Source organism: Streptomyces sp. NPDC005303, assembly GCF_040607335.1.
Lineage (GTDB): Bacteria > Actinomycetota > Actinomycetes > Streptomycetales > Streptomycetaceae > Streptomyces.
This window is the reverse complement of the sequence record NZ_JBEXGM010000037.1, coordinates 1-56,261: the sequence shown is the minus strand read 5'-3', so window position 1 is coordinate 56,261 and position 56,261 is coordinate 1. Positions and strand designations below refer to the sequence as shown.

The window sequence follows — 56,261 nt, the reverse complement described above, 5'->3', positions numbered from 1 at the left end:
GGTAGCCGTGGTTCATGTCCTCCGACACGTGCTGGGCCTTGACCGATTCGGGGAGGGCGAAGAACGCCCGCCCGCCGGCAAGAGCCGACCGGAGCAGGTCGGCCTCGGACGGCTCTAACCGTACCCATGCAAACCCGGTCGCGAGAATCTCCGCCGCAGCCTCATCTTCACGTGATGTCAAGAAGTCCCCCTCTTTCTTCCCGGCCGAGGTGATGCAGCGGCGGCGTGGCGCCGCCGCCGTTCAAAAGGCGCAGGGTTCACGGAGTCAGGGTGATCGTGGACCCCGTCCCCTCCATTTTCGATGAGAGATCTTCGACGATGCCCCGGTTTCCGCCGGGGGCGGTGATGATCTCCAGGCCCATGTCGAACCCGGCGAAGATCATCTCCTGCTTCACGTCGTACTTCGACGCGTCGGCCATGATGACGCGCCGCCTGGAGTTCTCCAGAGCCAGCCGTTTGCCCTGCGCCTGGGCGGCCGAGGTGGTGGTACATCCGCCGGGCCAGTGAATTCCGTTGGTCCCGCACAGCGCAATGTCGAAGCCACCCAGGTGTTCGGCAAGTGCGGGAATGGTGCTCTCGGCGCCGTCCAGCGCCACCACGGTGGCCGCGTTCATCCGCATCCGGCCTCCCACCGAGAAAACCTGGAGCCGGGTGTCATAGTCGTCCAACCCGAGTTCGTTGGCCAGGAGCGCGAACTCTGCCGCCACTGGAGGAGAGTTGGTGACGATGGTCAGCGACTCCCAGGCATGGAACTGCAGGTTGCGACAGATGTTCTTGCACACGTGCAGCGCGGTGGATCCGCCGTCCACGAACACTACGTTGCCGTCGACGATGAAGTTGGTGGCGAACTCGGCGATCGCCTGCTTGGCGGCGAGGGACTCCTGCAGCCGCCAGCTCAGGTGCTCCTCCTCCACGTAGATGCGGCCCCCGGCGATGGTCACTCCCGAGAGCAACTTGCGCTCACGCAGCCGGAAGAGGATGTCGTGCAGGTCCTTGGGAGACGACAGCGGAACCTGACCAGTGGAGACAAGCCGGTCGAACAGCATACCTAGTTGCATCGGGTTGGACTTGCGATGCGGGAGCACGACGGCGCGCACCCGCTGGGCCGTCGCCTGGAGCAGTTCGTCTGCGCGGCCGAGCAGGGCCAGGTCGTTGGCATCCGGCTCGGGCGGCCGCCGAAGACGTTCGATGTCCCGGCTGAGCCAGCCAAACAGCGCAGAGGAGAGTTCGTTGGCAAGACGGTTGGTGTCGGCCTCGGTGTAGCCGTGGCAGCGCAAGAAGAGGCGTTCGCGCAGCCAGTCGAGGTCACCGAGCTCTGCGTCCTCGATGATGATCGGGATGATGAAGGGACGTCCCAGCCTGTTTTCCTCGGCTCGCGCCCATTCGAGTTCCTTGGCCACCCATGTCGACTTGGGCACGGAGTCGTCGACGAAAACGACCAGGAAATCCGTGTCGGTCTGAATGGCATTGCGGATCATGTTCTGGATGGAGTCACCGGCCAGAAGATCCTTCTCATCGATCCATGCATTGATGTGCTCGGGCAGGCCGCTGCGCACTTCACGAACGAGCGGCTTGTTTCGCGTGGTGTGACTTAAGAAGATCCGCACGAAGGCTTCTCCGGACGATCGACCTATAGGACATAGGTAGCAGCGTGATCTCCGGATCCTTCATGATCTAACGCGTCCCGCCGCCCCCCGCAGGTCGAGCGTATCCCACTCTCGCTCAGATGGGACCTTGACGCTTCAAGTTGGGCGGAATCGACTCTGTCGTGGACACCGAACCGGGATTCTGCCTTGCCTGGACACCGTTGATGGTATCGATTCCAGCCCTCGGCGTTCGCCGTCCCGTCCGACGGAAGGCAAGATCGACGGTCCGCGCTACCTACGCAAGGCGGAGAACAAACCCAAACCCTCCAGCGGGAGTTGGTTCGCTAGGCCAAGGGAGCGAAGAACCGAGCGGAGGCCGCGTCAAGGCCGCTCCTGTCCGGACCCTCAGCGGGCGCGAGGCCATCTCCGCCTGCTCCGCCCTGACGTTGGTCATCCAGGCGGCTCCTTCGGGCCCAACCGCCGTCCTGGGGGCGGATTTCAGGGGTGTCAGCCGCGGCCAGCGCCTCCAGTGCGGCATTCCACCGGGCGCGTCCCCCACACCGAAGGCCGCCCGTACGCAAACCATGCCTGGGCGCTGGTGTGTGACTGAGCGCTGCAGCTGGCAGGTTGAGCGCTCCAGGCGCCTGGTCGTCCCGTCCGGGAGCCCGGAGCTGGGGCCCTCGGGCCTCAACCTCGGCACGGTATGTCCTATGGGGACTTCATGTCCGGTTAGCAGTCTTTGGCTTGCTCTCGGACGTGATCTTGTGCTCTGATCCTCACCATGTCAAAGCTGTGCGCCTCCGGTGACGGAAAGCCCGCGACGCGGATGGGCGGCACGAGGTGCCAAGCCTGCTACCGCTACTTCCGGAAGCACGGAACCTTTGAGAGGGGCGGCCCCCGACCCCCGATCAGCATCGAGGTGGTGCTGCAGACCGTAGAGCGCACGGACTCGGGATGCCTGGTCTGGAAGGGGATGACGGACAAAGACGGCCGCCCGCTGTACTACGACGGTGACCGCTACGCGGCAGGCGAGAACCCGCTCGTCTACGTTCAGCGCTGGGTGTTCGAGCACCACTCCGGCACGCCGCTCACCTCGGGACAGACAGTCACACGCAACTGCGAGAACGCTTTGTTGTGCGTCCATCACGAGCACGCAGCCTTGTGGCGGAACCTGGGAAGCCGAGCCTTCGTGAAGGCCAGAAGTGATCGGGCTACCGGCAACGCCACTCTGGCCGACAGGTGCGCAAACGGGCATGAGTTCGGCAACGACAACATCGCCTACGTAAACCCGAGGACAGGCGCCCGGAGCTGCCGGCGCTGCACGCGCGGCTCGAAGTTGCGTTCACGCGGGATAGACCCGGAGACGGTGCCGTACAAGCCTTATCGCCAGGGCGATACGCAGTGCCGATCAGGCCACGCGTACGCCTTGTTCGGCTTCAAGAACCGCGGTGAGGGCCGCATATGCAACGAATGCGTCCGGATCAAGAACGCGAAGGGCAACCTGAAGAAGGCCTATGGCCTGACGTTCGGGGACATCGCCCAGATACTCAAGGACCAGGACAATGCCTGCGCCACATGCCTGGCCCCCTTCAGCAAGGTCGACCCCGCCAACTTCCGGATGGGCGACGCCAACGTCGATCACTGCCATGCCCGCGGGCATCACCGCGGGCTGCTCTGCATGGACTGCAACATCGCGCTTGGCAAGGTCAAGGACAACACTGACACGCTCAGCAGGATGATCGACTACCTGAAGGCGTGAGAGACCTGAGCAACGCCGTACCGATGCGGAGCGCGGCTGGTCCAGCTCCGTATACCTGGTGATCGTGGTGGCCTTGTCCGGGTCTACGGTCTTCACGGTGCGGCCGAACAGGTCGTAGGTGTAGGTCCAGGTTGCGTTGTCGGTCCGGTGACGGTGCTGGGCTTGCCGTCTCGGGTCGGCGTGACGGGGGCACCGGCTCCATGCACGAGAGCTTCCACGTCGACGACCCCGCGACCTTCACCCGCCCGTGGTTCGGGTGGGGCGACGCCCTCTTCGCCGAGCTGCTCCTCGACGTCACGGAACGCTCGACGGCAGCCCGGCACCCTCGCCTGTCCACCACCGAACCGCCCTCACGGTAAGGACACTTCCGACCTCCCGGCGCCGGCGGTCGCTACGATCTGCGGCGTGTGCGCAAACATTGTGGTCGCCGAAGACGACGCGAAGCAGGCCGAACTGGTGTGCCGCTACCTGGAGCACGAGGGTCACGCCGTCACGGTCGTCGAGGACGGCCGGACGGCTCTCGAGACGGTCCGGTACCAGGAACCCGACCTGGTCGTCCTCGACGTGATGATGCCCGGGGCCGACGGTCTCGACGTCGTACGGATCCTGCGCGCCGAACGCCGGGAGGTGCCGGTGCTGATGCTGACGGCCCGCAGCACCGAGGATGATCTGCTGCTCGGCCTCGACCTCGGCGCCGACGACTACATGACCAAGCCGTTCAGTCCGCGTGAACTCACCGCCCGGGTAAGGACGTTGCTTCGCCGTAACCGGCGCGACCCCGGCCCGGCTCCGGCGACCGTACCCGCCCCCGCTCCCGCCTCGGAGCCGGAAGCGGCCCCGGACGACGGGGTGTTGACGGTCGGCGCGCTCAGGGTCGATCCCTCGCGGCACGAGGTGTCGGTCGCCGGGACGCCCGTCGAGTGCACGCCCGGTGAGTTCCGTATCCTCGCGGCGATGGCGGCCGAGCCCGGCCGGGTCTTCACCAGGGCACGGCTCCTGGACGAGCTGCACGGCTTCGACAAGTACATCAGCGGCCGGACCGTCGACGTGCACGTCATGAACCTGCGCAAGAAGATCGAGCGCGCCCCACGACGGCCGGCCCGCCTCATCACCGTCTTCGGCGTCGGCTACAAACTCACGGACCCCGCGAAGAACGTGCGCCATGCGTCGTCCTGACAGGGGAGGTGCGGCGGGGGCCGCCCGGCTGCCGCTGCGCAAGAGCCTGGCGGGGCGGCTGTTGACCGTGACGGCGCTGGTGGCCTCGTGCTCGGTCGCCGCGACTGCCTGGCTGGCCGTGCAGACGACCTCCGTCGCGATCCGCCAGGAGCAGGGGCAGAACCTCAAGTCCGACGCGAAGATCTACAACACCCTCCTCGGCTACGCGGCCACCCACCCCGACTGGGACGGCGTCGACACCACGGTGCGAGATCTGGCCCAGGAGTCCGGGCGCCGGATCGTGCTCACCACGCCGGGCCGACGCCCGATCGTGGACTCGGCCGACTCGCGCTCAGCGGGCGGCGGTTCGTCCGACGATCTGCTCGCTCAGCAGGCCTCGGCGGTCGTGGATCCACGCTCCGTCGACACCGTGCTGGTGCCCGACGCGGCCAAGGCCGGCGCCGACCGCGTCGATCCACGGGCCGTGGGGCCCTTCCGGCTGCCCGCGAAGGAACACGACGCACTGCGGAAGGCCGCTGCCGGGAGGGTGGAGTGCCTCAGCCAGATGGGTATCGCCGCCGACGTCGTCGAGAGCCCGGGCGGACGGCCCCGCGTCCAGTTCGTGAGCGACGAGACCGAGGGGGGGACCGACAGCGTCACCGACCGTGACATGGAGGCCAAGTGCTTTGCGTCCTACCCGGTCGGTCCCACCGCGACCGAGCGGAAGGCCCTGAGCGCCCTCAACCAACTGGCTGACGCCTGTCTGAAACGGCAGGGTCGCACCGCCGTGAAACTGAACCTGGACCTGTCCTGGGACCGGAGTTACGCGTACCGGCGGGACGACGCGGTCTCCGGCGCCGAGGACGGCCTCAGCGATCGGGAGGCGAAGGCCCTGGCCGCCAAGAAGGCGGAGGACGCCGCGACGGCCGAACGCAAAGCAGCTTCCGGCGGCGCACTCGACTACGCCCCCGCCGAGATCCGCGACAGCGCGTACGACCGGGCCGTGGCCAACTGTGTCGAAAGCGCCCGCCGGGAACAGCTCACGGGATATGTCGCCGAGTCCGCACTCCTGTTCATCGACGGCCCCGGTGCCGCCGGCGTGCCTGGCTTCGACCTCTCCCGCGCCAACACCGCACGCATCGCCGGTGTCACCGCCCTGGTCCTCGCCCTCACCGTCGGCGCCTCGGTGCTCGCCGGAGCCAGGCTCGTACGCCCGTTGCACGCGCTCACCGGCGCCGCCCAGCGCATGCGGGAGGGCCTGGACGCGACGCCGGTGCCCGTGCCCGTCGTCTCCGACAATGAGATCGGACGGCTGACGGCGGCCTTCAACGACATGGCCGCGCACCGGGCCCGCCTGGAGGAGCAGCGCAAGGTGATGGTCAGCGATGTCGCCCATGAGCTACGGACGCCGCTGAGCAACATCCGGGGCTGGCTGGAGGCGGCCCACGACGGACTGGCCGTGCCGGACCCCGCGTTCGTCTCCTCGCTCCTGGAGGAGGCGGTGCAGCTCCAGCACCTCATCAGCGACCTCCAGGACCTGGGCGCGGCCGACGCGGGCGCCCTTCGGCTGCACCGGAAGCCGGTACGGATCGACGAGCTGCTCGGCCAGGTCGCCGCCGCGCACCAGGGGTTGGCCGAGACGGCGGGCGTCATCCTCACGGTCCTGACACCGCCGCCAGGCACCCCTCACCCACCGCTCCTCGACGCCGACCCCGTACGGCTGCGGCAGACCGTCAGCAACCTGCTCTCCAACGCGGTGCGCCACACCCCGGCCGGCGGCACGGTGACCCTGCGCCGGTACGTCACCGACCCGGGAGACGAGCTCGCCGTGGAGGTGTCCGACACCGGCAGTGGCATTCCGGCGGGCGACCTCCCGTACGTGTTCGACCGTTTCTGGCGGGCGGAGAAGTCCCGCAATCGCAGCACCGGCGGCAGCGGCCTCGGCCTGGCGATCGTCCTCAAGCTCGCCGAGGCCCACGGCGGCACGGTGGACGTGGCGAGCACGGAGGGGGAAGGGGCCACCTTCACCCTGCGGCTGCCGACAGCCGAGGCACGGAAGCCGGAGGGCACCGGTCGACCCTGATGGGATGACGACAGCGCTCTGACAGTTTCCTCACAAGTGGCCGTCAGGGTGAAGCCATGCCCGGAACCTGGTGCGGATCGGCAACCAGGAACGACCAAGCCGGGCTGGAACTGGAGCCCTCACATGTCCCGCCGTCTCACCCTGCGCCCGCTGCGTATCGCTGTCCTGACCGGCGTCGCGGCCGGCGCGCTGCTCGTCCCGGCTACCGCGGCCTTCGCCACCGCCCCGACTCCGACGCCGGGCGCGACCGACTCGACCCCGGGCGACAAGGAGGCCCTGGCGAGGAAGAAGGCCGAGGACGCCAGGACGCTCAAGGAGGACAGGGCCCGCAAGGCCGCCGAAGCCCAGAAGGCCGGAGGCAAGGACTACCCGCGTGGCGGTGTCGCCGCGGGCGAGGCCCCCGCCCAGGACGACAACACCGGCACGCTCATCGGTTCGGCCACCGGCGCGCTGCTGCTCGCGGGCGCCGGCACCTACGTACTGCGCCGCCGCACCACCGCCCGCCGCGAAGGCTGACCCGGCAGCGCGACCTCTCGTACGAAACGGTGGCGCCGCCCTTCACCAGGCGGCGCCCTGTGCGTTCCGGCGAACCCTCGCACCCTGTTCTGGAGCCCGAGTTGCCCCCTGCACACCGTCCGGCCCTGTCCCGGGCCCGCCTCGCGACCCTCACCCTGTTGACCCTCGTCACCCTGCTCACCGGCTGTTCGTCCGGCCCCGACCCGACGGTCCGGGTCGCCCCCACCGCCCCCGCCGCCGCGTCGGGCGCTCCGAAGTCCGAGCGGCCTGCGGCCGACGCTCCGGCGGCCCCTGCCGAGGTGGCCGTTCCCTCCGTTGGGATCACCAGTTCGCTGATGGAGTTGGGCCTCAACACGGACCGGACGGTCCAGGTCCCGCCGGCCGAGGAGGGGATGACCGCGGGCTGGTACACGGGCGGTGCGGTGCCCGGTGAGATCGGCGCGGCCGTCATCATCGGCCACAACGACACCCGCTTCGGCGAGGCCGTCTTCCACGACCTGAAGAAGATCAAGGAGGGTGCGGACATCACCGTCACCGACAAGACGGGAAAAGCCCTACACTTCACCGTCACGGCCACGGAGAGCGTCGCCAAGAACGCCTTCCCGACGGAGAAGGTCTACGGGCCGACCCAGGAACGTGCTCTACGGCTCATCACGTGCGACGGCGACTTCGACGCGCAGGGGCACCCTGTCGACAACCTCATCGTGTACGCGACAGCGAGCTGAGGGCCGTAGGCGTGTCCGTTTCGCCCTGTCGTCACGAGTAACGTCCGCGGCTCGATCGTCAGCGGCCGGTTCCAGGAGCGCGCCGCCGAACGGTCGGTACGCGTCAGCCACGGCGAGGCGAACCGCCGCGACTGCCTGGAGGCCGTCACCGCTCTCGCCTGCACCGCCAGCGACCACCGCCGGGCGATGTGGATGCGCGGCGACGCCGTCCTTCAAGAGGCCGCCATCGTCTCGGGCCGGGTCAGGTCCCCGGTGACGACCTCGGCGCCCCATGCCCGCACCTCGGCCGCGCGGTCGTCCTCGCGGCGGATCAGGACGCGGACCGGCACGCTCTGCGCGCACAGCCGCTCGGTGACGAGGCGGCCCATGCCGTCTGCGCCGGTGACGAGAACGAGGGTGTGATCAGCCATCGGTGGCTTCCCTGCGGAGGTGTTCGCCTCGGCCAGGCCCTGGCCGCTGCATGGGTGGTAGTGCGTTTTGGTGCTCGATGTCGCCGCTCGGGCTGAGCACCAGGCAGGGCGCTCCGTCGCGGAGGTAGGCGGCGCGCTGAGCTTGGAGGATGTGATTGAAGCGCTCCGCGTCGGTGGGCTGTCTGGTGACGTCGGTGACGGTCATGACGGCGTTCTTAGCTGTTTGTGCCGGCGACGGAGTGCTGCGGGCGCTGGCGGCGGGCCATCCAGCCCATGAGCCGGACCATCGAGCGGCGCGGCAGGAGCTTGCCGGCGAGGGCGAGCGACCGGCCGTTGGTGATCACCGACGGGGGCGCGGATCGGCGGTCGAGCGTGTCGAGGGCAATCGTCACGACCTGCTCGGGGGCGGCCCGCTTCGTGCCGTAGTCGGCGGACTGGCTGCCGGCGACGTCGTAGAACTCGGTCCGGGTGGCGCCGGGGCACACGGCCAGGACGCGCAGGCCGGTGCCGCGGGTCTCCTCCCACAGCGATTCGGTGAAGCTGAGGACGAAGGCCTTGGTGGCGCCGTAGACGCTCAGGTAGGGAGTCGGCTGGAAGCCCAGCAGGCTTGCGACGTTGATCAAGACGCCGGTGTCGGCGGAGGACAGCGGGTCGATGTAGGCGCGGCTGAGGTCGACCAGCGCGCTGACGTTCAGCGCGATCATGCTTTGCAGGCGGTCGGGATCCTCGTCGGTGAACGCGTCGTGGGTGCCGAAGCCGGCGTTGTTGACCAGTCCGGTGGCGTAAATGCCGCGGGACTCGAGTTCGGCGCGCAGCGTGCGGCCGGCGTCGGGCAGGCCGAGGTCCCGGGCGACGGCGGTCACCGTGACGCCGTGGGCGCGGGTGAGTTCGGCGGCCAGGCTCTCAAGCCGGTCCGCCCGGCGGGCCACCAGCACGAGGTTCGCGCCGCGGCGGGCCAGCTGGCGGGCGAATTCGGCGCCTAGGCCGGAACTGGCGCCGGTGACGATGACGGTCTGGCGGCGGTAGTCGATTTCACTCATGGCATTCACTCTACGCACGCTTTTGCACTGAGTGCAAATAGATGCACTGAAGGAAACAACGTACCATCGGTGCATGACTCAGAAACCGGCCCCTATCCGGGAACAAACCCGCTCCGTGGTCCGATCACTGCTGGCGCGGACGGCTATCGAGCTGTTCGCCGCCAAGGGCTTCGACGACACGACCCTCGATGAGGTCGCCGCAGCCGCGGGCGTCTCCCGGCGGACCCTGTTCAATTACTTCCGCAACAAGGAAGACCTCGCGCTCAGCGGCCTGGACGAACAGGGCGAACTGATCGCCGCGCGCCTCGCCGAGCGCCCGGCCGACGAGGATGCCTGGACGGCGCTGCGCGCGGCGTTCCAGGCGCTCGAGGAGATCGACATGACAGTCGAAGGGCGTCTGGAGTTCATCACGCTGCTGTTCGGCAACGATTCCCTCCGCGCCGGACACGCCGAGAAGCAAGCCCGCTGGCAAGATCTGTTCGCACCGCTGATCGAGCCGCGGCTGCCCGACTCCGACCGCCGCACCCTGCAAGCCCGCGCGATCGCAGCCGCAGCGATCATCTGCCTGCAGGCAGCCAACGAGGAATGGGTACGCCTGGGCGGACAGACCGAGATGTTCGACCTCTACGACACCGCCGTACAGGCCGTCCGCCGCCCCACCTGAACCGGCCGCGTCCAACTCCACCACGCTCGCCAGCGTGGGGACCAGGGCCAGGACCACCTACTGGCACCTTGCCGCTGGCCTTGATCGCCCAGGTCGCCTGAGCCCGCGGATAGTGAGCCTTTTCCAACCTCCTGTGCGGGCTGGGCAGTTGGCCTGACAAACGGATGAAGCCCCAGGTAGATGGGTTTTCGACCAAGAGAACCGTCTCCACCAGAGGCTTCACATGCTTGTCTACCCGTCCGGCGTCGACGGGTGCAGCTCTGCCCTGCGCTTCCTCGCTGCCCGCCTGAGGGAACACCGTCGCGCTCTCGGCACTCGACGGCGCCGCTTGAGCGCGGGGCGGCAGGCCCTGCTCACCCTCACCCACCTGGGCAACGGCCAGCCCTACGCCCATCTCGCGGCCGGTTTCGGGATCGGCACCACCACCGCCTACCGATACCTTTCCGAGGCCGTCGAACTCCTGGCCGCACTCGCCCCCACGCTCGCCGAAGCAGTACGGGCCGCATCGATGAAGGCATACCTGATCCTGGACGGAACGCTGCTGCCGATCGACCGGATCGCCGCCGACCGGCCCTTCTACTCCGGCTGCTTTAACCTCGGCGAGGCGGCGTCGGCGACGCGGGTTGCCTGCGACGCCAGAGGGCGACACAGCACCACAGCTCGACGATCCAGGTGAGCGTGAGTGCCACCGCCCCCACGCCCGGCGTCAGGTAGTCGCCGTACTCGCTGAGTTCGCTGTAGACGAAGCCTGCGCCCGCCATGGTCGCCGCTGTCACACAGGCGAGCCAGCCGAGCACCGGCGTCCGGGATGGGAGCGCGGAGCCGAGCAGGGTGAGCGCTCCGAGCACGCTGGTCGTGGCGAGGCCCGCGCAGAGCGCAATCAAGACCAGCCTGCCCAGCGCGTTCACGAAGGTGTGCGCGAATATCGAGGTGTACTCGGTCGTAAATATCGGGGTGACCAGCGCGAGCAGAGCTAGGACGAACGCGGAGCACAGGAGAGCGGCACCCGGCCACGCGGCACGGGCCCTTCCTGGCGGCGCCTCAGCGGCGGCCGCCGGTGCCGGGGCCGTCGACTCTGGTGGCTCCCGCTCCGAGGTCTTGGGCCTAGGCGGCAGCGGGTCGAGCAGGACGCGGAAGGCGTTACGGCGCTGCCTCGGCTCCTCTGTTGCGGTGCCGGGCGCGGGCGGCGGTGCCGGGGCCCGCACCGGCGTCTTTCGCACCGAAGGCTCCCGGACCGGCGTCGCCCGCACTGGCCGGGCCACCGGTCGTTGCGCCCGCCAGCGCGGACGGCGGGCCGGCACCGCGTCCACGCCCACGTGCACCGGCAGTTCGCCCGTCGCCGTGCGCACCAGCACGTCGGCCTCGTAGTGACCTGGTTCAGCCACCTCCGCGCTCACCTGAACCCCTTCCGCCACGCAGGTCGCCCGCAGCCAGAGCGCCCCGGACGCCGCCTCCACGGTGGCATGGACGATCGGCGGGCCCTCCAGAGTGAGTAGGGTCTGCGGACCCGGCGTGCCCGCAGTGACCGTGCCCAGGTCGACGAAGTCCGCCGCGCTCCGGGGGTGCGCCGTGTGAAGGGCTCGTTCGGCGGCCTGCGAGACCCGGCGGCTGTCGTCGTGGGTCAGACCGGCGAGGGCCGTATGGGCCGACAGGGCAAGTCCCACGTCGTCGCCCGCTAGCAGGAGCTGCCCAGGTCCTCCATCGCCCACAGTCGCTCCTCGCGACCCGCCGCGTGCACTGCACTGCCCAGCCGGTCGGGCAGCGGGACGGCGGTCGGGGCCCTGGGCCTGGTACGGGCAATGGTGACGTCGCCGCCGTGGGCGCCGAACAGCCACAGCTGAGGTGTCTGGTGGGGCGTCAGCTCCGCCAGACGGTCGGAGACGTAGTCGGCCAGTTCGGACATGCCGATCTCGCCGTCGCTGTCCCGGTCGGCGTCGCCGGAGCGCAGGCCCTTCACCAGCGAGTCGGTGAACAGCGATGGTCGGCGTCCCCCGGGCGGGTCCGCTCCGGTCACCGGGCGGTCCTCCTCGAAGGCGTATTGGACGGCGCTCGACGCAGTGAACACGGCGCGGCCCCGCCGCCCGCCCGTCCGCTCCAGGCCCTGGAAACTCTCCTGCACATGGGCGTCCGTATCACCCCGGGCGAACATGCCCCGCTCGAAGGCCCCCGCGTAACAGCAGTCGAGCAGGACGACCGCCCGCTGGGCGCGGCTCTCCAGCATCGTGCCGCTCACTTACTCGGCTGGCACCGCCGTGGAGGCGAGCCGGTTGCGTCGGGTGTCGGTAGTCGCGAGGAACAGCTTGCCGGCCGCGTTCTTCACCCCGCGGCACGAAAAGTGAAGCAGCAGAGTGTGATGGGTCTCGCGTCCCGCGAAGAAGTCCTCGACCTTCATGCGCAGCCGCTGGGAGTCAGGGTCGGTGAGCACCTCCGCCTCGAAACCCCCGATGTCCGGATCGCCGAGGACCTCCGCAAGCGCCTCGGCGTCGTCCGTCGGTGCCCGCAGCGCGCCGAGCTCGGGGTCGTCGTACGCGCTGGTCACCACGATGAGTGCCTGCCGCTCCCGGTCAGTCATCGCCCGTCCGTCTCGATGAGGGCTCACCAGCGATCCTGGCGACGTGATGCGGTACTGCCCAGCGAGTGCCGACAGGGTCCCTTGCATGATCGAGATTCGTCCGGATTCATCCGGTGAGGCCGAGGGCGGTCAGGGATCTGCGGCAGTCGCGGGCGGTGTAGCGGAGGGCGGCGGCGATGTTGGTGCGACCGTCCTGACGGTGGACGCTTATGGCAAGGTTGCGCAGGCCAGCCATGATGCGTGGGAGGCGACCGACGTGGATCATGGAGTCGTCCTCGTGGAAGGTGCGGTCGCGGACGTGGTGCAGGAGATTTTCAATCTTCCAGTGCCCTCTGATCCAGGCCGCGAGCTGGGGGCCGGTCGCCGTGCCGGGCGGCAGGCTCGTGATCAGGTAGACGCGTTCGATGGTGGGCTTGCCACTGGTGAAGTCCTTCCTCCAGCGCACGACTTGTAGGGCCTGGCATGCGTCCGGGTAGTCGAGGTGGGCGAAGGCGACGGTCTTCAGCCGCCGGATCTCCAGGCGGTGGTGAGCTCGGGTGCGGTCGTGGTGATCGAGCGTAATCTCGCGCCAGGGCAGGCGGCGGATTCGGTCGAACAGGGCGGGATGGTTGGCCTTGACGTGGGCGATGTAGTGGGCGCCCCGGGTGCGGAGGTGGGTGCCGTGGGCGTGCTGGGTGTGCAGCGCGTCGGCGGTGATGGCCGTGCCGGTCAGGTCGATGCTGTCCAACAGGGACTGGAAGGCGGGGATCTCGTTGCTCTTGTCGGCGACCTGGCGCTGGGCCAGGACGTGACCACCGTGGTCCATCGCGGCGAGCAGGGTGACGTACGAGGTGGTCGCGGTGCGCGAGCCGCGCAGGGCCCTACCGTCAACGGCGATCGCCCGCAGCCCGGGGCCCGTTGAGGTAGTACGGGCGGCGAGGAAGGCTCCGATCGCCTGGTCCAGGGCGTCGCCGTCCAGTTGGACGAGGAGACGGCGCAAGGTATGGGGATGCGGGACGGACACCGTCCCGGTCAGCGGGTCCAGGGGGAAGCCGAGGGACCTGTAGGCCCAGGCAGGGGCGTCGCTGATCCACTCGGTGATCGCGGTGAGCGACCGGGCGCCGGACAGCACACTCGCCGCAGCCGCGGTGACCAGGGCGGACAGCTGGCAACGGCGTCCGCGAACTCCTCTCGGATCGGGCAGCAGGACTCCGAACCAGCCTGGCGCTCCGGACGAACCCTGATCACGCAACGACCCCGCTGCGGTCGCGGCGGGCGGCCCGCCCGGGACACGCCGGTCGAAACGATACTGCGCGGGCCCGGGCGTGATCGTCCGCATAGTGGTGCTTGGCCGAATTGCACGACTGTGTCCAGGGGTGATCTCCATGACCGACCGTCCTCGCCCGCTGATCCTGATCCGCGGATTCGGAGGCCCCGATGTGCAGGACGAGCAGCGTGACGCCTACCAGGGATTCAACGACGGCACCGTCTATCCGGGGCGCAGGGGCGAGAATTACCTCTACGAGGGCTTCGTGCTCCGGTGCCTCAAATCGGAACTGCATCCCTATCGGGACGCCACCAATGTCGTCGGTTACTACAAGCAGGACATGCCCGCTCCGGACGACGTCCCCGAGTGGCTCGCAGGCCTGGTGAGCGGCACGGTGGTCGTCGACGCCGCTCTGGCGGAGGACGTCTTCGTCCTCCGGCGGGGCACCTCGGGGACGTTGTGGATCTACCGCTACTACGACCTTCTCCCCCGCACGCTCGAGTGCTTCGGAAAAGGGCTGGTCCGACTCATCGAGATCATCAAGCGCGGCACGGAACACGCCGAAGAGGAATTCGCCGGTGTGGACATCGTGGCGCACAGCATGGGCGGCCTGGTGGTGCGTTCCGCACTGAAAGAGCTGAGAAGATCAGGAAAAATGAGCGGGGAGCTCATCCACCGCATTGTCACCCTGGGCACGCCGCACCGCGGGATCGCGTTCGAATATCTTCCGGCCGAACTGGTCAAGCGTCTGCCGCTCGCCGCCGGGGACGAGATCGCCGCCTTTGATCCGAATCACTCGAATGCCGAGGACGTCGGGTTTCCCCATCAGAGAATCCTCACCGTCGTCGGCACCGACTATGGAACGTACGGCAACAAGATTGCCAGCCTGGGCAACCGGCTCTCCACCCTCCTCAGCGAGGGCATCCTGGCCTACAACCGCAGTGACGGCCTGGTCAAACAGGCGTCCGCGCAGCTTCCCGGAGCGCCTCGCACCTTCGTCCACAAGTGCCACGGCGGCCGGGACTCCCTCGTCACCTCGCGCGAGGCATACGAGATCGCCATGCGCTTCTTGCACGGCAGCCACCACGTCCGCCTCCATCTCACTAACGCCAAGGTGAAGCGAGGCCATGACATCTTCGGCAGAAGCGAGTTCTACTTCGGAGTGAGCATCAAGCCCCGCTTCGTCGACTTCGACCTGTTCCACCAGAGCAGCGAGGCGGAGAACTGCTACGGCCCCTTCCACAAGGACGACTTCACGGATCCACTGCCCGACCTCGCGACGGAGTTGCGCCAACCGCTCGCGCAGTCCGGCGACGCCACCTCGGGCTGGGCGGGCCCGGACCGATTGATCTGGGAGGGCTGGATGGACGCCTCGGTCAAACCGGCCGGGGCAAGGAGCGATGCGACCCTCGTCTTCCGACTGGACTTCTACGTCGGCGAGCGCGACACCTTCGGTGTGGGATTCTCCGACAACGTCGTCTTCCGCAAGCAGTACTACGTGCAATACGTGCCGCCCCCCGCCGGACCGTCGCTCTACCGCCACACCGGCGAAAGGTATCTGAACCCGGATGTCACCCCCGAGCAGTTCGCCGCCGCCGCGGCCGACCAGAGCTCGGGGGTGCAGAGGATGACCCCCGACGACGAGGCGCAGCCGACCAAGTGGATGTTCAGCGTCGGGGATCCCGGATTCGAGGCCGATCTCACCATCTCTCTGACCGCCGACAGCTGACCGGCTCGGCATCCCCCATATGCCCCGCTCCACGCGACAGCGCCTCCGGTGACCGCGAGCGTTTCAGACATGGGCGAGAACCAGCAGTACGAGCGGTACATCGGCGGCAGTCCGGAGGCCGAGCGTCTGATCTTCGAGCGGCTCGCAGCCGACCTGCTGCGCGTGCAGCTGAAGGCGAAGAAGCGCGGCGGCTCCGCCTCCCTCCAGCGGACGTTCCACGCCAAGGCGGTCCTCGGCGTGGAGAACGCCCGGCTGAGGTTCCACGACGACCTGCCCGCCGAACTGAGCTCGGGTTTCGCGAGACCCGGAGCCGAGTATCCGGGCACGGTCCGCCTGTCCAACGCCGGCGGTGTCCGCCAACCCGACCACGCACCCGACCTGCGGGGTGCGGCGCTGCGCGTCGAAGTCGGTCCCGACGAGATCCACGATCTGCTGATGACGAGCTTCCCGGTCTCGCATGCCCGCAACGCGCGCGAGTTCGTCCTCTTCGCAAAGGCCATGGCAGGGGCGGACACCCGGCTCCGCAAGGCATTCGCTTTCTTCGTGAAGCTGCCCCTGTCCGTCGGCTGGTCCACGGCGACGCGTATGCGACGCAACGTTTCGGCAGGGGCCCGGCGTCCGGTGCGGAGCCTGGCACTGGAGACGTACTGGAGCCGTGGCGCGATCCTGTGGGGCGACGCCGGACCGGTGCGCTATCAGCTGCGCCCCGCCGTCGGCGCCCCCGGGGCCCCGGATCCGTCCCGCACCGACCCCGACTACCTGCGGCGTGAGCTCGCGCGCCGGCTGCAGCGGGCGGACGTCGTCTTCGACGTGTGCGTGCAGCGCTACGTGGACGGCAGGCGCACGCCCATCGAGGACGGTGCCGTCGAGTGGAGGGAAGAGGATGCGCCCGCCGTGCCGGTGGCCATTCTGACGATCCCGCGCCAAGAGCTGGACACCGCCGAGGCGCGTGCCGTTGCCTCACGGATCGACCAGCTGGCGTTCAACCCGTGGAACACCACCGACGCCTTCCGCCCCCTGGGCAATCTCAACCGGGCGCGCAAGGTGGCGTACGAGGCGAGCAGCGCCCACCGCTTGGGCCTGCGCTTCGTCACGGTCGAACCGCGGCGCAACACCCTGCTCGGCTACCCGCTACGGGCCTTCTTCCGCGCCGTCAACCGCGTCGTCCCGTGGCACCGGCTGCCCACCGGACCCGGACTGCTCAACCTCATGGCGTTCCGGCAGACGCTGAGGCGTCACAACCTCATCGACACCGAGCCCCACGAGGCCCCGCCCGCCGCCCGGCCCGCACCGGTCCCGGTCGACGAGGACCTGCGGACCCGGCGCACTTACGACGGCTCCTGGAACGACCTCTCCGCACCGGCGATGGGCGCCGTCGGCGCCACCTTCGGCCGCAACATGCCGCCGGTTTATCGGCCGGACCTGTTCGACACGCCCAACCCGGTCACCGTCAGCAAAATGCTGCTGCACCGCGACGGGTTCATTCCCGCGACATCGCTGAACATCCTCGCGGCCGCGTGGATCCAGTTTCAGGTGCACGACTGGGTCGACCACAAGCGCCACCCCGTCGGGGAGAAGTCGGTCGAGGTGCCCCTGCCTCCCGGCATGACCTGGCACAACACCCCCGGCGGTCCACCGGAGAAGGCGATGCGCGTCGCCGAGAACGAGGCCCTGTATCAGCCCGGCGGCGGACAGCCGCCGACCTTCGCCAGTGCCGTCTCGCACTGGTGGGACGGCTCGGAGATCTACGGCGGCACCGCCTCGGTCGCGAAATCCCTGCGCGATCCCGACGGCCGTGCCGAACTGAGACTGGAGGAGGGGCACCTCCCGCTGGGCAACGGCCTTCCGGTCACCGGCTTCCGCGACAGCTGGTGGCTAGGCCTCAGCGCGATGACGACCCTGTTCGCCCGTGAGCACAACGCCGTCTGCCGGGCGCTGCGCGACGAGTATCCGCACATGGACGAGGACCGCATTTACCACACGGCACGCCTCGTCGTGGCGGCGCTGATCGCCAAGATCCACACGGTCGAGTGGACGCCGGCGATCCTCGCCACCAAGGCGATCGACATCGCCCTGAAGACCAACTGGCAGGGCCCGCCCAAGACCTGGCTCGACCAACTGGGCACCTGGCTGTTCGAGGCGCACGACCTCGGCGGCATTCCCCGCACAACTCCCGACCACCACGGTGTGCCGTACTCCCTCACGGAGGAGTTCACCACCGTCTACCGGCTACACCCTCTCATCCCCGACGACTACGAGATCGTCGACCACCGGTTCGGCCACCGCCTCGACACCCTGACGTTCAACGACGTCCAGGGCGCCGCCACGGAGCCGCTCATCCGCAAGACCGGTCTGGCGGACACGCTGTACTCCCTGGGCATCGCCCATCCCGGGGCGATCACTCTGAACAACTTCCCCCGCTCCCTGCAGAGGTTCGAGCGCGACGGAGAGGTGATCGACCTGTCGGTCGTCGACCTGGTGCGCACCCGGCGCCGTGGCGTCCCGCGCTACAACGACTTCCTGGCAGGCCTGCACAAGCCGCGCATCCGGCGGTTCGAGGACCTCTCCTCCGACCCGGAGACGGTCGCCCGGCTGAAGGACGTGTACCGCTCAGTCGACGAGATCGACACCATGGTGGGGCTCTTCGCCGAGAACCCGCCCGCCGGCTTCGGGTTCAGCGACACCGCCTTCCGCGTCTTCATCCTGATGGCCAGCCGCCGCTTGCAGAGCGACCGCTTCCTCAGCGTCGACTTCAGGCCCGAGGTCTACACCCCGCTGGGCATGGACTGGATCGACCGCAGTGGCATGACGAGCGTCATCCAGCGGCACTGCCCCGAGCTGGCGAGCCTCCTGCCGCGCTCGGCCAGCGCATTCGCGCCGTGGCGTGCCGTCCAGCCCGTGCGCAATCACGGCGGCGCGGACCACGACTGACCGGGAGAAGGATATGTCGGTACAGCAGCGAGCCACGCACACCGGCCTCGAAGACCTCCTGACCCGCCCCTTGTGGGAGAGCGTCTTCCGACGGCGCACCCACCGGGTCAGCAGGGGCGCGTCCGTCGCGGCCAGGTCGATGAGCTATGACTCCCCCCACCGGCCGCAGCCCCTGGGCGAGCTGGAGGAGGCCGTGCTCATCGCCCTCACCGGCTGCTCCGGCCTCAGCATGCCCGACCGGCCCTTCGAGGACCCGCGCGACCACAAGCCCATCATGGCCAAGCCGAACCTGAACATGGTGGGGCGTACGGCGGGCAGCCCCGACAACGCCCAGGGCACCCACTTCTTCATGATCAACGACAGCGGGACGTACTACCTGAGGAAGCTGCCCCCGTCGACCGGGGCGGGATTCGACCCCGACACACTGCTCGAACGGGCCAGCCGGGCGAAGGTGAAGGTGCTGGACCGCCGCCTGGACGTGGCCGAGGGCATGCGCGACTTCCCCGCCTACCTCGACTCCAACCGCTTCCTGTCCAACCTCGCGGGCACCACGGTCTTCCTGCCGGTCGTCGACCTCTCCCACCAGTACATCAACGCGCTGATGTACCTGCTGACCCAGCCCGACGGAGCCCGGCCCACTTTCGTCGACGACCGCAACTTCTACCGCCCGGCCGGGGTGCGCAAGTGGGTGCGCAACGGCTTCCTCAACCCCGACCTCAAGCTGCCGCTCGGCGCCCTGGGGCCGATGCGCACCCAGGTGGAAGCCGACCTGCTGCTGCAGAACATGATGCTGGTCGCCGATGCTATGGGACTCGGCGCCTGGATCCACGCGTCGATCAGCCCCCAGGTCATGCTGGGCGACCCAAAGTTCTCCCGCATCTACGGCCGCATGCTCGGCTTCGACTTCGTCACCCCGCGTTTCAAGCCCGCCGACCTCCTGCGCTGGCAGGTGCCGCTGCCGAAGTACGCGACCCTGCGAGCCCACCCGGTGGGACTGCGGGCCGCCGGCGAACACCTCATCAAAGGCGCCTGCCCACCCAACTACCCCTCGATGGAGGCCGCCGTAGACGCGGTGGTGCAGAGCAAGTTCGGCAAGGGCGGCATCTACGAGGACAAGGACGTCTTCAGCCGCATCTATAAGGACGGGTACGCGCCCCGCTTCCTCGAAGAGGCGGGCGAGTACGACCAGCGGGTGATCGACTGCGCACGCGACGTCTGCGTGTACATCCACGCCACCCACGGGCGCTTCCCGGCCCACACCGACGCCATCTACGTGCCCGGCATCTGGCTGCAGACGCACCACGTCGAAACCGAGTACTACGAGCGGTTCTTCCGGAACGGCCTGACTGACGCCCACCGCGCCCACGCTGCGCGCTGGAAGGAGTAGCCGACCCACCTGGGCCCCGGAAGCACGCACCGAAGGAGCGCCATGCAGGTGTACGAAGCCATCGTCAGGGGGCTGGAGAGCGCGGGTGTCGATACCGCGTTCGGCGGCAACGGCGAGAACATCGCCAGTCTGGCCCTGGCACTGGAGAAGTCGCGGAAGATCCGGCCGATCATGACCCGGCACGAGCAGGCCGCCTCGTTCATGGCGTGCGGCTACGCCATGTACACGGGCCGGCTCGGGGTCTGCTTCGCCACCGTCGGTCCTGGCGCGTTCAACCTCTTCTCCGGCCTCGCCGTCGCCCTGTCCGACTCCTACCCGGTGCTGGCCCTCACCGGTTTCGTCTCCCTCGACTGGCGCGGCCACGGCGCGGTGAACGACACGTCGGGGCAGGGCCGCACTCCCGACTCGCAGACGATGTTCGCCGCGACGACCAAGAAGTCCTTCCTGCTCACGGACATCGCCGACACGTGCGACGTCCTCGAGCAGGCCGTGAACACCGCCCTCGAGGGCCGACCCGGCCCGGTGCACATCCACGTCCCACAGAACCTCACCCACCGCGGCGAGACCGTGGACAACTACCACGACGTCAGGCTGGACGTGGCGCCCGTGCGGCCCGACCCGGAGCGGGTCCAGACCATCGCCGGAGTGCTGGCCGACGCCCTGCGGGAGGGGCGCCGGATCGTCCTCCTAGCCGGCTTCGGCACGATCCGCAGTCATGCCGAGGCGGCGGTGCAGCGCTTTGTCGAGCGTTTCCAGATCTCCGTCGTCACCACCCTGGACGGCAAGGGCGTGATCCCCGAGACCCACCCGCTCGCCGCCGGGGTGTTCTCGGAGAGCGGCCACGCGAGTGCCTGGAAGGCGTTCCGTGAGGCCGACGTGGTCCTGGCCATCGGCAACTCGCTCAACCAGCACGCGACGTTCGGTCTGCGCGAGGATCTGTTCGACGGCAAGACGCTCATCCAGGTCAACATCGACGCCGGCGAGATGGGCAAGCACTACCGGCCCGCTCACGCCCTCGTCTCCGACGCGCGTCTTGCGGTCGAGGCGCTCGGCGTGGCACTGGAGCGGATGTCCGCTCCGGTCGGCCCCGTGGAGGTGCTCGGCCGGGACCACGAGACCCGGCACGTCCCCCACCTTCCCGGGGCGATCCATCCGGGGCGGCTGGCGCAGGCGATCGGCCGCATGCTGCCGGAGGACGCCGTGCTCCTCGCCGACGCCGGTGCCCACCTCGCCTGGCTCGGCTACTACGTCGATCTGGAGCAGGGCCAGAACTTCCGCAAAACGGGCACCTTCGGGCCAATGTCCGCGCACGTGAACGGCGCAATCGGGGTGAAGCTCGCCCAGCCCCACCGGACGGTCGTCGTCGGGTGCGGTGACGGCTGCTACTCGATGGCCGGGTTCGAGCTGATGACCGCCGTCGAGAACGACGTCCCAGTGATCTGGGTCATTTTCAACGACGACGAGTACAAGCTGGTCAAGCTCTACCAGATCGCGACCTACGGCGAATCGGGGCTGGTGGAATTCAAGAACCCCGACTTCGCGATGTACGCGAAGGCCTGCGGTGCCGACGGCTACCACGTGGAGACGCTCGACGAGTTCGAGGCCGCGTTCCGGGCCGCCCTCACCTCGAACAGACCGACCGTGATCGACGTCAAGATCACCCGATGGGCGCTGCCTCACTACAGCACATCACCGGAAGGCGTCGTCTCCGGCATGTGGGAGGCGCTCGAGGACCGGCTCCGCGTAGGCGGACGGGCCGCGCAATGAGGGAGAAACCGATGAGAGTCTACGAGGCCATCGTCAAGGGGCTGGAAGGCGTCGGCGTGCGGGCCGCGTTCGGCGGCGCGGGGGAGAACGCCGCCGGTCTGATGCTGGCGCTGAAGCATTCCCGGCAGATCCGGCCGATCATCGCGCGGCACGAGCAGGCAGCGTCCTTCATGGCCTGCGGCTACGCCATGTACACCAACCAGCTGGGCTTCTGCTTCGCGACCGCCGGGCCCGGCGCGTTCAACCTGTTCTCCGGGCTGGCGGTGGCGATGTCCGACTCTTACCCGGTCCTCGCCATCTCCGGGTACGCGTCACGGGAGTGGCAGGGGTGGGGGTCGCTCAACGAAACGTCGGGCCTGAACCGCACGCCCGACTCCCGGGCGATGTTCGCGGCCACCACCAAGAAGTCCTTCCTGCTCACCGACGCGAACGACACCTGCGACGTCCTTGAGGAAGCGGTCAACATCGCCTTCGAGGGCCGGCCCGGGCCAGTGCACATCCACGTCCCCGAGGACCTCACCCACCATGGTGTCGAGGTCACGAACTTCCGGCCGATCCGGCTCGACGTCGCCCCGGTCCTGCCCGACCCGGCGCGCGTGGACGAGATCGCATCGGTGCTGGCCGACGCCCTGGCCCAGCGGAAACGGATCGTGGCCCTTGCCGGCTTCGGCGCGATCCGCAGCGGGGCGGAACCGCAGGTCAAGCAACTGATCGAGCGGTTCCAGATCCCCTTGCTCACCACGCTGGACGGCAAGGGCATCGTGTCCGAAGGACATCCGCTCGCCGTGGGCGTCTTCGCGGACAGCGGCCATTCCAGTGCCTGGAAGGCCTTCCGCGAGGCCGACATTGTGTTGTGCATCGGGAACTCCCTCAACCAGCACGCGACGTTCAACTACCGCGAGGACCTGTTCAAGGACAAGCTCCTCATCCACGTGAACATCTCCGAGACGGAGTTCCACAAGGCGTACCCGCCCGACCACGCGTTGCTGAGCGACGCCCGCCCGGCGGTGGAGGCCCTCGTCGACGCGCTGGAGAAGAAGGTGCCCGGCGATGTGCCGGCGGCCGACGTCAAAAGCCGGGACTACGAGGCCCGGCACATCACCCACCTCACCGGGAAGATCCACCCCGGTCAGCTCGCGCAGTCGATCGGCCGGATGCTGCCGCCGCACGCTGTCCTCCTCGCGGACGCGGGCGCTCATCTGGCCTGGCTCGGCTACTACGTCGAGCTGGAGGAGGGACAGAACTTCCGCAAGGCCGGCTCCTTCGGGCCGATGGCCGGGCACGTCAACGGCGCCATCGGCCTGAAGGTCGCGCACCCGGAACGGACAGTCGTCGTCGGCTGCGGCGACGGCTGCTACTCCCTGGCCGGGTTCGAGCTGATGACCGCCGTCGAGAACGACATCCCCGTCATCTGGGTCATCTTCGACGACGAGGAGTTCAAGCTGATCAAACTCTTCCAGCTCGCCACCTACCGGGAGAGCGCCCTGGTGGAGTTCCAGAACCCGGACTTCGCGGCGTACGCGCGCGCGTGCGGCGCCGACGGCTACCGCGTGGAGACACTCGACGAGTTCGAGGAGGCCTTCCACACGGCCCTCGCCTCCGGCCGACCCACCGTCATCGACGCAAAGATCACCCGCTGGGCCGTCCCTCACTACAGCCCCTCACCCGACGGCGTAATCGACGCCCTCGTGGAAGCCGTCGAAAAACGCCTCCGCGACTGATCGACCGCGCCCCGACACCGTTTCACCCAGGCCCCCCGGCCAGCACCGGCGCACCGTCCGCCTGATGCCGGGCAAGCAGCCGCGGGCCATGGCGGGGCCGGTAACGACGATTTCCCCGACCTCGCCATCGGGCACAGGGGTGAGGTGCACCTCCGACGTCGGTCACCTTCCTGCCCACCACGACCTGGGGGCCCACTGGCTCCGAGCTGAAGCGGATCAGGACGTGCTGGACCGCTACCCCGGTGCCCTCGCCTTGGACGAGATTCGGCCCGCCCGGCACTCGCGCCGTGTCGGCAGCGCTCAACGAGACGAGACGCGGGCCCTGTGCTGAGCTGGAAGAGACCCGAAGCTACGACCGTGTGAGCTGGGGGAACAAATGTCATCTCTTGACTCGATAACGGAGATACCGGAGTTCCCTGACGTTTTCTGGTCTGCGGGGGATATTACTTTCTTGCGGCAGCGGAATCGTCCTCCAGGAGGACAAGCGGGTTTCATGGAAGGCCTTTCCGATGCCGACGGAAATCTCAAGTTTAATCTACTCATGCATCGACGTCTATTCATCTTGGGTGCCTCCATTTTGACGTGCCCGCCACTCCTCAACCTGCTAGCCGACCCGAATTCGGGGTATCGAGTTTTCCTGCAGGATGGCTCCATCGTTCCAGTTATGCGTGAGAGCGTAGACAGCTTTGAGGATGTTGCGCGTCTCACAATATCTGGAGGCAACTACACTGAGCTATCGCCAGAAGAACTACATCTATTCGCCAGATGGCTTGATGAAGCCGAGCCACAGATATGCCACACGCGCAATGGCGATAATCAGCTCCTCATGAACGACCTTGCAGACCAAGTACTCATGCGGCCTGATTACTGGACTTCAGAGGTTGAGCGCCAATTTGATCAACATTTGGCGAAAGATCTGGTGCGCTTCGTAATTTCACAAATGAAGGACCAGAAGCGCAACAACTTTCGACCAACAGAGTTCTGGCGTTTTGCTGCCAACCTGCATGATGTCGACCCTGAGCTTGCGCAGACCGTACGAGTTGAGTCAATTATTCACTCGCACGGCACTCTGGCAGTTAACTTGAATTTGCCGATGGTGGTCCCGGCCCCTTACTCACAGCCGGTGGGACGAATCTACGGGACGGGAAGCCCAGTTCACGCGACTAGCGAGATTGTGGAACTGAAGTCCGGAATCTTCACAGAGGGAATGGTGACCGAGGCTAAGCGAGCAATCTACCTGCTTGCTAAAGAGCTGACCGCGTCAGAGGTTCGCGAAATCAGAGAAACTGCCGAGTATACAAACTATATAGCGGCACTAGCGAAATCGGACAGGGGCTTCAGGGCCGACGCCAACGAACTCAAGGGGCGGTATCGGAATGATCTCCAGAGGGCGGACCTTGCTCAGGTCGAAGCCGCCAGGGCCTCGGCGGAACTCCTAGAATCAGAATTCTTCAAATATCTCATAACCTTGAATAACCTTGCACCTCTCGCCATGGAAGGCAAGCTGCCACGCAGACGCATCCTAATTAGAGCATCGAATGCAACGAAGGTAGCGGGAAAGATAGCCCCTACTCCGGTCGGCTGGGTTGCCGGTCCTGCGGCAGGCCTTGCTCGGGGGGCAACAGGGCTATTCTTCTATATGCTAAATAGATATGGGCCAGCCAGGATGATAGAACAAGAGGAGACTCGAGCACGGCTCGCTCAAACACGGCTGATAAGGAATGAGCACGTGAAGGTGGAATTCTTCGGTCCAGTGGATGCGAAATATTGGTGGCTCTATGAGGGAGAGTGAGAAGGATGTCAGGCGTGGCGGCGCCGTAGGCCTCATCGGTGCCTCTGAGCTGCAACATTTGCACTGCACGCCGAGATGCGCCCACGCAATTCCGTGCGTAAAGGGTGTTGCACAAGGCCGTGTTCGGGCAGGTCAGAGCCTGTGATCGCGGTCTTCTGGTCATGATGCGAGGGCGAGGTTGTGCATGTGGGCGACGGCCTGGACCGCGTGGTGGAGGCCGTCGCCGCGCTGCCGGCAGTCGCGGAGGATCTTGTAGTTCTTCATCCGGCCGATCACATGCTCCACCCGTGCACGCACCTTGCGGTGGGCGGCGTTGTCGTCCTCCTCGCCCGGCAGCAGGGGCCGGCGGGGGCGTTTGCGGTGCGGGGTGACCCTCCCGCAGTTGAGGTACGCGCCGTCGCCCAGGACGGTCACGCCCTGGCACCGCTCGGCCAGCCCGGAAGCCCGCCAGGCGTGCGCGTCCGCGGTGGTGCCCGGCACCGGCCGGGCGGCAGCGATCACCAGGCGGGTGTCAGCATCGACGATGACCTGCACCGGGGTTGTGGTTCAGGCGGCCGGGATCGCGAACTCCACCCACAGGGGGGAGTGGTCGGAGATGTGCCAGGACAGGTCGTTGCGAGTGCCGTCACCCTGGAGGGCGTCGACGAAGTCGACCTGGCCTCCGGTCACGGCTTCCAGGTTCATGACCGGGCGGTGCTGCTGGCCCTTGGTGAACCAGGCGATCTGGTCGTAGAAGTGCGCGGCGCCGGGCTTGTCGAAGATCGTGCGGGGCAGGTCTGCCAGCTGCGGGGCGGGGGTGAGGCCGGTGGAGGTGAAGGCCTCGAAGAGCGGGTCGCCGACGCGGTCGATGTTGAAGTCGCCGAGCGCGATGAGGTTGTGGTCCAAGCCGAACTCCTGTTCCGCCCAGCCGGCCAGCCACTTCGCGATCGCTTTGAGCTCGGGCACCCGGTCGGCTGCGGTGTCGCCGTAGTCGACGTGCAGGGTGATCAGGGTGAAGGTCTGCCCGGAGGAGAGGAAGCTGACGGCGTAGGGGGTGCGGGCGAACTGCCGCTCCAGACCGCTCGCACTCACTCCCGTCTCCTGCTCGAGCGGCACCACCAGCTCGCACGCCAGGTCCGACGGTTTGACCCGGCGGGTGTCGAACAAGAACGCCAGGCGCTCGTTGTTGCCGTCCTTGCCCAGGGTGACGTCGGTGAGGATGAACGCCCAGTCCTCGCCGAGGACTTTGAGCAGGTAGCGCAGGTTGCCGCGGACCTCCTGGACCGCGACCACGTCGAAGCGGCGGATCATCGTCGCGATCGCGTGGATGTCGGCGAAGTTCCGCTTCGGCGAGACACCCTCGGGTGTCTTCCACGCCTTGGTCAGATCCCCGAAGGCGCGCAGATTCCACGTCGCGACCAGAAGGTTCGTGCTGTCCGTCTTCGCCGGCACCACACCGTCGACGCGTTCTTCCCAGTGCGCGAGGCGCGAGGTGACTGCCTGCGGCGGGGCCAGGATGTCGGGATCGGACGCCACGAATTCCTCCTCAACACGGCAGCGGGGCATCTTGAGCGTGGACAACCCGGATCAACACGGCAAGCGCCCATTGCGGTGATCGTGACGGTCGCGGCCGGGGACAACGCGAAGCCCCGGCTGGACGGGGGAGACCAGCCGGGGCCGTGTGCGGTAGCTGTGCGGAGGGCGGTCGCCTCTCGGCGAAAGGCTCCATGGGGCTTCAGCCGGACGATCGTCCCCATGGGCTATAGGTGAGGCCCGGGGACACTGTCCCCTCCGCAGCCACATACTGATGAACGGTCAGCTCCCTCAGGTTGTTCCGTGCATCGCCCGGCAGCTGCTGTGAGGTAGGGCACCAACCTTCGAGCAGTGGGCGACTGAAGGACGTCCTCGTCCTTGCTGAGGCGTTGCGTGCGGACTGGACGAACTCGCCAAGGGAAGTAGGCCCAGCTCACGTTTTGAATGGCCTGTCGTACGACGGCAGAGGCGGGACCGGGCGCGGCGGTCTACCGGCGCGCCTCCCTCGCGCGCTCGACGCGCGAGCGGTGCACGCCGCCGTTCGGTGACAGGCAGCGTTCGCCGGGCGGGTTTCCGCAGTCCGGGCAGGCGATGGCGTACGGCCCCGGTGCCCGCCGCCGGCTCGCCGCCGCGGTCCTGCGTTCCGCAAGGATGAGCTCGATCCGCTCGTAGTGGGGGATCTTCGACACGGCGCCTGTACCGGTCCGGGCATTCGAGACACAGTTCTTGCCCGCCACGGCCCCGCGGCCGGCACCGCGGGCACTTCCTCTTGATCCAGTACCGGCGTGCGACCTGCTCGTGCCGCATCGCCTGCGGCACCCCCAGGGCAGGCGCGGGGCGGGCGGTCTGCGCTGGCGGCCTGCCGATGTCCGCCCGCGTCTTCCACACGCCGATCTGTTCCTTCTGATCCGCGGTGACATGGTCACCGGCATCTGATGCCGCGTGTGTGAGTTTGACGAGCCAGTAGAGGCACTCGCCGTTGTCGGTGGTGGCCCAGGGGATGACCCGGCTGCCAGGGTCCGCAAGTTCGGCAGGCTTCTTCTCGAACTCCCAGAGTCCTTCGAGCGCTTCGGTCTGCTGGTCTTCCCATTCGATGAGGTCGTAGTTGTCGTTGGGGCAGCCTGGTTCGAGGAGGTAGAGGTAGTCGTCCCAGTTGCTTCCGCCGTAGGCGCGGATGACTTCCTTGTAGTCGGAGGGGAAGGCGACGCCGAGCTGCTTCTAAACCGCGTCCCAGTCCGTGGCCCGGGGCTGGGAGGGCGGTGTGATCAGCTGGGTGAGGGGGGCGAGTGCGGCGTTCATGACGCTTTCCTCCGTGGATGTTCCATGAATGCGCCGTCCCTCGTACCCGTCTCCGGCTGTCCTGACGATGAGCTGCTCCTGGCCGGCTGAAGCCCCCGTGCAGGATGTTCGGCGGCCGCCTGCGAAGTCGCGGTCACGCGGGTGAGGTGGGCTTGTTTCGAAGCGGCGCGAGTGCGCTTGCAATCCTGCGGTGTATCACGCCGGACATCCCCAGTTGCAGAACGGCCGAACGCTACTGCTCGCCTTGTGTGGCGCGCTGCCAGGCGTCGCGGATGGCTGCGGGGATGCGGCCGCGGTCGGGGACGTCGTAGCCGTTGGCGCGGGCCCACTCGCGGATGGTGTTGGTGTCGACCGACCGGCTGGCCGGGGGCGCTGGCGGTGCTGCGTCGTCACGGCGGGAGGGCGTGAAGGTGATGCCCTGGTGGAGAACGTCCGTGGGGAAGAGGGGGATGTGGAGTTCGCCGTTGAGGAGTGCGGTGAGGAGGTCGGTCAGAGTGCCGTCGTAGGTGTACCAGTCGTGGCCGCGGGCTTCGTTTATGGCGATGCGCCACCCATCGGGCTCGGAGGCGGGTTCGGTGATCCAGAAGAGGTAGTTGCCGTTGTCCGTGACTCCCGCGAGGAGGAGGTGCCGGGGGTCGTGGGGCACGGGGAAGGTGCCCTGGTCCCGGTCGCGCTGGAGTTGTTCCTGGACGCTTGATGCCAGGGGCCCGGCGAGGCTGCCGGACGGGTGGTAGACGTGCAGGAAGTTGCAGAAGCTGCCCGGCCCGTACGCGGCGGCGAGCTCTTTGTAGTCCCGGGGCAGCGGGCGGCCGAGAGCACGTTCTGCGGCCGTCCAGTCGACCGCGGGAGGGGCCGCGGGGGGCGGGCAGAGGCGGGTGAGGTCGTCGATGGTGCTCACAGGAGTCCTCGTCGGTGTCGCTGTTGCTGCTCGTGGGCGGGGTTGTCCAGTAGCTGGTCCAGGGCGAAGCCCTTGGTGTCATGGGCTTCGAGCTGAATGTACTTCGGGACCGAGTCCGGCAGGTCGTCGCTGTATTCGAGGTAGACGTTGTAGGTGATGACTTCGCCGTTGTGCTGGACGGCGTTGTAGATGTCCTGCTCGTGGTCGCGCATGTCGGGGCTGTTGGTGGGGTTTTGCGTGATGGTGAAGAGGTTGTCGAGGGTATCGCCGGATCCGCCGAGCATCCGGGCCAGCATGTGGCCGCGGGCCTGGTTGTAGTCGCCGCCGAGGAAGTCGGGCGGCTCCAGTGAGTTCCTCGCGTGGGTGCCCTCGTCGAGCATGTCCCTGGTGATGACGGCGTTCATCTCGTAGGGGCGTCCGTGCTCGTCGCGGGTGAAGGTGACCCGTCCGCCCCAGGTCGGATCGGCCGTGCAGCCGGCTAGGCCGAGCGGATCGGCGAGGGTGAAGGGGTTGGGGACGTAGGTGTAGTGGTTGACGGCCGGGGCCAAGCCCAGGGGGTCGGGTGTGGTGTAGCGCCCGAGTTCGGGGTCGTAGTAGCGGTTGAGGTTGTAGTGCAGGCCCGTCTCCGCGTCGAAGTACTGGCCCGGGTAGCGCAGCGGCGTGTACGCGGTGGCGTCGCGGTGGGACTGGGTGGCGCCCCAGGCGGTGCTGCGGCTGTGCCAGGCAATGGTGCCGTCGGGGGCGATGAGGTCGGTGGGAGCCCCGGCGAGATCGGTGACGATGGCGAAGAACCTGCGGTCGCTCTCGCCCTGCGCCTGGGTTTTGGCTTCGCGTTGCTCGTGAGGGCCCAGATTTTCAGGTAGTGGTCGTGGTCGAAGCGGACCGCGCCCTCGTCCGGGTGCTGGAGGTCGGCCCAGGCCTTGTGGGCGAAGGGCACGATGTGGGCGGCGAGTTGGGCGTGCAGGGCGCGGTCTTCCAGGCCCCGCAGGTGCGGGAGGTGGTGGCCGGTGATGGCGGGGTCGGCGGTGTGGCAGAAGCGGGCCACGGTGCGCAAGGTGGCGTTGGAGAGGGTTCTTGGGGAGAGGTCACGTTGGCCGATGCGGACGGCCTTGGTGATGCCGAGAGCCTGCCCGCTCTGCCAGGCCGGGCGGCGGGTGGCGTTCAGGCGGCGGGTGTAGCGGTGGCCGACGGCGGCGTAGGCCAGGGCGTGGGCGGTCTTGCACAGGACGCTTCGGGGGAAGCGGGCGCGTGCGTCCTGGGCGATGGCCCGGTTGTAGGCGAGGTAGCGGCCGCGGCGGGTGGTGGTGTGGGCGAGGAGGGTCAAGGTGGTGGTCTTGCCGGTTCCTGCCCCTGCTTGCAGTGCCAGGTGCTCGCCTGCGGCGAAGGCGTCGGCTGCGGCGGTCTGTTCGTCGGTCGGCTTCATGTGTGACTTTCGGAGCGTCGGGTGAGCGCATGTCCGACGGCGGACAGCAGGTGGGCGGGGGTGGTGTAGGCAAGGAGCTGGCGCAGGGCGTGATCGAGGCGGTCGGCGTCCTGGTCGGCGCGTTCGGCAAGGGCCCGGTGCAGGGCCCGCTCCATGAAGCGTTCAGGGCTTTGCCCGGCGCACCGGGCGGCGGTCTTGAGGGTGGTGTACACGGCGGGCGGGAAGGCGACGTTGAGCAGGATCTGCCCGTTCGCGTCGGGATAGTGAGTGGTGATCACGTCGATGGGCAGCTGTCCGCCCAGCTGGTGGCGCAGGCGGTTGAGGGCCTTGCCTGGGGTTTTGGCGTGCGTCACGGCGAGGAGGTGGGTGGCGTCGTGGTTGGCCGCGAGCGGCATGGTGCGGGTGGCTTGGCGGAGTTCGGCCGGGGTGAGGGGCCGGGTCAGGGCGATGTCCAGGGCGTGGGGCGGCATTGTCATGCCTTCCTGCGGTGGCATGGCGTGGGATGCGGCAGGCGGGTGTGGATGTGTTCTGCGTGCAGGAGGGGGTCGAAGACCTGCCAGGCGGCCAGGGCAAGACCGGCGGCGCCCAGAGTGGCGGTGTGGGGTGGGGCAGCGCTGGGCACGCCAGCGCCGTTGCTCGGCGTGCGGAGCGGGGGGCTTGTCGTGCGCGACATCGCGGCCATCCGACGGCACGTCCGGGCCGAAACGTGACGCACGGCACCGTGGTGCCCATTCCTGGGCACCACCCGCAGAAGGCCTAAATCAGCATGGCACCTGTTGTGACCGCCATGACTGAAAGGCCCGGCTTCTATGGACGCTTCTGTCCTTCCAGACAGTCTCGACGTACCGCCGGAGCATGCGCTCCTGGTCGTCGACATGAGGAACTACAGCCAGCTCCCCGAAGCGAAGATGGCTCCGATCCGTGCCGACCTGGATGACGTCATCCTCAACACGGTCTTCCCGCAGAGCGAGCTCGACGACCCTCGGTCGCGGGAGGGCGCTTACCGGGACACCGGCGACGGCGCCATCTGCGTGGTGCCGGCGCGTGACACTGCACGGCTGGTGGACCCGCAGCTCGGCCACCTGAACGCGGCTCTTTCTCGCTACGACCAGTCACGGCTGCGCGGCGGATCTGCGATCTGCGTCCGCGTCAGCGTCCACGTCGGTCCGCTCTCTTTGCCTGACCACCGGGGCGACGCCATCAACGAGGCCTGCCGGCTGGTGGACAGCCAGGCCGTGCGGCAGGCCATGACCGCCGCGACGAAGCACGGGGCCTACGTCGCGCCCGCCCTCTACCTCAGCGGCGAAGCCGACCTCACCCGCACGTTCTACGACCCCGCAGGACTCGCCACCATCGCCTCCGACCTACGAGGCATCATCGACATCCCCGAGGCCGGCCACTGGGTCCGGATGGAACGCCCCGACGACGTCAACACGGCCCTGCTGGACTTCTTCAAGCAGCTCTGACAGGTCGTCCAGCAGGCCGCCATCAGCGTCGAGTACTTGACTTTGCAAGCGGGAGCCGGAGTCGTTTCGAGGTGACTATGGGAGTCGCCTTCTGACTTCAGCGAGCTGCGGGCGCTCCGTCTGCGTGCCCTCAGGTGTTGGCTTGACGGGGGCGTTGGGGTTGAAGGTGCGGCGGTAGGCAGCGGGTGAGACTCCGAAGGCTGCTCTCATATGGGAGCGCAGGGAGTTCGCGGAGCCGAAGCCGGAGCGGTGGGCGACCAGATCGATCGACAGGTCGGTGGTCTCCAACAACTGTTTAGCCAGTTCGAGCCGTTGCGCGGTGAGCCACTGCACCGGGGTCATGCCGACCTCGTCGCGGAAGCGACGGGTGAAGGAGCGCAGGCTCATCCTGGCGTGTTCGGCGAGGCGGTTGAGGGAGAGGGGTTCGCCAAGGTGTTCCAGGGCCCAGGCGCGGGTGGCGGTGGTGGTGGCGATGGTGGGTTCGGGGACCGGGCGGTCGATGTACTGGGCCTGCCCGCCGTCCCGCCAGGGCGGTACGACGCACACGCGGGCGACGTGGTTGGCGGCGGCGGCGCCGTGGTCGCGGCGGATCATGTGCAGGCACAGGTCGACGCCGGCGGCGACGCCCGCGGAGGTCAGGACGTCGCCGTCGTCGACGAAGAGGACCTCCTCGTCCACCTTGACGCGGGGATAGGCGCGACGGAACTCGGGGGCGAGGTGCCAGTGGGTGGTGGCGGGCCGACCGTCGAGGAGTCCGGCTGCGGCCAGGACGTAAGAGCCGGCGCAGATGGACACCAGCCGGGTGCCGGGCCGGATCAGGGCGATGGCCGCGGTGACCTCGGGCGGCAGCGGACCGCCGCGGCTCAGCTCGGGCATGGCGTGCGTGGGCGGGACGATCACGGTGTCGGCGGAGGCCAGGGCTTCCGGGCCGGCCGCGGGTTGCAGGGTGAAACCGGCGTCGCTGAGGACGGGGGCTCCGTCGGCGGTGCAGACGGTGACCTCGTACAGCGGGCGTCCGCCCCTGTCCAGGACGCTGCCGAAGACCCGGGAAGGGATGCCGAGCTCGAAGGGCGGGACACCGGGCAGGGCCAGGACCGCGATGCGGTGCGGTTCCGGCGCCTCGCCGACCCGCTTGGGGTGGGAGTCAGTGCACGGCCCCTGGCTCTGGGTCATGGCCAGATTCTGTCACATAGTGGCCAAACGGCCAACGCCATGGAGGGTGCGCATACCGGATCGTGGAGTGCGTTGCACCGGGAACGGCCCGGGTGGCACATCCGATCCTCAGGAGCTTGGCATGACAACGATCGGTTTCATTGGTAGTGGCAACATCGGAAGCACCGTGGCGCGACTCGCGGTCGCCGCCGGTCACGACGTGGTGCTGAGCAACTCGCGCGGCCCGCAGACCCTGCAGGATTTGGTGTCCGAGCTGGGGCCGAAGGCGCGCGCCACGACCCCCGCGGAGGCGGCTGCGGCCGGCGACATCGTGGTGGTGACCGTGCCGCTGCGGGCGTACCGGGACGTCCCGGCGGAGCCCTTGGCGGGCAAGGTGGCCATCGACACCAACAACTACTACCCGGAACGCGACGGCGTCTTCGACGAGTTGGAGGACGGTTCCAGCACCACCGGTGAGCTGCTGCAGAAGCACCTCCCACAGGCCCGCGTGGTGAAGGGGTTCAACAACATCTGGTTCGAGCACCTGCGGTCCCTGGCGCGGCCGGCGGGCAGCGCGGACCGGTCGGTGCTGCCGATCGCCGGTGACGACGCGGCCGCCAAGCAGGCGGTCACTGAGCTGTTCGACAGCCTCGGCTTCGACACCGTGGACGCCGGCCCGCTCGCCGAGAACTGGCGCACCCAGGTGGACACCCCGGCCTACGTGAACCCCTACGGTACATACGGAGTGCTTCCCGGCACACCGGCGAGCATCCAGCTCGTACGCGAGGCGCTCGCCGCGGCGAAGCCCGCCGCCTGAGACCTTCCTCGGCTCCGGGCCCAACCCGGCCGAGCCCGGAAGGCCAGGCCAGGCCGGGCCGGGCTGGCCGCGGCGACAGTGCCGACCGGGTGTCACGACCGCGCTCGTCCGGGCACGGAACGACGACGCCGCGGTGACCCGTCGTTGGGTGCGATCCATCCAAATTGCCAATGCGAAGTCAAAAGTACGTCCGCACACTGGAGGTTTCCATGCCCAAGGGCTACTGGGTCAGCGCCTACCGCACCATTAAGGACCCCGAGAAGCTGGCTGCTTACAGCAAGCTGACCGCTCGGGCCGTCGCGGCCGGGGGCGGTCGGATCCTCGTCCGTGGCGGCCGTGTCGAGGCGCATGACGCCGGAATCGCCGAGCGCACCGTCCTGATCGAGTTCGACAGCTTCGAGCAGGCCGTCGCGACACACGAGAGTGCGGCCTACCAGGAGGCGCTGGTCGCCCTCTCCGACAGCGTCGAGCGCGACTTCCGCATCATCGAAGGCATCGACTGACCGGGGCTCAGTCGACGACCTGCCCAGCGTCCAGCTCCCACAGGCACCGGGTCGGTCCACTGCGCGACCAACTGCGTGACAACACCCGATCAAGCGCAGACAACCTGTCATCGCAGGTAAGCAATCTGCTGAAGTGCCTGCAGAACGAAGAGGTCGAGGGTTCAAATCCCGCCACCCCGACCCAAGTCAGGCCCCCTTCCGATCATGGAAGGGGGCACGTCCCCGTCGCCAGCGACATCAAAACTGGATGCTGTGGTTCTCGGTCGCGGACGCGACGCGGATGGGGATGGTCACGAGTCCGAAGCTGATCGCACCTGACCAGATCGTTCGGGGCATGGCAGACCTCCGCAGTACGCCCCGAGCACGATCAGCCTAGGAGCCACGCCGTGCAGCGGCATTCCGAGGGGTCAGGACGGCTCTGCTCCCGGCATCGGCCGTCCTAAAGCGGCCGGTAGCTGGCGATGGCACCGCCGGGGTCGTCAAGGATTGCGATGCGGGCCGTGATGCGTTTGCCGACCGGCTCCCTCGACTTTCGGCGTTTTCGTTGATCGTCGTTGGGGTCGCTCAGAGTAACTAGATCCTCTCCAACGGAACCGCGGGCCCCGCGACGCACGGCGCGGCCGTCCACTGCGGTGCCGATCATCCAGGCAGGCCCGAGGGCACCCCCGAGTCAGGGCCCCTGGCAGCCCTCGTACGCTTCTCCGATCGCTCACAGCGGAGGAGACGACGAACCGATGATCGCCAGCTTTGTGGGGCTCGTGGTGATCCCTATGGTCATAGCCGGGCTGGCCCGGTGGGCGGCGGCAAGGAGGCGGCGCGGCCTTGCAGCGGGCCGGGCCGTGCACTTCCGCTGCCGACTCGACGGCCACAAGGGCCGACTGCTGGTCGACCCACGCCTCGACGGGCCCGTCTTTCTGGACCGTTCCGGGAACGTCACCGCCCTGCCACGCGGCGGCGAGGCCCTGGACGCGACAGTCTCCACCAACGGCCGGCCCCCCTTCGAGAAGGTCAACCTGCGCTACCGGACACCCGAAGGCCAGGTGCTGCGGCTGCGCTTGGCCACGCACGATGCGCGGACCCTCGGCGCCTGGCTGGGCGAACAGCCCCGCCCGGTTGCCGCGCCCGCCCGACGGCTGCTTCTGCCGGCCGCACCGCCATGGGCGGTACTCGCCCTCGCGGCGTCCCTGTTCGTGGGCCTGGCCACCGCGGACGTCGCGCTGCTCGGGAAGCACACTGCCGCCGAGGTCGTCCGTGTGGACCGGGACGACGACAGCTGCACCGTCGGCTGGGACGGCGGCGCACAGCGGGCGGCTGTGGACTGCGACACGACAGACGTCCGCTCCGGAGACCGCATCCGGATCACCGCCCTGCCCTGGCCCTTCCTGGGTGAGGCCGTGAACACGCGAACCGTCCTGAGTGTGGTCGCCGTGCTCGGAGGCGGCCTCGGCCTGCTCGGCCTGAGCGGTGCGTTGATGGTCAACCCGCTGGCCTGCGCCCGACGCGTCCGGCTGGCGCGCCGGGCCCGGCCGGCGATCCCCCCGCCGGCGGCCGCGGGCGGCGAGGCGGGCGAGGACAGGTGGCCCGCCCTCGATGACGACCTGAACTACGCGAGCCTCGCCGCCGCGGCCCGGCACGGCGATCGCCATCGCCCGGGCCCCCGGGTGACCCCGCCGCGCCGCGGCTTCGGCCGCACGTCCATATCGCCGCGCATCTGGGTGCTGACCACCGCCCTCGGCACCAACGCCTGGTACTCCCTGGGGTTCTCCTCCGCCGCCATCCTCGAGGACCACTTCCGCCTGGGGCACTGGCGCTTCCTCGTGTTCGGCACGGTCGGCATCGCGTCCCTCGCCCGGATCGGCTGGGTCGCGACCGACCGCTCCGCCCTGTGCGGTCCGGTACTGCGTGCCGCGCGTTCGGACGCCGGGAAGGGCACATGGCAGCCCATGCGCTACGTCCGTCTGTGCCGGGATCCCGGCGAGATGGCGCTGGTCCTGTTCCGACCGGAGGGCGGCGAGGTGACAGCGCCGCTGTTCCTCCAGCCGATCTCCCGATCCCGCGGCAGTGAGCGCCGCACCGTCGGCGGTCCCGCTCCGGTCGGCGAGGCCCTGGTGCTCAACACCGGCGTGGGGCCGCTGATCTGCGAGATCGACGGCGTCCGCTACCTCCCCAGAGGCCGTGCCACCGAAGCCGCGACCGACCCCGCACGAACCCGCGTCGAACTGCGCAGCTTCGCCGAGAGCCATCTCCGGCCGGTCGGACGGAGCTAGTTCAGACGGGTGATGTGGCGTCATTCGGCCGCGCAGGCTAGAGACAGCAGAGAAGCATCGGCGGTGCTTCTGTCTCCTCCGGGGGAGGATGTCGCGGTCGCCGACGTGCCAGCGGCCCATCTCGATCAGGTCCTCGACCACGCGGCGGAGTTGGGCGGCGGTGACCTCGGCGACGTCGTCCTCGGGCCCGAAACGGACAGCGATTTGCGACACGTGCTGCAGGTTGCCTTCAGCCGGATCTTCACGCCGGGTGCGGTGCTCCGGCGGCGGTTCCTGGAACATGTCCTCGGGGTCAGTGCCGGTCGTGAAACTGGCCGGGGCGTCGGTGGCGGTACAGGTGAAGGCTTCGATGTGGGTCCACTCCCCCGGTAGCGGCTCGGGTTCCTGGTCGTAGACGAGAAAGCTGATCTTGACCGGCTCCCACTCGGTGGAGCCTGCGGTGATGGTGAGGCAGCTGTCGGTGGCAGTGACGCGGGTGCGGGAGGAACCGACAGCCGCCCAAAGCCCGCGATGCGGGAAACGCCGTGGAGGAACTGGGTCCAGTGCCCGCGAGAGCAGTGAAGAAACCAGGGAAATCGACCGTGTGTTCTCGCATTCGCCGGGCACGAGGAGCGACGGAGGTTGATAACTATGGTTCCCCTGCTTCTCGTTCTTCTGCTGGCCCTGATCCTCTTCGGCGCGGGCTTCGCGCTGAAGGCACTGTGGTGGATCGCCGTCATCGTGCTGATCGTCTGGTTGCTCGGCTTCGTCATGCGCTCCGCGGACACGGGCGGGCGCAAGGGACGCTGGTATCGCTGGTAACCCGCCACGCAGCAGCATGCCTGGGGGCCCCGGATGGATCCGGGGCCCCCAGGCATTGCATGTCCCGGAATCAGGACATCTCTCCCGCAAAACGGTGTAACCCTCACCGTCCCGGGAACCGGGCCTCATAGCTGGGGCCCGGCGGGCAGTGGAACCTGCGCCTCCAACCACCGGACCCCAGCCACCCCGACATCGCACAACGCGCCGCGATGCTCTGCCCGGCCATCCGCGCGGCCTGGGGCTGTATCCCGCTGATCAAAAGCGCCGGGTGGCCCCGCCGGTCGAGCCGGCCGGGGCCATGCCCCGTCACACGCGGCATCACCTCGTGCCGCGGGGGTGCGGGGAACGAGGTCAGTGGTGGTGGCCTCCGCGGTGGTGACGGCCACCCCAGGAGGCGTCGTCGATGAAGCGGTCGTGGTCGTTGCGCAGGGTGGCGGTGTCGGAGTCGTTGTCCCACACGTAGTTGCGGCGGTCCATGTACAGGTCGCTGCCGGTGTCGCGGCCCTCACCGGTGTGGATCCGGACCGTGGCGCGGCCTTCCAGGCGGTAGTGGTCGAAGGTGTAAGTGTGGCCGTCCTCGTCCTGCAGGGTCCAGCCGTCGAGGTTGACCGCCCGGCGGGTGGTGTTGGTGAGCTCCACCCACCTCCTTGTTCAGTGAGCGGCGCGAGCGGTCGTCACGGCCGGGCGAGTCGTACTGCACCGCACTGATCTCCACCTTCGCCCGCTCGGGCCGGGTGTGGTCGGCCGCCGACGCCGGCAGCGCCACCGCCCCCACGATCGCGGCGGCCGCGAGTGCGGCAGCGGAGAGACGACGGGCGGTCACCGTGGAAGAAGACACAAAGCCCCCAGGCTGTACGAGCACCCGACCATCCCTGCCATGAGAGCGCCGGGACGGACTGATGAAGTGTGCGGGAGGCGGCCGGTCGGCCGCACACCCACACCATGGCCAACCCGTGCAGGTTATGAACGCAATACGCGCGCTCCGTTACTGTTCGCCCATATTTCAGTAACTCTCGCCTGTAACATCCATTTATGCACCGAATGCACCCAGTTGCCGCTCTCACTGGCCGCCATCCCGTGCAGGCGCTGCTCACCCAGTCCTGACCGCCACGCTGCGCCACCCCAGCCCATACCGGCGGCTCACCCGAAAGTGCGTAACAGCTCACCGGCTCTCCCCCGGCGCCGGTGCCTACGAGCGGCTGGTCACGCACGGCGGGCGTGCTGCTGTGCTGGTTGGAGAAGACGATGAGCCGCCTATGACGCCGTCGGCGTGACAAAGCCCCACAGCCGCAACCGCCCATGGGCATGGAGGGCTCTCCTCTCGCACATCCACCCACTGCAGGAGGAGACAGACATGACCATCGCTCTGGATCACCACACGACGCAGGCCTTCGTCGACCCCTACGCCGCCGACCCGGAACAGACCACCTGGCCTCCGGCCGCAGCCTCAGCAGGGCAGGACACGGACTACCTGCTCCCGCCGCCCAACCCCTCCGAGCGCCTCAGCATCCTCATCGACCCCCGCGACCAGCGCCGCCTGGCCCTGCACGCCGCGCTGACCACCGCTGGTATCCCGCCGCGGCCCGAGGACCGCGACGCCATCAACCAACTCAGCGCCCTGCCCGCCCACATCAACACCATCCTGCAACGCTGGCTGAACCACACGTCGTGAAGCGGACAGAGACACGCGGGGCCCGTCCCGCTCTACGCCGACGGACCCCAGAATCAGGTGCCGGGCAGGTTCCGCTCACTGCCCGTTGGCCTAGGCCGAAGTGGGCTGTCGCCTCGGGCCACGCGGTCAGCCCGATAGCGGGCGTCGGGCGAAAGGGTGGGGTGTCGAAGCTCCCGGGATCGCTGCCGGTGCGAGCGGCGGGAAGGACCGCTCCAGAGACGGTCCGGCGTAGGTCTCCTGCCAGTGGGGGCGCGGGGACCGGGCGGCGTTCCCGCGCCCGGACGCAGGCGCGTTGCGGTAGGCGTCGTAGCGTTCCAGCTTGGCGACCAGGCGGGGGTAGGACATCGTGCGGTCGATCTCCGAACGCGCTGGAGCCGTTGTCCAGGAGCACCACGCCGTCGGGCACCAGGTTCCCCGCTGGAGTGGGGTGGGCGACTTCCACCTGCCAGTCGGCGTGATCCGCCAGCTCCGCCTGGTGGAAGGCGACGACGGTGTCGACCAGGGCCAGGCCGTGCTCCCGCAGGCCCGTCTTGCTGGCGGCGATGCGCTTGCCGGTGGCCCGGCTGTCCCCCGGTGCGAGTTCACCGGAGGCTGCGGCTTCGGCGAGGCCCGCCGGGGTGCAGTACCAGTAGCTCTGCTGCGCGCGGTTGGTCCGGCCGACCAGAGCCGGGGATTCGGCGAGCAGGTTGCGCAGCGCACGCCGGACGTGGTCGGTGTCCTGCTGGTGCGGCAGCAGCAGCGCCTTGAGCTGGCGGGGTGTGGCCAGGCGCACCTGGGCGAGCGTCAGGAGGACTTCGCCCCGGATCTCCGCGCCGGCCTTCGCCGCCTCGGCTTCTCGGGCCCGGGACGCTTCTCCAGGCACATCAGTGCTGGGAGAAGAGGAGTTGCGGCCGGCCGGGGCGGGCGAATCGGGGGTCTGATCAGCGACAACCCCCAGACGACGGCTTGGAGCTGCGGGGCTGGGAGCGTGGCTCGCTACAGGGCTCGTTGCGGGGCTCGCTGTCGCAGCACTGTCCGTGTTCGGCGGAACAGGGGCGGTGGTCATCGTGGCCTCGGGTCTCTCCGGCCGTACGCGGCCGGATCGGTGACAGGTCCGGCCCCCACACGCGCGGCGTACGGGCCGAAGCCACCGTGAGAAAGCACCCCTGGCCCGCGGTCTGTTCATCTGCCAGAGCAGTGTCCGCTTTGCCCCTTGACCACCCCTTGACCGGACGGTTCGTCCGTGACCGACGCCACACCGCCCACAGACCCCGGGCGGCGAGACGGCGTAGAGCTCAGGGGCTGGCGGACTGGGTAACTCCCTGAGCAAGTTGACCGACGACGTCGAAGACGGTCTGGCCGAACGCGGTAGGGGCGATCAGCACGCCGAAGACCAACACGATCACAACGGTCAGCTTCTCGTCGTTCCGGCTTCGAGCCTCTGTGCGCCGCCGCAGCCGCACAAGGATGATCACCGCCAGCAGAACCGCAACATTGATCGGCAGAACCACCGACCAGCCCTCCCCGCCATACGAACGTCCCAGCACACCTGTAGCCGAAACCACTCCACGCGGTGGGTTGATTACTGATCGTTGGCGGCAAAACGCTTCTGCCCGACCGGATTCCCGGCCTTGACCAGCCCGCACAGCCGCGCACCGCCCCCCACGTGGCCCGGTGCGCACCGGGCGCGCGGCGCGATGTGTCGTGCAGGATGCAGCGCACTCCCCCGCCAGCGGTGCGTACCCGGTGCGGTTTCCTCCCGACCAGGTGCGCACGATGCGGTGCACTCCGGTCAGTCGGTACGCATCGCCGTGCGGAGTGCGCACCGCGTTGCGCACCGGTTGACGCAGCGTGAAGGGCTCAAGATAGGTGCGGGAGGGAGGGATCTCCCCTTGGTGCACAGCATTGCGCTCGCATAAGTAGGTGCTTTTCCCTGCCTGCATGGCCGTGCTGGATATGGAAGTGCCTTGCGGCGGCTCACCTCACGCGGCCCTCATCCTGTTCGGACTCCTCCTCCTCGTCGGGCAGGCGGACGTCGTCGACGGCGATGTTCACCTCGACGACCTCAAGTCCCGTCATACGCTCCACGGCGCCGATGACGTTGGAGCGCACGTCGCCCGCCACGTCCACGATGGACACGCCGTACTCGACAACGACGTTGAGGTCGACGGCAGCCTGCCGCTCCCCGACCTCGACCTTCACCCCCCGCGTGACGCCGCCGCCTGCACCGCCTCCACCGGGGACCCGTTCCCGCATGGCGCCGAAAGCGCGGGCCATCCCGCCCCCGAGGTTGTGGATGCCCGGCACCTCACGGGCGGCCATTCCCGCGACCTTGGCCACCACGCTGTCCGCGATGGTGGTCTTCCCCCGGGTCTCTGCCGGAGCCCCGGCCCCGGTACGGCCCTTCAGCGTGCTCACTCCCGCGTCGGACCGGCTGTCCGAGCTGATGCTGGTGCTGTTGTCCGTCATGGCGGTCGCCTCCGTTCGTCCTCACATGCGCCAACGCGTTGCCCTGTACACCGATCGGCGCCGGGGAGATCGTCGGACATGCCAAAAATCAGCTACGCGACTTCGGAGGCCACGTGTCCTGGGCGGAGCCGAGGCCCCGGTGTGCAGACCGCCTTTCGAGCGCATAGTGGCCCCCGTAGGCCGGCCGGGGAGCTGCGCGTACGTCCACGGCGTCATCAAGAACGAGTGCCGGCGCTCCAGGTCCGGGGTCGTGTCAGGTGACCAGCAGGCGGTTGAAGAACGAACGGTAGTGGCGCAGTGCCAGACGCAGGTCCTCGGTGTTCGCCTGTTCTCCCCGGTTCCACTGTCCTTCCAGTTCCTGTTTGTGGTCGGCGAATGTGGCGGCCAACTTCTGCATCACGTCCGCGACGAGGGCGTCGGCGGTATGCACGGCATCGCGCGGGTCGTCCACGAACTCGTTCTGCACCTCCTGCCAGCGTGTACGGAACGCTTCCTCGTCCTCCGGGGTAAGCAGCTGGGGGGCCGCGTCCTCGGCGCGGGCGCCAGAATCAGTGGCTTGGTGCTGACGGCCCGTGTCGGCTCCTGCGGTCTCGTCTTCGACGGGCTTGTTCGGCGTGTTCGTGCTCTCGCCGGGGAAGGTCGGCACTTCGGCCGGCGTGCTCGCCGCGCTCTCCCGCGTGGACGTATCGCGGGGCTGGGCGAGGTCGTCGGTGGACAGACCGCTCGCGGCGGCGGTGTCCGGTGTGTCTTTGCGTTCCATGTCCTCTCCGTTCCCGGATGCCTGGGCTTCCCGGACCGGGGCGACGGACTGTTCGCCGAGCCGTTCAGGCCGGGGCGTGGCGGGATTCGCCACCGTCGGAGAGCAGCTCGTCGAACAGGGCCCGGTAGTGCACCATCGCACCCCGCAATTGTTCGGTGGTCGCCTCGTGCCGGGTGCTGAGCGCATCGACATCGTGGGCGGCCCGATAGTGCTCGAGCGTGCGGCCGTGCTCGACCGACAGGTCCTTGAGCTGTTGCTCGAAGTCCTGGGTCGGGTATCCGCGCTCGTGCATCAAGGAGGTCACCAGGCGGTCCGCGTCGTGAACGGCGTCCTCTGGACGGTCCACGAACTCCTCCTGGACACTGGTCCAGTCCCGGGTGTACCGATCCCGGACAGTGCCGTCCAGCGGCTTGATGTCCAGCGAGTCATGCCGCTTCTCGCGGGCCCTGAGCTCACGCTCGCCGACCGCGCGGCTGTCGGCATCCTCCACCGTTCGTACGTACTCCGGACCAAAGCGTTCGCGTAGCTTCTTGCGGCGCACGACCAGCCAGGCCATCACGGCCACCACGGCGATCACCACCACGATGGGAATGATGATCGCTAGAATCGTCCCTGTTGACATCGGGCAGGCCCCCTAACGTGCGCCCTATATGCCCTCTTTGTGTAAAGTTGCCGCTGCTTCCGCGTTGAAACGGAGATGCGCAGGCGAATCGCTGCAAATTGGCGAGCTACGTCACGATGAACCAGCTGCGCGGCATCGGCTGCGACCGCCAGGAACCTCCCGGGACATCCTGCGCCGCCTGGACCTGGTTTTTCCGCACACGACCGCCACCTGCCTGGGCGGAAGGGCCGGGCCGCCCCGCACCACGGCTTGGTGTCCTCGGCCGCCTCCTCCACCCGGGGCAGCACCCGCCGCGCCCGGGGGGGTGCCCCTATGGGTTTTGGCAAGTGGCTGGGCAGTGGAGCTCAGGTGCTGCTGGTCGGAGCCGGACCGGCATAGGTGTAGATCCGTCGGAGGTGGTGGCCTCGTAGGCGTGCCAGTCGGCTGGACTGTCTTGGGGCGCCGGCAGGCTGTGGCGCCCCCCCCTCGCGCGCGGAAGCGCTGTGGAGGTGTGCCGTCCGCGTTGAGAGTGACGATCTTGGTTCGGCCGTCGAACAGCTCCACCGACACCGGCCCGGCGTACCCGGCCCCTGGGTGGGGGCGCCGGCGAAGGCCGGCCAGTGCAATTGGCCGTCGCCAGGGAACAGCCGCTGGCTGTCGGCGGGTTCGCCGGTTGCTGGCTGTTGGGGAGGTCGGCGATCTACACGTGTGTGATGCGGTGCGGTCCGAGGGCGGTGATGTGGGCGGGGTCGGCGTCGGCGGCAGCCCAGCGGAAGGAGTCCACCAGGACACCGGCGCCGTCCGCGCCGGTCTCGTCGAGCAGCGCGGCGAGTTCGGGCAGGGTGCCAAGGACGGGGTGGGGGCCGTCCAGCTCGGGCGGCAGCCCGGCATGGACGCTGACCGTCTCGACGGCGAGCCGTACTCCGTGGGCGGCGGTCGAGCGGGCCAGGTGGGCGATCCGCTCGCGTGCGAGATGCAGCGCCTTGGCGGTGGGAAGCGGCGAGCGGGGGTTGAGGACGGTGGTCGCGACGGTGCACCCCAGCGCGGCCATGGTCTCCAGCCGTTGGTCCAGGCCGTCGAGGCAGGCGTGGTAGGTGTCCGGGGCGACCAGCAGCGGGGCGGGCAGGACGGGCCCGGCGGGCAGGATGCCGCTCGCGGCCGCCACGCTCACGCCGAGCTCCTGCAGGAGGTCGCGCATCGGGTCGGCGTCGTGGGCCTGGGCCTGGGCCTGCTGGATGGAGACCTCAGCCATGGGGAAGCCGGCGCCCGCGGCCAGGGCGAGGAACTGCTCGAGCGGGATGCCGGAGACGGTGGCCGGGTTGAGGCAGGGCGCGAAGGGCCCGGCGGCGCCTGCGGGGCGGGGGGCGCTCACGCGGTGGCCAGCTTTCCGTCGAGCAGTTGCTCGCGCAGGGTGCCCAGGTCTGCCATCACGTCGGCGATGACGCGGCGGATCCGGGCGGCGCCGATGGGGGTGGCGCCGGAGGCCTCCACGATCGCCTCATGAAGAACTATCCGCCGCAGTTCAAGGCGGACGCGGTCGCGCTGTACCAGTCGCGGCCCGAGGCGACGATCAGGCAGGTCGCCGCCGATCTGGGGATCAACCCCGAGACCCTTCGGAACTGGGTGCGGGCAGCCGGCGCGAGCCGGCCGCGTGGACGCCGGGCGGAGGTGCCGACCGAGCCGCCGGCGCCGTTGGAGGCGGAGAACGCCGCTCTGCGGAAGAAGGTCCGTGAGCTGGAGGAAGAGCGCGAGATCCTGCGGAAGGCAGCAAAGTATTTCGCCGGGGAGACGCGCTGGTGAACCGCTTCCAGTTCGTCGCCGACCATCAGCGCCGTTACGGCGTGAAGCGGCTGTGCGCCATCCTGGGCATCGCCCGCTCCAGCTTCTACTACTGGCGTCGGACGGCCGCGGACCGGGCCGCCCGGCAGGCGGCCGACGCCCGCCTCGCCTCCCGGATACGGGCCGTGCACCGCGAGTCGGACGGCACCTACGGCGTCCCCAGGATCACCGCCGAGCTCCGCGAGGCGGGCGAGCGCGTCAACCACAAGCGGATCGCGCGGGTGATGCGGGGCGCCGGGCTGGCGGGCGTGCGCTTGCGTCGCAGACACCGCACCACGGTGGCGGACCCGGCCGCGGCGAAGGCCCCGGACCTCATCGGCCGCGACTTCACCGCCACCGAGCCGAACACGAAGTACGTCGGCGACATCACTTATCTCCCGCTGGACGGCGGGAAGTTCCTGTATTTGGCCACCGTCATCGACCTCGCCTCACGCCGCCTGGCCGGCTGGGCGATCGCGGACCACATGCGCACCGACCTCGTCACCGACGCCCTGTCCGCCGCCGAACGGACCCGCGGCAGCCTCGCCGGGACGGTCATGCACACCGACCACGGGGCCCAGTACACCAGCCGGGCCTTCGCCGACGCCTGCCGCCAGGCCGGCGTCCGCCAGTCCATGAGCGCGATCGGCAGTTCGGCGGACAACGCGCTCGCCGAGTCCTTCAACGCGACGTTCAAACGCGAGACGCTTCAGGGCCGGAAGCGCTGGTCCAGCGAACACGAGGCCCGTCTCGACGCGTTCCGCTGGCTCAACCGCTACAACACCCGACGCCGACACTCCCGCCTCGGACAACGCAGTCCCATCGCCTACGAGACAGCACTCGACACAACATCAACTACCCTGGCCCAAGCCGCATAGCCCGTGTCCAAGATTCCGGGTGAAGGCCCTTGATCCCTACTGCAGCAGACTGTGTGTCACCAGGCGGAACGGGCAACTCGGTCACTCCAGGTGCGCAACCGAAGCGATCTCCACGACGGACAGGTCATCCAGCGTGGTGATCGCGCAGGAGGGCACGCCGCGCTGCATCAACTCGACCGGCACCGCATCATCACCGATCAAGGTACGCAACAGGTCCACGGTGACCCCGCCATGCGTCACCAGGGCGACAGGGCCCAGCTCTTGGTCAGGTCGAGGCAGGAGCGAAATCGCTCTGCGGCATCGTGAGAGGAGTCACCGGAAGCAGGAACGAAGTTCCGGTCCTTCACCGTGGCGGCCCAGTCCGCCAGGAAGTCTTCCATGGGCCGGGATCCGTCCCAGTTCATCCTCTCGCGCAGGCGGCCGTCCTCTCGAACGCGCAGGCCAGTCCTGGAAGCTATGGACCACGCGGTCTCGCGAGCGCGCCGCAAGGGGCTGCTGAAGACCGCGCGCACACCGACGTGCTGCACCCAATCGGCAGTCCTGGCTGCCTGCCGTCGTCCCAGTTCGGTCAGCCCCGGGTCACCGGGCTGGCGTTCCTTCTCAGCGTGCTGCACCAGATAGAAGACAGTCATGCTCGCAGCGTGGCGGTTCGGCACGACAGCCGGCCACTGAAATACCCGCGCTCGAGGCCACACCGTCGTGACCGCAACCCCAGGAGCGAGCACTCAGCACCCGGCGAACCTTCCCGGCCAGAGCACTAGCCGGGCACGGCTCATCCAGCACTCCGAGACGCTGATCACCTGGGCAGCCATCACCCTCATGACCCGCCGCCTGGCCCGCAAAGGCGCCACCCCCAGCTGGCCGAGGAAGCCGGCGCCAACCAACGGCTCCGCCCCCTAACCGCCTGACCTGTGAGAGGCGCCCGCAGGACGCTTCACGCCAAGCCTGTCCGGGCGATCAAGCTGCTCCGTCCACGACGCAAGAGGGACAAGGACTGCCGTCGGTCGACTCAGCCGTGAAGCGCTTTGCGATAGCGGACGTACTCGTTGCGGCGCTGGAAGCCCATGCTTTCGTAGAGGTCGTACGAGCGGTGGGGGTTCGCGGACCCGGTGAACAAGCGGGCGGACACTGCTCCCTGTTCGCGGAGGCTGCGCAGCCCTTCCAGCAGCAGGGCCCGCCCAAGCCCCAGGCGCCTCCAGTGCGCCTGGACGCTCAGTTCTTCGACTTCGCCCACAGTTCGGTCATGCCGACGGATGGAAGACAGGGCGACGCCGACCATGTGCTCTCCACGCCAGGCGGCCCTCCAGCAGGTCGCGTCCGCCTCGGCGAGGAAGTCCTGGAACGTCCACTGCGGGACAGAAGCGGAATCCGCGTATGAATCGACAACCGTCTTCCAGGCGGCGTGGTAGTCGCTTGGCCCGACGGAGCCCAAGATGATCCCGGCCGGCAGTTGTTTGCCGGGCTTAGGCAGCCGTCCCAGATCGGCCAATTCCAGCTCGATCACGCTGAAGACACGCTGGTAGCCGGATCCGAGCAGCAGCGCCGTCGCGTCTTCCTCGGTGGTCGTGGCGTTCGCGCCGAACACGGCCGCCTGGGCGGTTCCCTGCTGCCCTACGAGCTGGTGGATGCGGCTTTCGACCCACCTCAGCATGGCCGAGCCGACGCCCCGGCCACGGTGATCGGGGAGGAGGTAGCCGCGGTGCCGGTACAGCCACGTCCCGTCCCGTTCCCGCCACCATCTGACCGTCGTGTAGCCCACGACGTCCCCGCGGTGCACGACCAGGACCTGATTGTCTGATGGGTCGACCAGCTGAGCGGATGATTCGGCGATTTCAGCCGCCGTCGGGAGTCCCTCGACAACCGAGTGGGCGTCGATCCGATCCCGCTCCAGGCAGCTCAGCCGCACAGCGGCCATGGCGTGATGGTCTTCGTGGCCACGGTACGGCTGGAAGACGTAGCCGGCAGGAGGTTCGACCGGGTCATGGCCGCTGCCGTGGTTCATCCCCACCTCGAAGACCTCCCGGCACGTGGAACATGCGGCTTCCGCTGTTCAGCGAGCATAGGCTGAGCCGGACAAACACTTGACCCGGTTTTCCGGCGCATGACCGTCAGCTGGGAGGAAATCTCGTTCAGGCTGCCTTTGTCTCGTCTCAACGGCCCCCGTGCCCCGAATCGTCAACCGGTGATGGCGTATTGGATCCGTCACGGTCCCCGTTACCGGCCTGCCACCAGATCGTTCCGATCCTGTGTACCGGGCCGCGAACGGGCCCGGGCCGGACGCTGCGGGGATCAACGCGCCGACGGTCATGACACGGAGCGCTCTCACTCCCACTCTCGCCAGGCGGATCCCAGCCGGGCGTGCAGGACGATGCCCGGGACCCCGGCGCCGTGTTCGCAGATCTCGGCGGGGGCGCCGATGAGATGGCAGCGCACGCCAGAGCCGAGTGCGAACAAGGTGGAGGCCAGGGCGGCATCGCCGGTGTCCGCGCAGCGAAGTTGGCGCAGGTCGAGAAACAATTCAAGGTAGCCCTGATCAATGCAGGTACGCAGCCTCTGGTGAAGCGGGTCGCGGGTGGGGGCCGCGAGCGTTCCGCTGACCGCGAGCCACATCCGCGGCGCCGCCTCGGCCAGCACTCGCACTGGCAGGGTGACGATCTCCACCGGCTCCCCCATTGCCCGCCCGCGTCCCGACGTCATGCCGGTGAGCGGCCGCGCTCCCGGGGGGGGACACACCCGCACCCAGTCTTGCTACCACGGAGCCAACGTGGGGCCACGTCGGCGGGCGGGCCTGCGTGAAGCCTCCTCTTCCTTCTCACACTGCATAGCCGGCGATCCCCCACGCCTGATCCCTCTGGGTCGGGCCTGCTCCCGCCGCCCGCTCCCGCTCGACAGGCAGTCAAGCGGACCGCCCGGCGGTGGAGCCCCTACCGGCCGCAGGGCTCGGGCCACACCACGCCGCCCCGCCTGGCGCATCCTCGAGACCGTGTATCCGCAGGTGGAACACCTCGACCGCAAGAGCATTCTCCGTGAGAGTTTGGCCCATGAATTGCTGGTGAGTCGCTCGGGAGCAAGCCCGACCCCTGCGGACCGACCAGAGCCGCCAGGGCAGGGAGGTTCCCAGGCGACCACAGTGCGACGTCGACCGGCTGACTCACCGCCGCGACGACGTCGGACGTTGTGTGGCCGATGACCTCGTCGGTGCCCGCGGCGGGCGGAGGACAAACGCACACACCTGACGGCGATTCTTGAAAACGACCAGCGCTACTCCTCGCCTCACTTGATCAAGTCCTCAAGCGAGTGGGGAAGCCCAGTGAGCGCCGGGCCAGGAGTGAGCCGGGAGGGCCCGGTTCGATCAGTGTCCGGGCCGCGCCGGTCCTTCAAGACGCCGTGCCATGGCAGAGAGCGCACGCGTTGCGTGCTTGCCCCAGGCACCTGCCCTACAAAGTTGCGGGACTTTCAGGCGCCCGGTGCCGGAAGATGGGCGCGGGCCTCGGCGGCGTCCGGGAGCTCGGTGCCGGCGAGGAGGGTGTCGGCCTCGGCGCGGCAGGCGGCGGCCTCGGCGGGTTGGTGGGCGGCGAGGTGCGCGCGCGTGAGGTGGAGCAGGGCGATGCCGAGGCGCGTGCGGTCACTGAGGCCGCGGTAGGTCGCGACGGCCCGGCGGAATGCGTCGGCGGCGGCCGGTACGTCGCCCAGGGCGAGGAGGCTGTTGCCGACGGCTTGGCATGCCTCTGCGATGCCGGTGGCGTACGACGCCTCTTCGTAGATCACGAGGGCGGCGCGATGGTGGGCCAGGGCCTGCGCGTACTGGTCCTGCGCGTAGGCGAGGTAGCCGAGTGCGCGGAGGCTGCCGGCCATGTCTGTGCGGTTGCCGAGCTGCTCGTATGCGGTACGGCATGCCTCCAGCAGCCGCAGGGCTTCGGCGAAGCGTCCGGCCTGGGAGTAGGCGTTGCCAAGGATCAGCTGGGTATAGGGGAGGGCCAACGGCTCGTCCGGATCCGGCTGGCCGGCCATCGTCGCCAGCAGCGGCTCGAGATAGTCGATCACCCTCTGCGGCTCTCGCCGCACGAGGTGTAGGACGCCCAGATTGCGCAGCGTACGGGCTTCTCCTGGCCAGTGGCCGAGGGCGCGGTAGGCGGCCAGGGCGCCCTCCAGGTGCTCCGCGGCCTCGGCGTAGTGGCCCGCGTGACGCAGAAGATTGCCAAGTTCGCGGCGGGCGTCGGTGGCCGCGGCGGGGTCACCCACCCGCTCCCACAGCCCGACGGACTGCCGCAGCAGGTCGACCCCGTGTTCGACCTGGCCTTCGTGGTCGTAGACCTGGCCCAGCCTGAGCAGAGCGTCGGCGGTCGCCCGGTCGTCGCCCAGCCGACGTACGGCATCCAGCACATCGGTCCAGATGGCCAGGCGCGGCAGCTGGCTCGGCTGGTTCCACAGGGCTGGGTCGAGCGCCTTGGCGGTCCGGAACGCCTCGGCGTCCAGGCCCGCTTCGGTGGCAGTGCGGATGACCGCCGCGAAATCGGCCTGCGCAGACGAGTCCCAGCGGGCGGACGCGGGCCCGGCCGCATCCTCGTACCACCGCAAGAGGCGCCGCAGGACCTGCTTCCGAGCTTCCGGGCCGCCCTCACGGGCCAGCCGTTCGACGGCGAACAGACGGATGAGGTCGTGCAGTTGGTAGCCGCCCGCCGCCCCCGGCTCGACCAGCTGCGCGTCGGCGAGCCGTTCGAGCCCCAGGCGGGCGGGCTGCACCTGCCACCCCGCGGCCGCCGCGGCGGACTCCGCCGTGATCCACGCCCCCGCATACGCGCCAAGGCCGCGAAACAGGGCCTGGTCAGGCTCGGGCAGCGCCGCGTACCCGGCCTCGAAGCTCGCCCGTACAGCCAGGTCGCCGACCCGCAGCTCGTCCAGGCGGTGCCGCTCATCGTCCAGCCGCGCCACGAGTTCGGACACCGCCCACCCCGGGCGGGCCCGCAGCCGGGCGGCGGCGATACGGACCGCCAGCGGCAGCCGCCCGCACGCCCGAACCAGGGACAGCGTCGCCTCGGGCTCCGCGCCAGCCCGGTCGGAGCCCACGATCCCGGACAGGAGGGCCACCGCCTCCTGCTCGGTAAGCTCGCCTAGGGCCATCACCGCCGCCTCAGGCAGGTCCGCCAGGACGCTCCGGCTGGTGATCAGCGTCAGGCAACGCTCCCCGCCGGGCAACAGATGCCGCACCTGCCGCGCGTCCGCGGCATCGTCCAGCAGCACCAGCAGCCGCCGGCCCGCCGTCCGGCTCCGGAACCGGACCGCGAGGTCGTCCACGCCGCCGCGCTGCTCGTCCTCCCCCGCCCCCAGCGCCGCCAAGAACCGCGACAGCACCGCCGCCGGATCAGCCCGATCCCCCCGGCCTGCCCCGAGGTTCACGTACAGCTGACCGTCCGGATACCTGTCACGTATCCCATGACCGAGCCTGATCGCGAGCGTCGACTTCCCCATCCCCGCCGCGCCGACGACAGCGACCACCCGCTTCCGCGCCGCCACGATCCGCCGCAGCTCCCGCAGGTCCGCCGTCCGCCCCGCGAAATCACCGATGGGCACGGGCAGTTCGGCGGGCGCCACCCAGCGCAGCGTCCCGCCACCGCCCGCCGCAGGATCTGCCGGGGCCTCCGCCACACGCTGCTGCCAGACCGCGAAGCCCACCGTCACCAACGCCAGCACCACCACCAGCGGCCACGCCAGCCCCCTCAGCCAGCCCACCGGCCCCGGCAGCGTGCCACCGGTCGCCACGTTCACCGCCACCGCGAGCAGCACCGACAGCAGACTCGACGCCGACGCCAGCACGATCACCACGTTACGCCGCCGCATGATTCCCCCTCATCCCGGTCACCCCAGTCTGGCAGTGCCCCATCCACCTCCGTCACCAGCCCAGCCTCAGAGCCAGTACGTCCAGGCGACGGCCGCGGGCCCCTCAGCCTGGGGGCACGGCCGGTGCTGTCGAACCGTCACATCGGCGGACCAGGCGGCAGCTGGGGACTGTCAAACGAGTGGTGTAACTGGGGTAGTTGAGGGTTAGTGACGGGCTGCGGAGAGGCGGCCGTCGAAGGTGATGTCGAAGGCGTTGAGGGCGGTTTTCCAGCGCATGGTCCAGCGGGCTTGTCCCTTGCCGGTGGGGTCGAGGGACATGATCGCCATGTAGACGCACTTCAACGCGGCCTGCTCGTTGGGGAAGTGTCCCCGGGCTTTGACCGCGCGCCGGATGCGGGCGTTGACCGACTCGATCGCGTTGGTGGTGCAGACGATCCGGCGGATCTCGGTATCGAACCGCAGGAAGGGGGTGAACTCCTCCCAGGCGTTCTCCCACAGTTTCACGATCGCCGGATACTTCCTGCCCCAGGCATCGGCGAACTCCGCGAACCGGTCCAGGGCGGCCTCCTCGGTCGCAGCGGTGTAGACGGGCTTGAGCAGACGCGCGATCTTGTCCCAGTCCTGGCGGGCGGCATAACGGAAGGAGTTCCGCAGCAGAGGGACGACGCAGGTCTGCACGATCGTCCGCGGCCAGACCGCCTCCACCGCCTCGGACAGGCCCTTGAGCCCGTCGCAGACCAGCATCAGCACGTCGCCGACACCGCGGTTCTTGATCTCGGTGACAATGTGCATCCAGTGCTTGGCACCCTCACCGCCGTCACCGGCCCACAGCCCGAGAATCTCCCGCCGGCCCTCCACCGTGACGGCCAGGGCCACATAGATGCGCCGGTTCGCCACCTCACCGTCCCGGATCTTGGTTCTGTCGACGATCTTGTGATCCGGACGGTCGAAGCTCATCGTGTGAGCAGGACGCGTTTGCGAAGGAGATCGAGGCTGGCGCGGCCGAACATCTGGCGTTTCAGCATTTTCAGTCGGTTGATGTTGCCCTCGACGGCGCCGGAGCTGTGGGGCAGGGACAGGCCGTTGCGGACGGCGTCGAAGTCGCGGCGGAGGTTGCGGGCGAAGCCCGCAAGCGGAGCCAGGCTGTCCCGTTCGACGTCGGTGATCCAGTCCTCGAGGCGGTCACCGTGGCGGCTGGTCATCATCGCGGCGAACTTCCTGACATGAAGAGTGAGCCGGTCGAGTTCGGGATCGCGCTCACGCAGCCAGTGCAGCTTGTCGGCGTCCTCGTCCCGCAGGTGCTCGGGGTGGGTCATGATCCAGGAGGTGACCTCGCGGACCGACGCAGGCTTGGGTCCCGGGTCGGGTGCGTGTCCGCGCCCGGTCCGGTAGCGCCGCAGGTGACGCTGGACAGCCAACTCGCCGCCCGGATAGCCGAGTTCCTGGATCTCCCGGTAGAGCTGGGCGGCGTTTCGGACGCCTTCGTTCCAGCGCCGGTGCAAGTGACCGACGTACCGGTCGACGATATGTGCCCGCTGCAGGCTCTTGGCGACGACATCGTCGGCGGAGCGGGCGCCCACCAGCTTGCGGACGGTCGCCTGGTGCAATCCGAGCTTCCGGCCGATCGCCGCCTTCGGCATCCCTGTTCCCACAGCTCATGGATGGCGGCGTGCTGCTCACGCAGCCGGGCCACGATCTTCAGTCCTTTCGGGGGCTGCACCACCTCGTGCTCCGCCGCGGGAGATTCGTGGCTGCTGGTCCGTACTGGAGTCGGTTCCGCCAGGCGGGAGCGATGGGCGTTGACCGTCTTCTCGATCGCCTGGCCGAGGTTGGCCCACAGGTGATAGCGATCAGCGACCTGTTCGGCCTGCGGCGCGCCGACCCAAGCGCCCTCCCCGTAACCGCTGGAACGGTCCCGGCAGATGACCTTCACCTCGGGGTGATTGCGGAGCCAGGCAGCCAGGTCCTCCCCGTCGCGGCCGTCGTAGAGGTGCAGCGGCCGGTGGGTGGCCATGTCGATCAATACCGTGCCGTAGTGGCGGCCCCTGCGGAAGGCGAAGTCGTCGACGCCGAAGACCTCCACCTTGCCGATCTCCGGCTCGGGCAGGGACCTGACCAGCCGCAACAGTGTGTCCCTACCTATGGTGAGGCCGACCGCGGACGCCAGTCGGGCTCCTGCCCGGCCGGCCAGGGCCAGCCCGATCTGCGTCAACACCTCGCGCAGCAGCGGAGTATGCCGACTGTGCGGGGTGGTCAGTCCCGCGATCTGTTCGGCGAACGTCACCGCAGTGCAGGCAGGGTTTTCGCAACGGAAGCGGCGCACGCATAACTCGATCACGACACCGAGGCCGCCCACGGCGACATCACGCAGCCTGCGTACGTACCGACCGTGCACCCGGGCCGAGCTCTGACCGCACCGACAGGAGCCAGTCGCCGCCCGCACCCGCGTTCTCAGCACTACCTGATCCGGCCGCCGCTCGACCTCCTCGATCAGCAACGCGGACAGGTACGGAAACAGCTCCAGGAGCACATCATGAGAGCACGCGATGCATGATCGCGCACAGGCGGAGCAATGTACTCAGCCCTCCGGATCACAAGATCGTCGACAGAACCAAGATTCGCGATGGCAAGGTCGCCAACCGGCCCCTCTACGTTGCGATGGCCGTCACGGTCGAGGGCACCCGGGACATTCTCGGGATCTGGGTCGGTGACGGCGGCGAGGGCGCCAAGCACTGGCTCCAGGTCTTCACCGAGCTGAAGAATCGCGGAGTTGAAGGTGTCCTCATGCTCGTCTGCGACGGGCTGAAGGGCCTGCCGGACGCGGTCGAGACGGTCTGGCCCCGCACGGTCGTCCAGACGTGCATCGTTCACTTGATTCACAACAGCATCCGCTACTGCGCCCGCCAGGACTGGGACAAGGTCGCCAAGGATCTCAAGCCCGTCTACACCGCGCCGAGCGAGGCCGCCGCCACCGAACGGTTCCTGGAGTTCTCCGCGAAGTGGGGCACCAAGTATCCGGCCGTGATCAAGCTGTGGTCCGACGCCTGGGCCGAGATGGTGCCCTTCTTGTCCTTGGACGTCGAGATCCGCAAGGTCATCTGCAGCACGAACGCGATTGAGAGTGTGAACGCCCGGATCCGCAAGGCGGTTCGGGCCCGCGGCCGCTTCCCCTCGGAGGCCGCCGCGTTGAAGTGCGTCTACATGGCACTGATGAGCCTGGACCCGACCGGCAAGGGCCGCCGCCGCTGGACGATGCGCTGGAAGGCACCCCTGAACGCCTTCCAGATCGCCTTCGACGGCCGCCTGACCCCCACCGACCAGCGATAACCCAACAACCAAGATCAGCCGTTAAGTTGACACACCCCAACGCCAACGCCCGCCACCGCGACGTCCTCGCCGCCGAACGCAAAGAACGCGCCCGCATCCGCAGCGAAAAAGGGATCCGCTGGGGCGGACGGCCCCTCAAAGCCCCGGCGTGAACAACCCGGCGAACCTACGCGGTCGCGGCACTGCTACCGGGCGCCAGGTCACGGCTGCTGGAATGCGACCTCCGGATGCGTGGCCTTGGGGCCATTGAGGAGCGGCTGCGATATGTCCCGCAGGTGAAGGTCAAAGAACGCTGCCACGTAGTCGCGGGTTATGCGCCACCCGCGTTCTCCGGACAGCGGTATGGCAGGGTCCGACAGGCCCAACTGCCCGGCCAGATACGGCAGGTCCGTGAAGGAGAAGTGTTCAGCGCCGGCCACGGTCAGCCAGCGTTTCCAGCCGTTCAGGTTGTTCCACGCCTCAGGCCAGTCGGCTGTCAGGCTGTTGGGGCTGTGGGTGGACTCGGCGCCGAGCATCATGAACGGGCGCCCGCCAAGCCCTGCCGCGGCAGGGCGCAGAAAGAAGTCACCGTCCAGGTACGAACCCCGCCCGCACACGACGGTCGGCGGCCATGGTTGCCGCCGCGGTTGCACCCCCGATCGAATGCCCGCCGATTCCGGTCCGGCTCGGGGCGATCACATGCGACAGCGCCCCGGCCTGTCGGCCGTTGGTCAACTCGCTGATCACGAAGGACATGTCCTTGGCCCGGCCGCGCACGACAGCCGCCTGCTCCTCTGGAGTGTCGACCCGTTCGCAGGCCACACAGGTCAGCATCCGGCCCTCGGGGAAAGCAGTGCCGACGGATTCGTACGCGTGGTCCACCGAGGCGACGACGTAGCCTCGACTCGCGAGATCGTCAGCGAGCGAGGTCAGTGTGGTGCGCGGCATCGAAAAGCCCGGGGAGAGCAGCACCAGGGGGAAACGCCCTGGCGCCGGGCGAGTGCCCACGTACGCGTGGGTACGCGCCCCGGCAACCATCTCGTGGGGCACGACACCACCGAGCCCCCTCGCCTCCAAGAGGAGCTGCGCCTCCTCGTCGGTCATGTATGCCGCCGGTAATCCACTCGCCGAGCGTGCCGGGTAGGACACCGTCACCATCAGCTCCCGGTTACCGGCCGTCGGCACCCATGAATCGTTGCGGTTCAGGTCGACCAGGTGCAGGGTGCGGCGGCCCACGGGGTACGGACCGGTAGGGGACGGTAGTTCTAACCCGCTGCTGTACGGGACTTGGGGCGCGGCCTGCGCGGCGTTGGCGGAGGCGGCCGGTGTGGCGCCCAAAAGCGGCGCAGACAGGGCCAGGGTAAGCAGAGTGGCCAAAGCGGCCCTGCGATGTCTGGAGATCATGCAGTCGAAGCTAGGCCATGGTTCTCCACAACACAGCCCGCTCCAGGGTTACTTGGTCGTACCTCTGTCGGTGGACCCCGCCAGACCACGCAGATGAGGGCGCGGTCTGCACGGTGGAGGCGAGCGATGAGGACGTCACCGCCCATTTCAACCGCCACGGCCCCCGACCCGGCGAACCTATGCGGTCACAGCACTAGGTGTTCTACCCACAGAGGTTGGCGACGGGGCCGATGGATCGGCGGCCGGAGTCGGTGTCGCTGCTGCGGCCGTCGGCTGGAGGCGATCTTGTCGGGGTGGCCCTCGGTGACGGACTCC

General features: G+C 68.6%; 48 protein-coding genes and 13 pseudogenes (1 of these 61 running past the window's edge). 25 read left to right on the top strand and 36 right to left on the bottom strand.

Annotated features, from left to right (window positions below):
* Positions 1–181: the 5' end (the start) of a 2-oxoglutarate and iron-dependent oxygenase domain-containing protein gene (locus ABZT93_RS34660; protein ID WP_356112161.1), read on the bottom strand. Its footprint begins 632 nt before the window's first position; 181 of the gene's 813 nt are visible here — the first part of the coding sequence; it begins with the start codon at positions 179–181; its stop codon lies beyond the left edge, outside the window.
* A 76-nt stretch (positions 182–257) separates the two neighbouring features.
* Entirely contained in the window at positions 258–1,607 is a 1,350-nt protein-coding gene (locus ABZT93_RS34655) for a TIR domain-containing protein (protein ID WP_356112160.1), read from the bottom strand.
* 901 nt (positions 1,608–2,508) lie between these two features.
* Between ABZT93_RS34655 and ABZT93_RS34650 the strand changes: the two genes are divergently transcribed.
* Positions 2,509–3,345, top strand: coding sequence for an endonuclease domain-containing protein (locus ABZT93_RS34650; protein ID WP_356112158.1), 837 nt, complete (start codon positions 2,509–2,511; stop codon positions 3,343–3,345).
* Between the two features lie 72 nt (positions 3,346–3,417).
* Here the strand turns inward: ABZT93_RS34650 and ABZT93_RS34645 are convergent.
* A pseudogene (locus ABZT93_RS34645) lies at positions 3,418–3,495 on the bottom strand (hypothetical protein); the annotation flags it as partial.
* A gap of 32 nt (positions 3,496–3,527) precedes the next feature.
* On the opposite strand from ABZT93_RS34645, the pseudogene ABZT93_RS34640 reads away from it, so the two are divergent.
* The 5 genes and pseudogenes from ABZT93_RS34640 to ABZT93_RS34620 all read left to right on the top strand — a co-directional run.
* Positions 3,528–3,704: pseudogene (locus ABZT93_RS34640) on the top strand (glycoside hydrolase family 125 protein); the annotation flags it as partial.
* 46 nt (positions 3,705–3,750) lie between these two features.
* Complete coding sequence (locus ABZT93_RS34635; protein ID WP_356112156.1) at positions 3,751–4,521, top strand: response regulator transcription factor; 771 nt, start codon at positions 3,751–3,753, stop codon at positions 4,519–4,521.
* Complete coding sequence (locus ABZT93_RS34630) at positions 4,508–6,583, top strand: HAMP domain-containing sensor histidine kinase (protein WP_356112155.1); 2,076 nt, start codon at positions 4,508–4,510, stop codon at positions 6,581–6,583. The genes ABZT93_RS34635 and ABZT93_RS34630 overlap by 14 nt, the downstream gene beginning before the upstream one ends.
* A 123-nt stretch (positions 6,584–6,706) precedes the next feature.
* Entirely contained in the window at positions 6,707–7,099 is a 393-nt protein-coding gene (locus tag ABZT93_RS34625; protein WP_356112153.1) for a hypothetical protein, read from the top strand.
* Positions 7,100–7,200: 101 nt separating this feature from the next.
* Positions 7,201–7,824 carry a class F sortase gene (locus tag ABZT93_RS34620; protein ID WP_079072870.1) on the top strand — a complete coding sequence of 208 codons (624 nt, stop codon included), beginning with the start codon at positions 7,201–7,203 and terminating at the stop codon, positions 7,822–7,824.
* Between the two features lie 212 nt (positions 7,825–8,036).
* On the opposite strand, the gene ABZT93_RS34615 is transcribed toward ABZT93_RS34620, so the two are convergent.
* Both ABZT93_RS34615 and ABZT93_RS34610 read right to left on the bottom strand, forming a co-directional pair.
* Positions 8,037–8,234 (bottom strand): NAD(P)H-binding protein, encoded by a 198-nt coding sequence (locus tag ABZT93_RS34615; RefSeq protein WP_356112151.1) that lies wholly within the window; start codon positions 8,232–8,234, stop codon positions 8,037–8,039.
* Between the two features lie 215 nt (positions 8,235–8,449).
* Positions 8,450–9,274 (bottom strand): SDR family oxidoreductase, encoded by an 825-nt coding sequence (locus ABZT93_RS34610; RefSeq protein ID WP_356112148.1) that lies wholly within the window; start codon positions 9,272–9,274, stop codon positions 8,450–8,452.
* A gap of 73 nt (positions 9,275–9,347) precedes the next feature.
* Here ABZT93_RS34610 and ABZT93_RS34605 point away from each other — a divergent pair, with 73 nt between their 5' ends.
* Both ABZT93_RS34605 and ABZT93_RS34600 read left to right on the top strand, forming a co-directional pair.
* Positions 9,348–9,938, top strand: coding sequence for a TetR family transcriptional regulator (locus ABZT93_RS34605; RefSeq protein WP_356112146.1), 591 nt, complete (start codon positions 9,348–9,350; stop codon positions 9,936–9,938).
* Positions 9,939–10,161: 223 nt separating this feature from the next.
* Positions 10,162–10,524: pseudogene (locus tag ABZT93_RS34600) on the top strand (transposase family protein); the annotation flags it as partial.
* Between the two features lie 4 nt (positions 10,525–10,528).
* On the opposite strand, the gene ABZT93_RS34595 reads toward ABZT93_RS34600, so the two are convergent.
* The 4 genes from ABZT93_RS34595 to ABZT93_RS34580 all read right to left on the bottom strand — a co-directional run bounded on the left by ABZT93_RS34595 (position 10,529) and on the right by ABZT93_RS34580 (position 13,741).
* Entirely contained in the window at positions 10,529–11,647 is a 1,119-nt protein-coding gene (locus ABZT93_RS34595; protein WP_356112144.1) for a hypothetical protein, read from the bottom strand.
* Positions 11,614–12,159, bottom strand: coding sequence for a hypothetical protein (locus ABZT93_RS34590; protein WP_356112143.1), 546 nt, complete (start codon positions 12,157–12,159; stop codon positions 11,614–11,616). The genes ABZT93_RS34595 and ABZT93_RS34590 overlap by 34 nt, the downstream gene beginning before the upstream one ends.
* A gap of 12 nt (positions 12,160–12,171) precedes the next feature.
* Entirely contained in the window at positions 12,172–12,510 is a 339-nt protein-coding gene (locus ABZT93_RS34585) for a caspase family protein (protein WP_356112141.1), read from the bottom strand.
* A gap of 106 nt (positions 12,511–12,616) precedes the next feature.
* Positions 12,617–13,741, bottom strand: coding sequence for an ISAs1 family transposase (locus tag ABZT93_RS34580; RefSeq protein ID WP_356112139.1), 1,125 nt, complete (start codon positions 13,739–13,741; stop codon positions 12,617–12,619).
* Between the two features lie 133 nt (positions 13,742–13,874).
* Between ABZT93_RS34580 and ABZT93_RS34575 the strand changes: the two genes are divergently transcribed.
* From ABZT93_RS34575 to ABZT93_RS34550, 6 genes are all read left to right on the top strand, one after another.
* Positions 13,875–15,485 carry a hypothetical protein gene (locus tag ABZT93_RS34575; protein WP_356112137.1) on the top strand — a complete coding sequence of 537 codons (1,611 nt, stop codon included), beginning with the start codon at positions 13,875–13,877 and terminating at the stop codon, positions 15,483–15,485.
* Between the two features lie 69 nt (positions 15,486–15,554).
* Entirely contained in the window at positions 15,555–18,416 is a 2,862-nt protein-coding gene (locus ABZT93_RS34570) for a peroxidase family protein (RefSeq protein WP_356112135.1), read from the top strand.
* A gap of 13 nt (positions 18,417–18,429) precedes the next feature.
* Complete coding sequence (locus ABZT93_RS34565; protein ID WP_356112133.1) at positions 18,430–19,803, top strand: hypothetical protein; 1,374 nt, start codon at positions 18,430–18,432, stop codon at positions 19,801–19,803.
* Between the two features lie 42 nt (positions 19,804–19,845).
* Complete coding sequence (locus ABZT93_RS34560) at positions 19,846–21,570, top strand: thiamine pyrophosphate-binding protein (protein WP_356112131.1); 1,725 nt, start codon at positions 19,846–19,848, stop codon at positions 21,568–21,570.
* A gap of 11 nt (positions 21,571–21,581) precedes the next feature.
* A complete protein-coding gene (locus tag ABZT93_RS34555) occupies positions 21,582–23,291 on the top strand; it encodes a thiamine pyrophosphate-binding protein (RefSeq protein ID WP_356112130.1) in 1,710 nt (569 codons plus the stop codon).
* 664 nt (positions 23,292–23,955) lie between these two features.
* A complete protein-coding gene (locus ABZT93_RS34550; RefSeq protein ID WP_356112128.1) occupies positions 23,956–25,083 on the top strand; it encodes a hypothetical protein in 1,128 nt (375 codons plus the stop codon).
* A 159-nt stretch (positions 25,084–25,242) separates the two neighbouring features.
* Here the strand turns inward: ABZT93_RS34550 and ABZT93_RS34545 are convergent.
* The 7 genes and pseudogenes from ABZT93_RS34545 to ABZT93_RS34515 all read right to left on the bottom strand — a co-directional run.
* Positions 25,243–25,617, bottom strand: a pseudogene (locus ABZT93_RS34545) (transposase family protein); the annotation flags it as partial.
* A 12-nt stretch (positions 25,618–25,629) separates the two neighbouring features.
* Positions 25,630–26,598: an endonuclease/exonuclease/phosphatase family protein gene (locus ABZT93_RS34540; RefSeq protein WP_356112126.1), complete on the bottom strand. Its 969-nt coding sequence runs from the start codon at positions 26,596–26,598 to the stop codon at positions 25,630–25,632.
* Positions 26,599–27,083: 485 nt separating this feature from the next.
* Positions 27,084–27,284 carry a hypothetical protein gene (locus tag ABZT93_RS34535; protein WP_356112125.1) on the bottom strand — a complete coding sequence of 67 codons (201 nt, stop codon included), beginning with the start codon at positions 27,282–27,284 and terminating at the stop codon, positions 27,084–27,086.
* An 842-nt stretch (positions 27,285–28,126) separates the two neighbouring features.
* Complete coding sequence (locus tag ABZT93_RS34530; protein ID WP_356112123.1) at positions 28,127–28,792, bottom strand: histone-like nucleoid-structuring protein Lsr2; 666 nt, start codon at positions 28,790–28,792, stop codon at positions 28,127–28,129.
* A pseudogene (locus ABZT93_RS34525) lies at positions 28,789–29,607 on the bottom strand (RHS repeat-associated core domain-containing protein); the annotation flags it as partial. The pseudogene ABZT93_RS34525 and the gene ABZT93_RS34530, both read right to left, overlap by 4 nt.
* A 23-nt stretch (positions 29,608–29,630) precedes the next feature.
* A pseudogene (locus tag ABZT93_RS34520) lies at positions 29,631–30,215 on the bottom strand (DNA helicase); the annotation flags it as partial.
* Positions 30,212–30,691, bottom strand: a complete 480-nt coding sequence (locus tag ABZT93_RS34515; protein ID WP_356112121.1) for a hypothetical protein — start codon at positions 30,689–30,691, stop codon at positions 30,212–30,214. The gene ABZT93_RS34515 and the pseudogene ABZT93_RS34520, both read right to left, overlap by 4 nt.
* Before the next feature lie 333 nt (positions 30,692–31,024).
* Between ABZT93_RS34515 and ABZT93_RS34510 the strand changes: the two genes are divergently transcribed.
* Complete coding sequence (locus ABZT93_RS34510) at positions 31,025–31,681, top strand: alpha/beta hydrolase (RefSeq protein WP_356112119.1); 657 nt, start codon at positions 31,025–31,027, stop codon at positions 31,679–31,681.
* A gap of 75 nt (positions 31,682–31,756) precedes the next feature.
* Here the strand turns inward: ABZT93_RS34510 and ABZT93_RS34505 are convergent, their stop codons facing one another.
* Positions 31,757–32,854, bottom strand: coding sequence for a helix-turn-helix domain-containing protein (locus ABZT93_RS34505; RefSeq protein ID WP_356112117.1), 1,098 nt, complete (start codon positions 32,852–32,854; stop codon positions 31,757–31,759).
* Here ABZT93_RS34505 and ABZT93_RS34500 point away from each other — a divergent pair.
* Positions 32,736–33,650: an NADPH-dependent F420 reductase gene (locus tag ABZT93_RS34500; RefSeq protein WP_356112116.1), complete on the top strand. Its 915-nt coding sequence runs from the start codon at positions 32,736–32,738 to the stop codon at positions 33,648–33,650. The genes ABZT93_RS34505 and ABZT93_RS34500 overlap by 119 nt on opposite strands.
* 209 nt (positions 33,651–33,859) lie before the next feature.
* Entirely contained in the window at positions 33,860–34,153 is a 294-nt protein-coding gene (locus tag ABZT93_RS34495) for a DUF1330 domain-containing protein (RefSeq protein ID WP_356112114.1), read from the top strand.
* Positions 34,154–34,393: 240 nt separating this feature from the next.
* Here the strand turns inward: ABZT93_RS34495 and ABZT93_RS34490 are convergent.
* Positions 34,394–34,489, bottom strand: a pseudogene (locus ABZT93_RS34490) (Ku protein); the annotation flags it as partial.
* A 398-nt stretch (positions 34,490–34,887) separates the two neighbouring features.
* On the opposite strand from ABZT93_RS34490, the gene ABZT93_RS34485 reads away from it, so the two are divergent.
* The 3 genes from ABZT93_RS34485 to ABZT93_RS34475 all read left to right on the top strand — a co-directional run bounded on the left by ABZT93_RS34485 (position 34,888) and on the right by ABZT93_RS34475 (position 37,221).
* Positions 34,888–36,420 (top strand): hypothetical protein, encoded by a 1,533-nt coding sequence (locus ABZT93_RS34485; protein ID WP_356112113.1) that lies wholly within the window; start codon positions 34,888–34,890, stop codon positions 36,418–36,420.
* Positions 36,421–36,483: 63 nt separating this feature from the next.
* Positions 36,484–36,792: a hypothetical protein gene (locus ABZT93_RS34480; protein WP_356112111.1), complete on the top strand. Its 309-nt coding sequence runs from the start codon at positions 36,484–36,486 to the stop codon at positions 36,790–36,792.
* Between the two features lie 258 nt (positions 36,793–37,050).
* On the top strand, positions 37,051–37,221 hold the full coding sequence (locus ABZT93_RS34475) for a hydrophobic protein (protein WP_356112109.1): 171 nt from the start codon (positions 37,051–37,053) through the stop codon (positions 37,219–37,221).
* Positions 37,222–37,572: 351 nt separating this feature from the next.
* On the opposite strand, the pseudogene ABZT93_RS34470 reads toward ABZT93_RS34475, so the two are convergent.
* Positions 37,573–38,044: pseudogene (locus ABZT93_RS34470) on the bottom strand (lamin tail domain-containing protein).
* A gap of 531 nt (positions 38,045–38,575) precedes the next feature.
* On the opposite strand from ABZT93_RS34470, the gene ABZT93_RS34465 reads away from it, so the two are divergent.
* Complete coding sequence (locus tag ABZT93_RS34465) at positions 38,576–38,893, top strand: hypothetical protein (protein ID WP_356112108.1); 318 nt, start codon at positions 38,576–38,578, stop codon at positions 38,891–38,893.
* Here the strand turns inward: ABZT93_RS34465 and ABZT93_RS34460 are convergent.
* The 7 genes from ABZT93_RS34460 to ABZT93_RS34430 form a co-directional block, all read right to left on the bottom strand.
* Complete coding sequence (locus ABZT93_RS34460; protein WP_356112106.1) at positions 38,853–39,755, bottom strand: replication-relaxation family protein; 903 nt, start codon at positions 39,753–39,755, stop codon at positions 38,853–38,855. The genes ABZT93_RS34465 and ABZT93_RS34460 overlap by 41 nt on opposite strands.
* A 412-nt stretch (positions 39,756–40,167) precedes the next feature.
* Complete coding sequence (locus ABZT93_RS34455) at positions 40,168–40,383, bottom strand: hypothetical protein (RefSeq protein ID WP_356112104.1); 216 nt, start codon at positions 40,381–40,383, stop codon at positions 40,168–40,170.
* Positions 40,384–40,849: 466 nt separating this feature from the next.
* A complete protein-coding gene (locus ABZT93_RS34450) occupies positions 40,850–41,341 on the bottom strand; it encodes an Asp23/Gls24 family envelope stress response protein (protein WP_356112102.1) in 492 nt (163 codons plus the stop codon).
* Between the two features lie 253 nt (positions 41,342–41,594).
* Complete coding sequence (locus ABZT93_RS34445) at positions 41,595–42,101, bottom strand: hypothetical protein (protein ID WP_356112100.1); 507 nt, start codon at positions 42,099–42,101, stop codon at positions 41,595–41,597.
* 64 nt (positions 42,102–42,165) lie between these two features.
* Complete coding sequence (locus ABZT93_RS34440) at positions 42,166–42,723, bottom strand: hypothetical protein (RefSeq protein ID WP_356112098.1); 558 nt, start codon at positions 42,721–42,723, stop codon at positions 42,166–42,168.
* Between the two features lie 679 nt (positions 42,724–43,402).
* Positions 43,403–44,074 carry a TIM barrel protein gene (locus ABZT93_RS34435; protein ID WP_356112096.1) on the bottom strand — a complete coding sequence of 224 codons (672 nt, stop codon included), beginning with the start codon at positions 44,072–44,074 and terminating at the stop codon, positions 43,403–43,405.
* Positions 44,071–44,193: a hypothetical protein gene (locus ABZT93_RS34430; protein ID WP_356112094.1), complete on the bottom strand. Its 123-nt coding sequence runs from the start codon at positions 44,191–44,193 to the stop codon at positions 44,071–44,073. The genes ABZT93_RS34435 and ABZT93_RS34430 overlap by 4 nt, the downstream gene beginning before the upstream one ends.
* A gap of 9 nt (positions 44,194–44,202) precedes the next feature.
* Here ABZT93_RS34430 and ABZT93_RS34425 point away from each other — a divergent pair.
* A protein-coding gene (locus tag ABZT93_RS34425) for an IS3 family transposase (protein WP_356112092.1) occupies positions 44,203–45,398 on the top strand; the annotation gives its coding sequence in 2 pieces (ribosomal slippage) (positions 44,203–44,488 and positions 44,488–45,398; 1,197 coding nt in all).
* A gap of 81 nt (positions 45,399–45,479) precedes the next feature.
* Here ABZT93_RS34425 and ABZT93_RS34420 read toward each other — a convergent pair.
* Positions 45,480–45,617, bottom strand: coding sequence for a hypothetical protein (locus tag ABZT93_RS34420; protein ID WP_356112090.1), 138 nt, complete (start codon positions 45,615–45,617; stop codon positions 45,480–45,482).
* Between the two features lie 17 nt (positions 45,618–45,634).
* A complete protein-coding gene (locus tag ABZT93_RS34415) occupies positions 45,635–46,030 on the bottom strand; it encodes a histidine phosphatase family protein (RefSeq protein WP_356112088.1) in 396 nt (131 codons plus the stop codon).
* A gap of 136 nt (positions 46,031–46,166) precedes the next feature.
* Here ABZT93_RS34415 and ABZT93_RS34410 point away from each other — a divergent pair.
* Positions 46,167–46,295: pseudogene (locus tag ABZT93_RS34410) on the top strand (IS5/IS1182 family transposase); the annotation flags it as partial.
* 112 nt (positions 46,296–46,407) lie between these two features.
* Here ABZT93_RS34410 and ABZT93_RS34405 read toward each other — a convergent pair.
* The 6 genes and pseudogenes from ABZT93_RS34405 to ABZT93_RS34380 form a co-directional block, all read right to left on the bottom strand.
* Entirely contained in the window at positions 46,408–47,400 is a 993-nt protein-coding gene (locus ABZT93_RS34405; RefSeq protein ID WP_356112086.1) for a GNAT family N-acetyltransferase, read from the bottom strand.
* A 320-nt stretch (positions 47,401–47,720) separates the two neighbouring features.
* A complete protein-coding gene (locus ABZT93_RS34400; protein WP_356112085.1) occupies positions 47,721–48,059 on the bottom strand; it encodes a hypothetical protein in 339 nt (112 codons plus the stop codon).
* A 795-nt stretch (positions 48,060–48,854) separates the two neighbouring features.
* Positions 48,855–51,236: a tetratricopeptide repeat protein gene (locus ABZT93_RS34395; protein WP_356112083.1), complete on the bottom strand. Its 2,382-nt coding sequence runs from the start codon at positions 51,234–51,236 to the stop codon at positions 48,855–48,857.
* A 204-nt stretch (positions 51,237–51,440) separates the two neighbouring features.
* A pseudogene (locus ABZT93_RS34390) lies at positions 51,441–52,151 on the bottom strand (IS256 family transposase); the annotation flags it as partial.
* A gap of 38 nt (positions 52,152–52,189) precedes the next feature.
* Positions 52,190–52,876, bottom strand: coding sequence for a transposase (locus tag ABZT93_RS34385; protein WP_356112081.1), 687 nt, complete (start codon positions 52,874–52,876; stop codon positions 52,190–52,192).
* A 194-nt stretch (positions 52,877–53,070) separates the two neighbouring features.
* Positions 53,071–53,631 (bottom strand): annotated as a pseudogene (locus ABZT93_RS34380) (ISL3 family transposase); the annotation flags it as partial.
* Between the two features lie 218 nt (positions 53,632–53,849).
* On the opposite strand from ABZT93_RS34380, the pseudogene ABZT93_RS34375 reads away from it, so the two are divergent.
* Both ABZT93_RS34375 and ABZT93_RS34370 read left to right on the top strand, forming a co-directional pair.
* Positions 53,850–54,563, top strand: a pseudogene (locus ABZT93_RS34375) (IS256 family transposase); the annotation flags it as partial.
* Between the two features lie 38 nt (positions 54,564–54,601).
* Positions 54,602–54,715: pseudogene (locus tag ABZT93_RS34370) on the top strand (integrase); the annotation flags it as partial.
* A 48-nt stretch (positions 54,716–54,763) separates the two neighbouring features.
* On the opposite strand, the gene ABZT93_RS34365 reads toward ABZT93_RS34370, so the two are convergent.
* Positions 54,764–55,081: a hypothetical protein gene (locus tag ABZT93_RS34365; RefSeq protein WP_356112080.1), complete on the bottom strand. Its 318-nt coding sequence runs from the start codon at positions 55,079–55,081 to the stop codon at positions 54,764–54,766.
* Between the two features lie 46 nt (positions 55,082–55,127).
* A complete protein-coding gene (locus ABZT93_RS34360) occupies positions 55,128–55,946 on the bottom strand; it encodes a hypothetical protein (protein WP_356112078.1) in 819 nt (272 codons plus the stop codon).
* Positions 55,947–56,261 lie beyond the last annotated feature (315 nt).

What these genes read in the sequence shown, in the direction of transcription:
- ABZT93_RS34630 (WP_356112155.1), top strand. Translation starts at nt 4,508, where the DNA reads ATGCGTCGTCCTGACAGGGGAGGTGCGGCGGGGGCCGCCCGGCTGCCG.
- ABZT93_RS34625 (WP_356112153.1), top strand. Translation starts at nt 6,707, where the DNA reads ATGTCCCGCCGTCTCACCCTGCGCCCGCTGCGTATCGCTGTCCTGACC.
- ABZT93_RS34615 (WP_356112151.1), bottom strand. Translation starts at nt 8,234, where the DNA reads ATGGCTGATCACACCCTCGTTCTCGTCACCGGCGCAGACGGCATGGGC.
- ABZT93_RS34610 (WP_356112148.1), bottom strand. Translation starts at nt 9,274, where the DNA reads ATGAGTGAAATCGACTACCGCCGCCAGACCGTCATCGTCACCGGCGCC.
- ABZT93_RS34605 (WP_356112146.1), top strand. Translation starts at nt 9,348, where the DNA reads ATGACTCAGAAACCGGCCCCTATCCGGGAACAAACCCGCTCCGTGGTC.
- ABZT93_RS34590 (WP_356112143.1), bottom strand. Translation starts at nt 12,159, where the DNA reads ATGCTGGAGAGCCGCGCCCAGCGGGCGGTCGTCCTGCTCGACTGCTGT.
- ABZT93_RS34585 (WP_356112141.1), bottom strand. Translation starts at nt 12,510, where the DNA reads ATGACTGACCGGGAGCGGCAGGCACTCATCGTGGTGACCAGCGCGTAC.
- ABZT93_RS34575 (WP_356112137.1), top strand. Translation starts at nt 13,875, where the DNA reads ATGACCGACCGTCCTCGCCCGCTGATCCTGATCCGCGGATTCGGAGGC.
- ABZT93_RS34570 (WP_356112135.1), top strand. Translation starts at nt 15,555, where the DNA reads ATGGGCGAGAACCAGCAGTACGAGCGGTACATCGGCGGCAGTCCGGAG.
- ABZT93_RS34565 (WP_356112133.1), top strand. Translation starts at nt 18,430, where the DNA reads ATGTCGGTACAGCAGCGAGCCACGCACACCGGCCTCGAAGACCTCCTG.
- ABZT93_RS34560 (WP_356112131.1), top strand. Translation starts at nt 19,846, where the DNA reads ATGCAGGTGTACGAAGCCATCGTCAGGGGGCTGGAGAGCGCGGGTGTC.
- ABZT93_RS34555 (WP_356112130.1), top strand. Translation starts at nt 21,582, where the DNA reads ATGAGAGTCTACGAGGCCATCGTCAAGGGGCTGGAAGGCGTCGGCGTG.
- ABZT93_RS34550 (WP_356112128.1), top strand. Translation starts at nt 23,956, where the DNA reads ATGCGTGAGAGCGTAGACAGCTTTGAGGATGTTGCGCGTCTCACAATA.
- ABZT93_RS34515 (WP_356112121.1), bottom strand. Translation starts at nt 30,691, where the DNA reads ATGACAATGCCGCCCCACGCCCTGGACATCGCCCTGACCCGGCCCCTC.
- ABZT93_RS34510 (WP_356112119.1), top strand. Translation starts at nt 31,025, where the DNA reads ATGGACGCTTCTGTCCTTCCAGACAGTCTCGACGTACCGCCGGAGCAT.
- ABZT93_RS34500 (WP_356112116.1), top strand. Translation starts at nt 32,736, where the DNA reads ATGCCGAGCTCGAAGGGCGGGACACCGGGCAGGGCCAGGACCGCGATG.
- ABZT93_RS34505 (WP_356112117.1), bottom strand. Translation starts at nt 32,854, where the DNA reads ATGACCCAGAGCCAGGGGCCGTGCACTGACTCCCACCCCAAGCGGGTC.
- ABZT93_RS34495 (WP_356112114.1), top strand. Translation starts at nt 33,860, where the DNA reads ATGCCCAAGGGCTACTGGGTCAGCGCCTACCGCACCATTAAGGACCCC.
- ABZT93_RS34485 (WP_356112113.1), top strand. Translation starts at nt 34,888, where the DNA reads ATGATCGCCAGCTTTGTGGGGCTCGTGGTGATCCCTATGGTCATAGCC.
- ABZT93_RS34475 (WP_356112109.1), top strand. Translation starts at nt 37,051, where the DNA reads ATGGTTCCCCTGCTTCTCGTTCTTCTGCTGGCCCTGATCCTCTTCGGC.
- ABZT93_RS34465 (WP_356112108.1), top strand. Translation starts at nt 38,576, where the DNA reads ATGACCATCGCTCTGGATCACCACACGACGCAGGCCTTCGTCGACCCC.
- ABZT93_RS34450 (WP_356112102.1), bottom strand. Translation starts at nt 41,341, where the DNA reads ATGACGGACAACAGCACCAGCATCAGCTCGGACAGCCGGTCCGACGCG.
- ABZT93_RS34445 (WP_356112100.1), bottom strand. Translation starts at nt 42,101, where the DNA reads ATGGAACGCAAAGACACACCGGACACCGCCGCCGCGAGCGGTCTGTCC.
- ABZT93_RS34440 (WP_356112098.1), bottom strand. Translation starts at nt 42,723, where the DNA reads ATGTCAACAGGGACGATTCTAGCGATCATCATTCCCATCGTGGTGGTG.
- ABZT93_RS34415 (WP_356112088.1), bottom strand. Translation starts at nt 46,030, where the DNA reads ATGACTGTCTTCTATCTGGTGCAGCACGCTGAGAAGGAACGCCAGCCC.
- ABZT93_RS34405 (WP_356112086.1), bottom strand. Translation starts at nt 47,400, where the DNA reads ATGAACCACGGCAGCGGCCATGACCCGGTCGAACCTCCTGCCGGCTAC.
- ABZT93_RS34395 (WP_356112083.1), bottom strand. Translation starts at nt 51,236, where the DNA reads ATGCGGCGGCGTAACGTGGTGATCGTGCTGGCGTCGGCGTCGAGTCTG.
- ABZT93_RS34385 (WP_356112081.1), bottom strand. Translation starts at nt 52,876, where the DNA reads ATGCCGAAGGCGGCGATCGGCCGGAAGCTCGGATTGCACCAGGCGACC.
- ABZT93_RS34365 (WP_356112080.1), bottom strand. Translation starts at nt 55,081, where the DNA reads ATGATGCTCGGCGCCGAGTCCACCCACAGCCCCAACAGCCTGACAGCC.
- ABZT93_RS34360 (WP_356112078.1), bottom strand. Translation starts at nt 55,946, where the DNA reads ATGATCTCCAGACATCGCAGGGCCGCTTTGGCCACTCTGCTTACCCTG.